At 35.5% G+C, this 50398-nt stretch carries 47 protein-coding genes; 5 read left to right on the top strand and 42 right to left on the bottom strand.

Going from position 1 to position 50398, the window contains the following annotated elements; genetic code table 11:
* The first annotated feature begins 285 nt into the window (after nucleotides 1-285).
* From F8153_RS13450 to lepB, 3 genes are all read left to right on the top strand, one after another.
* A complete protein-coding gene (locus F8153_RS13450) occupies nucleotides 286-993 on the top strand; it encodes a DUF5131 family protein (protein ID WP_151866874.1) in 708 nt (235 codons plus the stop codon).
* A gap of 54 nt (nucleotides 994-1047) precedes the next feature.
* On the top strand, nucleotides 1048-1491 hold the full coding sequence (locus F8153_RS13445) for a GNAT family N-acetyltransferase (RefSeq protein WP_151866873.1): 444 nt from the start codon (nucleotides 1048-1050) through the stop codon (nucleotides 1489-1491).
* Between the two features lie 142 nt (nucleotides 1492-1633).
* Nucleotides 1634-2323, top strand: coding sequence for a signal peptidase I (gene lepB, locus F8153_RS13440; protein ID WP_243136986.1), 690 nt, complete (start codon nucleotides 1634-1636; stop codon nucleotides 2321-2323).
* A 795-nt stretch (nucleotides 2324-3118) separates the two neighbouring features.
* Here the strand turns inward: lepB and F8153_RS13435 are convergent.
* Nucleotides 3119-3895, bottom strand: coding sequence for a DUF4652 domain-containing protein (locus F8153_RS13435; protein ID WP_151866871.1), 777 nt, complete (start codon nucleotides 3893-3895; stop codon nucleotides 3119-3121).
* Between the two features lie 492 nt (nucleotides 3896-4387).
* Here F8153_RS13435 and uvsE point away from each other — a divergent pair, with 492 nt between their 5' ends.
* Nucleotides 4388-5350 (top strand): UV DNA damage repair endonuclease UvsE, encoded by a 963-nt coding sequence (gene uvsE / locus F8153_RS13430; protein ID WP_151866870.1) that lies wholly within the window; start codon nucleotides 4388-4390, stop codon nucleotides 5348-5350.
* A gap of 68 nt (nucleotides 5351-5418) precedes the next feature.
* On the opposite strand, the gene F8153_RS13425 is transcribed toward uvsE, so the two are convergent.
* The 26 genes from F8153_RS13425 to spoVS all read right to left on the bottom strand — a co-directional run bounded on the left by F8153_RS13425 (nucleotide 5419) and on the right by spoVS (nucleotide 32651).
* Nucleotides 5419-6084, bottom strand: a complete 666-nt coding sequence (locus tag F8153_RS13425) for a hypothetical protein (RefSeq protein ID WP_151866869.1) — start codon at nucleotides 6082-6084, stop codon at nucleotides 5419-5421.
* A 205-nt stretch (nucleotides 6085-6289) separates the two neighbouring features.
* Nucleotides 6290-7537: a LysM peptidoglycan-binding domain-containing protein gene (locus F8153_RS13420; protein ID WP_151866868.1), complete on the bottom strand. Its 1248-nt coding sequence runs from the start codon at nucleotides 7535-7537 to the stop codon at nucleotides 6290-6292.
* Nucleotides 7538-7905: 368 nt separating this feature from the next.
* Nucleotides 7906-8580, bottom strand: a complete 675-nt coding sequence (locus F8153_RS13410; RefSeq protein WP_151866867.1) for a Dph6-related ATP pyrophosphatase — start codon at nucleotides 8578-8580, stop codon at nucleotides 7906-7908.
* A gap of 26 nt (nucleotides 8581-8606) precedes the next feature.
* Nucleotides 8607-9068 carry a VanZ family protein gene (locus F8153_RS13405; RefSeq protein ID WP_151866866.1) on the bottom strand — a complete coding sequence of 154 codons (462 nt, stop codon included), beginning with the start codon at nucleotides 9066-9068 and terminating at the stop codon, nucleotides 8607-8609.
* A 160-nt stretch (nucleotides 9069-9228) separates the two neighbouring features.
* Entirely contained in the window at nucleotides 9229-10626 is a 1398-nt protein-coding gene (locus F8153_RS13400) for an FAD-binding oxidoreductase (RefSeq protein ID WP_151866865.1), read from the bottom strand.
* Between the two features lie 10 nt (nucleotides 10627-10636).
* The gene (locus F8153_RS13395) at nucleotides 10637-11818 is read right to left on the bottom strand and encodes an electron transfer flavoprotein subunit alpha (protein WP_151866864.1); all 1182 of its coding nucleotides are present in this window, start codon (nucleotides 11816-11818) and stop codon (nucleotides 10637-10639) included.
* Nucleotides 11819-11847: 29 nt separating this feature from the next.
* Nucleotides 11848-12633: an electron transfer flavoprotein subunit beta/FixA family protein gene (locus F8153_RS13390; protein ID WP_151866863.1), complete on the bottom strand. Its 786-nt coding sequence runs from the start codon at nucleotides 12631-12633 to the stop codon at nucleotides 11848-11850.
* 404 nt (nucleotides 12634-13037) lie between these two features.
* Entirely contained in the window at nucleotides 13038-13748 is a 711-nt protein-coding gene (locus tag F8153_RS13385) for a FadR/GntR family transcriptional regulator (protein ID WP_151866862.1), read from the bottom strand.
* Between the two features lie 223 nt (nucleotides 13749-13971).
* Nucleotides 13972-15654 carry a glutamine--tRNA ligase/YqeY domain fusion protein gene (locus F8153_RS13380; protein WP_151866861.1) on the bottom strand — a complete coding sequence of 561 codons (1683 nt, stop codon included), beginning with the start codon at nucleotides 15652-15654 and terminating at the stop codon, nucleotides 13972-13974.
* A gap of 81 nt (nucleotides 15655-15735) precedes the next feature.
* Nucleotides 15736-16452: a GNAT family N-acetyltransferase gene (locus F8153_RS13375; RefSeq protein ID WP_151866860.1), complete on the bottom strand. Its 717-nt coding sequence runs from the start codon at nucleotides 16450-16452 to the stop codon at nucleotides 15736-15738.
* 60 nt (nucleotides 16453-16512) lie between these two features.
* Complete coding sequence (gene thiS, locus F8153_RS13370; protein ID WP_151866859.1) at nucleotides 16513-16710, bottom strand: sulfur carrier protein ThiS; 198 nt, start codon at nucleotides 16708-16710, stop codon at nucleotides 16513-16515.
* 67 nt (nucleotides 16711-16777) lie between these two features.
* Entirely contained in the window at nucleotides 16778-18937 is a 2160-nt protein-coding gene (locus F8153_RS13365; RefSeq protein ID WP_151866858.1) for an aldehyde ferredoxin oxidoreductase family protein, read from the bottom strand.
* 102 nt (nucleotides 18938-19039) lie between these two features.
* Complete coding sequence (locus tag F8153_RS13360; RefSeq protein WP_151866857.1) at nucleotides 19040-19444, bottom strand: 4Fe-4S binding protein; 405 nt, start codon at nucleotides 19442-19444, stop codon at nucleotides 19040-19042.
* A gap of 214 nt (nucleotides 19445-19658) precedes the next feature.
* Nucleotides 19659-20807, bottom strand: a complete 1149-nt coding sequence (locus F8153_RS13355; RefSeq protein ID WP_151866856.1) for an NAD(P)/FAD-dependent oxidoreductase — start codon at nucleotides 20805-20807, stop codon at nucleotides 19659-19661.
* Nucleotides 20800-21093 carry a (2Fe-2S)-binding protein gene (locus F8153_RS13350; RefSeq protein WP_151866855.1) on the bottom strand — a complete coding sequence of 98 codons (294 nt, stop codon included), beginning with the start codon at nucleotides 21091-21093 and terminating at the stop codon, nucleotides 20800-20802. The genes F8153_RS13355 and F8153_RS13350 overlap by 8 nt, the downstream gene beginning before the upstream one ends.
* 2 nt (nucleotides 21094-21095) lie before the next feature.
* The gene (locus F8153_RS13345) at nucleotides 21096-21584 is read right to left on the bottom strand and encodes a 4Fe-4S binding protein (protein ID WP_151866854.1); all 489 of its coding nucleotides are present in this window, start codon (nucleotides 21582-21584) and stop codon (nucleotides 21096-21098) included.
* A gap of 19 nt (nucleotides 21585-21603) precedes the next feature.
* Nucleotides 21604-22710 (bottom strand): NAD(P)/FAD-dependent oxidoreductase, encoded by a 1107-nt coding sequence (locus F8153_RS13340; protein WP_151866853.1) that lies wholly within the window; start codon nucleotides 22708-22710, stop codon nucleotides 21604-21606.
* Nucleotides 22707-23012, bottom strand: a complete 306-nt coding sequence (locus F8153_RS13335; RefSeq protein WP_151866852.1) for a (2Fe-2S)-binding protein — start codon at nucleotides 23010-23012, stop codon at nucleotides 22707-22709. Before F8153_RS13335 ends, F8153_RS13340 begins: the two co-directional genes overlap by 4 nt.
* A gap of 65 nt (nucleotides 23013-23077) precedes the next feature.
* Nucleotides 23078-23182, bottom strand: a complete 105-nt coding sequence (locus tag F8153_RS13330) for a MetS family NSS transporter small subunit (RefSeq protein WP_151866851.1) — start codon at nucleotides 23180-23182, stop codon at nucleotides 23078-23080.
* A 13-nt stretch (nucleotides 23183-23195) separates the two neighbouring features.
* Complete coding sequence (locus F8153_RS13325; protein ID WP_151866850.1) at nucleotides 23196-24689, bottom strand: sodium-dependent transporter; 1494 nt, start codon at nucleotides 24687-24689, stop codon at nucleotides 23196-23198.
* A gap of 628 nt (nucleotides 24690-25317) precedes the next feature.
* Nucleotides 25318-27087, bottom strand: a complete 1770-nt coding sequence (prdR, locus tag F8153_RS13320; RefSeq protein WP_151866849.1) for a sigma-54 dependent transcriptional regulator PrdR — start codon at nucleotides 27085-27087, stop codon at nucleotides 25318-25320.
* 109 nt (nucleotides 27088-27196) lie between these two features.
* A complete protein-coding gene (asnS, locus tag F8153_RS13315) occupies nucleotides 27197-28492 on the bottom strand; it encodes an asparagine--tRNA ligase (RefSeq protein WP_151866848.1) in 1296 nt (431 codons plus the stop codon).
* Nucleotides 28493-28519: 27 nt separating this feature from the next.
* Nucleotides 28520-29953, bottom strand: a complete 1434-nt coding sequence (gene purB, locus F8153_RS13310; protein WP_151866847.1) for an adenylosuccinate lyase — start codon at nucleotides 29951-29953, stop codon at nucleotides 28520-28522.
* A gap of 106 nt (nucleotides 29954-30059) precedes the next feature.
* Complete coding sequence (locus F8153_RS13305; protein WP_330577791.1) at nucleotides 30060-31253, bottom strand: pyridoxal phosphate-dependent aminotransferase; 1194 nt, start codon at nucleotides 31251-31253, stop codon at nucleotides 30060-30062.
* 171 nt (nucleotides 31254-31424) lie between these two features.
* The gene (locus F8153_RS13300) at nucleotides 31425-32243 is read right to left on the bottom strand and encodes a PHP domain-containing protein (protein ID WP_151866846.1); all 819 of its coding nucleotides are present in this window, start codon (nucleotides 32241-32243) and stop codon (nucleotides 31425-31427) included.
* Nucleotides 32244-32390: 147 nt separating this feature from the next.
* The gene (spoVS, locus tag F8153_RS13295; RefSeq protein WP_151862083.1) at nucleotides 32391-32651 is read right to left on the bottom strand and encodes a stage V sporulation protein SpoVS; all 261 of its coding nucleotides are present in this window, start codon (nucleotides 32649-32651) and stop codon (nucleotides 32391-32393) included.
* 227 nt (nucleotides 32652-32878) lie between these two features.
* On the opposite strand from spoVS, the gene F8153_RS13290 reads away from it, so the two are divergent.
* Complete coding sequence (locus F8153_RS13290; RefSeq protein WP_151866845.1) at nucleotides 32879-33139, top strand: YciI family protein; 261 nt, start codon at nucleotides 32879-32881, stop codon at nucleotides 33137-33139.
* A gap of 41 nt (nucleotides 33140-33180) precedes the next feature.
* Here the strand turns inward: F8153_RS13290 and F8153_RS13285 are convergent, their stop codons facing one another.
* The 15 genes from F8153_RS13285 to F8153_RS13215 all read right to left on the bottom strand — a co-directional run bounded on the left by F8153_RS13285 (nucleotide 33181) and on the right by F8153_RS13215 (nucleotide 50129).
* Complete coding sequence (locus F8153_RS13285) at nucleotides 33181-33477, bottom strand: hypothetical protein (protein ID WP_151866844.1); 297 nt, start codon at nucleotides 33475-33477, stop codon at nucleotides 33181-33183.
* 67 nt (nucleotides 33478-33544) lie between these two features.
* The gene (locus tag F8153_RS13280) at nucleotides 33545-34009 is read right to left on the bottom strand and encodes a metallophosphoesterase family protein (RefSeq protein WP_151866843.1); all 465 of its coding nucleotides are present in this window, start codon (nucleotides 34007-34009) and stop codon (nucleotides 33545-33547) included.
* Between the two features lie 80 nt (nucleotides 34010-34089).
* Nucleotides 34090-34866: a chorismate mutase gene (locus F8153_RS13275; protein WP_151866842.1), complete on the bottom strand. Its 777-nt coding sequence runs from the start codon at nucleotides 34864-34866 to the stop codon at nucleotides 34090-34092.
* A 111-nt stretch (nucleotides 34867-34977) separates the two neighbouring features.
* Complete coding sequence (gene aroE, locus F8153_RS13270) at nucleotides 34978-35838, bottom strand: shikimate dehydrogenase (protein WP_151866841.1); 861 nt, start codon at nucleotides 35836-35838, stop codon at nucleotides 34978-34980.
* On the bottom strand, nucleotides 35831-36898 hold the full coding sequence (aroB, locus tag F8153_RS13265) for a 3-dehydroquinate synthase (protein ID WP_151866840.1): 1068 nt from the start codon (nucleotides 36896-36898) through the stop codon (nucleotides 35831-35833). The genes aroE and aroB overlap by 8 nt, the downstream gene beginning before the upstream one ends.
* On the bottom strand, nucleotides 36886-38016 hold the full coding sequence (gene aroC, locus F8153_RS13260; RefSeq protein ID WP_151866839.1) for a chorismate synthase: 1131 nt from the start codon (nucleotides 38014-38016) through the stop codon (nucleotides 36886-36888). The genes aroB and aroC overlap by 13 nt, the downstream gene beginning before the upstream one ends.
* A 19-nt stretch (nucleotides 38017-38035) precedes the next feature.
* The gene (aroA, locus tag F8153_RS13255) at nucleotides 38036-39343 is read right to left on the bottom strand and encodes a 3-phosphoshikimate 1-carboxyvinyltransferase (protein ID WP_151866838.1); all 1308 of its coding nucleotides are present in this window, start codon (nucleotides 39341-39343) and stop codon (nucleotides 38036-38038) included.
* Nucleotides 39344-39435: 92 nt separating this feature from the next.
* Entirely contained in the window at nucleotides 39436-40974 is a 1539-nt protein-coding gene (rny, locus tag F8153_RS13250; protein WP_151866837.1) for a ribonuclease Y, read from the bottom strand.
* A 251-nt stretch (nucleotides 40975-41225) separates the two neighbouring features.
* Nucleotides 41226-42254, bottom strand: a complete 1029-nt coding sequence (gene recA, locus F8153_RS13245; protein WP_330577790.1) for a recombinase RecA — start codon at nucleotides 42252-42254, stop codon at nucleotides 41226-41228.
* Between the two features lie 96 nt (nucleotides 42255-42350).
* Complete coding sequence (locus F8153_RS13240; RefSeq protein ID WP_151866836.1) at nucleotides 42351-43598, bottom strand: competence/damage-inducible protein A; 1248 nt, start codon at nucleotides 43596-43598, stop codon at nucleotides 42351-42353.
* 134 nt (nucleotides 43599-43732) lie between these two features.
* A complete protein-coding gene (gene pgsA, locus F8153_RS13235) occupies nucleotides 43733-44269 on the bottom strand; it encodes a CDP-diacylglycerol--glycerol-3-phosphate 3-phosphatidyltransferase (RefSeq protein ID WP_151866835.1) in 537 nt (178 codons plus the stop codon).
* On the bottom strand, nucleotides 44253-45593 hold the full coding sequence (rimO, locus tag F8153_RS13230) for a 30S ribosomal protein S12 methylthiotransferase RimO (RefSeq protein WP_151866834.1): 1341 nt from the start codon (nucleotides 45591-45593) through the stop codon (nucleotides 44253-44255). Before rimO ends, pgsA begins: the two co-directional genes overlap by 17 nt.
* On the bottom strand, nucleotides 45590-46636 hold the full coding sequence (gene mnmH / locus F8153_RS13225) for a tRNA 2-selenouridine(34) synthase MnmH (protein WP_151866833.1): 1047 nt from the start codon (nucleotides 46634-46636) through the stop codon (nucleotides 45590-45592). Before mnmH ends, rimO begins: the two co-directional genes overlap by 4 nt.
* A 273-nt stretch (nucleotides 46637-46909) precedes the next feature.
* Entirely contained in the window at nucleotides 46910-49177 is a 2268-nt protein-coding gene (locus F8153_RS13220) for a DNA translocase FtsK (RefSeq protein ID WP_151866832.1), read from the bottom strand.
* Between the two features lie 136 nt (nucleotides 49178-49313).
* Nucleotides 49314-50129, bottom strand: a complete 816-nt coding sequence (locus F8153_RS13215; protein WP_192929819.1) for a ClpP family protease — start codon at nucleotides 50127-50129, stop codon at nucleotides 49314-49316.
* Nucleotides 50130-50398 lie beyond the last annotated feature (269 nt).

Below are 50398 nucleotides of genomic sequence, written 5' to 3'. Positions count from 1 at the left end.
AAAGGGTTAGGGGGATTAAGAGCTAGTAATATTTCAAATTTCAGTACATTATCTTATTTTATCTGAGGAAAGATGGTGTATAAAAGAATTTGGAGAAGAGTATAAAATCTATATGAGTAAGGTTAGACGCTATATATAAAGGACATGCTACTAGTCCAAAGGCGTCGTAAATACAGAAACGTTATAGGAAATTGAATATCATAGATTTTCTCAGAGGTCTATTGAAAAGACAAGGAGATACCCTATTATTTGTTAATGCTAAATACAGGTAAGGGAGGTGAAGCTATGGCGATGTGGAATCCATGGAGAGGTTGTTGCAAGTATAGTGAAGGATGTAAGTTCTGCTATATTCACAAAGGTGACAGCAAGCGAGGAGTTAAAACGAATAATGTGGTAAAAACCGAAAACTTTAATGCTCCGATTGAGACAAATAAAAAAGGCGAATACAAAATAAAATCGGGACAAACAGTTTATCTGTGTTTTTCTACAGATTTTCTTATAGAAGATGCAGACCAATGGAGAAATGACTGTTGGTCTATGATGCGAGAGCGTCCCGACTTGCATTTTATCTTTTTGACAAAGCGTATTGAAAGATTTATGCAGTGTATTCCTAATGATTGGAATGTCGGCTATGATAATGTGACAGTTGGTTGTACAATAGAAAATCAGGATAGAGCTGATTTTCGACTTTCAATATTTTCAAAGCTGCCCATAAAACATAAAAATATTATTTGTCAACCTCTTATTGAAGGTGTTAATATTAAAAAGTATCTTGATGAAGTAGAGTTAGTTGTAGTTGGAGGTGAGTCAGATTATAATGCTAGACCTCTTAATTATGACTGGGTTTTATCGATAAGAGAACAGTGTATTGCTAAGGGTGTACCCTTTGAGTTTAGGCAATGTGGTACACATTTTATAAAAGATAACAAAAGCTATACGTTAAATGTTAGAGAGCTGTGCAGTCAAGCGAAAAAAGCAAATATAAACTGCTAAATAATATATAGTAAAAGTTTTGAGACAAATAACAGGTAGTGGGGGAGGAAAAGCATGGAAAATTTAGTTTTCTTAAAAATTAAAAAGCAAATGATTGATGATTGTGTGGATTTGTATATTAATACATTCACTAAAGAACCATGGAATGATGTTTATGAATCGAGAGAACAAGTAGTGAATTTTTTTTATAATCACTTTAACAATAACTACTTTGTAGGTTATGCAGCTTTGTTAGATGATAAGATAGTAGCCTTGAGTATCGGTATGAAAAAACCTTGGATAAAAGGTTTTGAGTATTATATTGATGAATTTTGCATTAGTTACGAAATGCAGGGTAGAGGTATTGGAAGCTGGTTTATAAAGACAATAGAGGAAGATATTAAAGCGCAAGGAATGAAGGCAATCATATTAAATACTGAAAAAGATTACCCAGCGCAGAAATTCTATGAAAAAAACGGATTTAAAACACTTGGTGATTTGATAGTTCTGGTTAAATAGTGGGAATTGGACAATCATATATAAGTGAGTTGATGCACGGGACTGTGAGCCACCTGTCCATAAATTAACTATACAAGCACCGGGAATAGAGTTCGACAAAGTCGTTTTAGTTTAGGGCTTGGGCCTCAGGGATGTTATAATTATGAAAGGTTATCTATGTAACATGATTGCTTCAATTTATATAGAATATAATTATGTTTCAATTATAAGAGGAGTTGAAATCATTATGAAAAACGGAAGAAAAAAAACTATTTTGCATGAAGTATTAGAATGGGCTGTGTATATAATCATAGCCATATTAATTGTTCCATTCTTAAATAGCGAGGTATATGCACTAACTGAAGTAAAACATAGTTCTATGGAAAACACATTGTTTGAAGGAGAAAAATTATATATAGATAAGATTTCTTACCATTTTTCAAATCCTAAGACCGGAGATATTGTTGTATTTCTTCAAGGCGAAATAAATGAAGGATTTAATGATAGATTTATAAATGTACTTAAGGATATGAAAATGAAATTAGATGGTGAAATTCGCAGAAATAGATTTATTAAAAGGGTAATAGGGGTGCCAGGAGATAAAATTAATATTAAAGATGATAAAATTTACCTAAATGATAAACTTTTAGATGAGAAATATATTAAAGGTAATACAATCAAAAGCTCAGTTGAGTATCCTGTTTTTGTCCCTAAAGGAAAACTATTTGTAATGGGGGATAATAGAGAAAATAGCGACGATAGTAGAAGATTTGGCTTTGTAGATATTAAGAGTATTGAAGGAAAAGCAATATTTAGGCTTTGGCCAATTAATAAATCTGGAGATTTAAAATAGGTATGCAATCAGTGTCAGATATCCTGTAAAAGTTTGGTTACCTAACAATGTTTGCATAAACGGAACAACAGTTCAATAAAAAGATAAATTTTTAGTCTTTATCGAGGGAGATATTAGTTTATGACTCAAATAAGGTACAAAGTTGATTAGTAAGTCGAAATACATTTTAAAATAAAGTGTATTTAATATTTATATATGGTTAAGACAATAAATATGTGTTAAATTAATACCATATTGAGCCATTCGATAAATAATTAACTTAAACTAAATGATTAAGACTATATGAATCCAAATAGTTGGTTTTTAAAATTATTATTGCATAGATGAAACAACATGATAGTGGTACATAAAAACATCATATTAAGTAATAGATAAATAATTCAATCTAACTATTCCCTAAATATACATTTAAAGAATAGTTAGATTGATGTTTATATAGGGTAATTTTTAGTGGATTTTGTACCTACCCCTTTTATTCTATGATCTTAGGTCTCTTCTATTTGAGGCAATTAAGGTTTACATATTGTAATTATATGGTATAACATATTTAAAGGTAATCGGTTCCGCAAGGTGCGGTTACCAAGAATAGTTAATTTATTAAAATAATCACTATCCTTGGCGGTGCAGGGTGATTATTTTTTTGGTCTTTATTCCTATCTAGATAGCAGATTAGAGATATATGAGTAAGTTGGCAACCACATCCTGCCTTATCCGATTACTTATCATTATAATAAAAGAACTATGTTTTCTTACAAATATTGGTATTTATTATTATGTTTTTTTATATAGATTACTTTATTTTTTAATCATCTCTAGCAATTCATTAATAGTAAAGACTTCTTCTTCAACTTTATACTCCATGTATTGTTCATCATGTTTTGCATACATGATGGTTACTTCAGAAGGTTTGATAACCAAATCCATAATCTCTCTTCTATTTTCATCCTCTTTTTCTAACAATAGTTTATAATTATTTTCCTTTGTATCGTAGATATATAGGCTGCCACCACGACTTACTGTTCCATAAGCATAGCCTATTATTGTTAGAAGGTATCTATCATCCAACCATTTTACAAGCTTAACAGATGATTGATCGCCTATATCAATGGTTTTGATAATCGTTGATTTAGTTTTACTATCAATATCATATATATGAAGCTCCCCTAAGGTTTCAAACTCATAGGGTGATATAAAAGCTAATCTCTTTTGGTCTGGAGATAAAACTGGTATAGATGAAAAATCGTCGCTGATATACTCCTCACCATCCTTGGTCTTAATCTTTATTTTGGTATACTCACCAAAAAGGATTGTTATATCATTATCCAACATATAAATCTCTTCATACTCCATATAGTCATCTTTCACATCTTCATCATCCTGAGATACATCCTTTTGATCATCAGCTGCTTCATTTGCATCACCATTATGATCATCGGCCTCTTCTGCACTATTATCAGCTGTTAAATTACCCTCTGAATTATCTAACTCTATTGAATTTCCCTTTTCTCCACAGGCTGCAGTCAATGATGTGATGAGAAAAATAATCATGATAACTATTAAGGTTCTTTTCATTAATATCAGCTCCTTTTAATCAGTTAACTTTATTATATCAAAGGAACAGCAAACTAACAAACCTAAGGAATTAATCCATTATAGTAATAAATTGCTTTGCATCTCTTGTGTATAACTTTATCCTTTATCCACAGAGTTTGTTAAATTATTAACTTTATATTGGATAGAGCTTGTTATATATTACCAATATGAATTTATTATGATTCTTAATGTCGATGTCGATTTTTACTACGGAGATTCTATGTCGAAAACAACCTTCGACAACATTTCAAAATGTCGAAATGTCTTGCAACTCTTTATCGACATTGCTTTAATATTTAGTCAAGAATGAACTATATTGTACACCACTGAAGGACACTTCGTGTGTGCTCCACTGAAAAACACTATAGTTTTCAATTATTCTATTTAGACATTTTAGCTATTATTTTAGGGTAAAATATATAAAACTCATTAGATAACATCAAAATACAAATATGAAATGGGGTGAAAGCCTTGATTATTCACTTTGGATATGTTGCATTGCCATTAAATTTGAAGAATGCTTCACCAAATAAAACCGTAACCTATAAGCGTTTTTCACAGCTACCTGACGTAGATACCCAACTTTACAAACTTAAGCATTTAGTTGGTGAGAATCTAGATGCTACTAGAAGAATTTTGATCTATAATAGGGCCCATGATATTAAAGTCTACAGATTTACTTCTAAGCTAGTACCATTAGTAACCCATGATGAAGTTTTTGATTGGGATTATATAGAACCCTTTAGGGCTCAATACAAGATTATCGGTGACTATATTAAAGAACATAATCTTAGAGTTAGTGCTCATCCCGATCACTTTACAGTCATCAATACAACCGAAGAAGGTGTATTAACTTCTTCCATTAAGGATTTAGAGTACCATGACAATATTTTTAATGCAATGGGTATCAACCCTATTGATGGCAAATTAGTTTTGCATGTGGGTGGGACCTATGGAAACAAAGAAAAATCTATAGAGAGGTTTATACAGCAGTTTCATAGATTAAATGAAAATATAAGGAATCGTATCATATTAGAGAATGATGATAAATCTTATACTGCTAAGGAAGTTTTATGGATATGTAAAGAGTTGAATATACCAATGGTCTTAGATATACATCATCATTGGTGTAATAATGAAGGAGAAAATTTATTGGATTTATTGGAGGATATATTTAATACATGGACTGGCCAAGCTTACCCTCCTAAGATACATGCATCAAGCCCAAAATGTGAAAAGCAACCAAAGGCCCATGCTGATTATATAGATACCAGCTTTTTAATGGATTTTATTCAGATTGCTAAGGAAATCAATAGAAATTTTGACATCATGATAGAAGCCAAGGAGAAGGATCGAGCTCTATTTAAGGTAATGGAAGAGCTTAAATCCTTTGATGAGATCACCATACTTGACGGAGGGTCAATTAAGGTATAAAATAAAAATCTTGTAAAATATAAAACTGATATCCGACTAAAGATATCAGTTTTTTTCTAGATTAGTATTTACTGAAATTTTAAGGAATTAAGTATTTCTTTTACTTCCATTTCTTCTGCTTCATTAGAATAGGATACACTAAATACTAGGGCATATTTGTTGATAATTGCTGAATAATTCTTTTGAATGATTTTCGCCACACCGATATCAACATAGGATTCTAATACGTGGAATTCTCTACCACCAATATTTTCAGTATATACCTCCTTAAATACATAAGGCATTCCTGTCAACTTAATTACTTCCTCCATATTAGCTAAATAGTCAGCTCCATCCTTAATGGTTAACCCTGTAAGAAGATCTAGGTTCTCAGCCATAGTTAAGAAGCTAGGATTAAAGCCTTCTGTATAAGAAAGAGGATACTTAAAAGCAAAAATCATATTTAGGGTTTGTTCCATAGAAAGATCATATTCTTTTTCTTTTTCTTCATCTTCACCAACAATAAGATCTTTACCTGCATTGGTAATTGTTGCAATTTCTTCTTCTGAAGCTATTATCCACTCCTCTGGTATCTCTACAAAAAAACCAAAATAATCATTGGTAAAGGTGTTTCCTTCTAAGGCTCCCATACTAATAACCTCTTCAACATCCCGTTTGGATGAACAGCCTACAATAACTGACATTATAAGACTCACCATTAAAACCAGCAATAGAACTTTTTTAGCTTGTCTCATATAATCTCCTCCTCAATTTATGTCCCGTGTATATTTATGCAATAACCTAAAGAGTCTACCTCGAAATTCTATCATTATTTGTCACAACATGTCAATATTATATCCTCCTAAAAGATAACCATTTTTACATAAATTCAACAGTTTACAATGCAATACTTTAAAGTTTTAAGAACCTCCCTATAAAGGGAGGCCTCATATCATATACTTATTTATATGCTTCTATATCCAACAATTCATCTACTGTTTCGAAGCTATAGCCATGGAGCTTTAATGTTTCAATAAGCTCTGGAAGACTATCTACAGTTGCCTGCATGCTTACCCCTTCACCACTGGAATCATGGAATAATACGATATCATTTGTTCGAATGGTTTTAAAGCTATTTACAAGAATTTTATCTACCTCTTGATCTCTCCAATCAACCGAATCAACAGACCAGTTTATTGTTTTATAATTCATTGAAATTAAGGTTTCAAGCTTTTCTTGATTTATTGCCCCATAGGGTGGTCTTATTAAAGCAGTTTTCTTTCCTGTAAGATCTTCGATAACCTTCTCCGTACTTTCAAGTTCAGTCATAAATTTACTCATATCGACTTTTCTTAAATCTGGATGATTCCATGTATGGTTTCCAATAACATGACCCTCATTAACGATTCTTCTAACCAGTTCAGGACTGGCTTCAGCCTTTGAACCCATGATGAAGAAGGTGGCCTTAACATTGTACTTCTTTAAGATATCCAAAATCTGTGGTGTATAGATTTTGTTTGGACCATCATCAAAGGTTAAAGCAATTTTTCTATCATAGCCCTTACCCTTTAAAAAGAAGTGATCTGTATACATTTTTACTAATTGTGATACCGTTAATTGAAACTCTTTTTCTGGTTGTTTTTTTACTGGAGGGGGTATGATTAACTGTTGGCCAATATATAAAATATCTGTATCTTTGATATTATTTACCTTAGCTAATTCCCCTACTGTTGTACCCTTTGCCAAAGAAATTTTGTATAGAGTGTCTCCCCTTTTTACTGTATAACTATTATTAGCTGGAGGGGTTACTGGTGGTGTAGGGCTATTTACTGTTTTTTCTGGAATATGCAGTAATTGTCCCACCTGAATACTATTAACATCAGATATTTTATTGGCAGCAGCCAACTCTAATACTGATAGCTTATAGCTACTAGCTATTTTAAATAAGGTATCACCGGCTTTTACTCTATAGGTATTAACTTTGTCCCTAGGTATTAATAATACCTGCCTGTTGAAGACTCTATCTGGTGCTATTAAGAACTTGTTAAGAGTAGCGATTTCATCATAGGTGACTCCATATTTTTGAGAAATAGAAAATAAGCTTTCCCCAAATGAAACCCTATGAATTTGCGCACCAAAACCAGCAACAGGGGTAAGGGCAAACATCAATACTATAAGAAACACCATGTATCTTTGGTTTTTCTTCATTACATTATTACCTCCCTTTTACAGTTCTAGTTTAATAGTATAATATTATGTAAACTATATCTAGGAGTAATAAATGGAATAACAACACCACAGACTAATCCCTTTCGAGATACCATCAGTGGTGTTTAATTTAACATCCCTGAGGTATGCTATCGTTCTTTAAAGACCTCAGTAAACCATATTTTATTAAAGATACACCATTCACCCTCTATTTTCAGCAGATTACAATAATCGATAAATTTAATCCATGTTGTCTAGGCCAGCAAAAAACACTGTAGGGTTGCCTCTATTTTTCCTCTTTCCTCTGTCATTTAATTACCCCTTTATAATCGATCATTGGTATGTTTATATTATAGAAAAATACGCCATTATTTCAACATTACCTCTTGAAACCAGTAACCATTCTTCAATACTTTTTCTCCTAGCTTCAGATAAAGAGGATATGAGAATATGGGTCCATCATAAACAACTGTATGGAACTCCCCTTCTTCTCCGCAGGCATCCACTCCTAATTTTTCTATTTCTTCCACAAGACATAAATCCATCGTTTTACCTAAGAAGCTTTTGGGCATAACTTTATCCTTAGCTGCTATAATCATGGTTTTAAAGCCTAAGTTTATAAACTCCAATAAAAGCTTTCTTCGTTCTTCCTTCCAAAGAGGTAAATAGGGTCTAACATTTGCTGTTTTGCATACCTTCTCTTGCCATTGACGATGCTCATCTAAATCAATATCGCCAAATACACCCATTTGAATTCCTGATTCCTTAAAGTTATGAAGAACTTTAACAAATACCTCCTCATAACTTTGCCAGGTGGCACCTTTGCAAACAAAGGGAATATTTAACGATCTAGCCTGGGCTATTAGAACCTCTTTAGGTAATCCATGGGATCTTGAATGGGTATCTTCCTCAGTAAACATCGTAAATAGAGCCTTTGCTTCACCCCCATTTTTCAAAGCTCTATAATGGGCTAGGGTGGAATCTTTGCCACCACTCCAGGATGTAAAAAAGGGTAGGTTTTTAGTAATTATATTCTGATCCATAAAGTTAATCTCCTATCAATGATTGATTATTTTGATTGTTGTTCATTCTTATTAAATGATATATAAAAAATAAAGTAGCCTATTAAGCCTCCAATTGAATTTAGAATAATATCGTCTATATCAAAGCTTCCCACTTGAAGGACTCGTTGGGAGGTTTCTACTACGAAGGTTATTATAAGAACTGATATAGTTGTTTGAACACCACTTCTTAAAGTTTTGAATATAGAGGGTATGAAAAATCCCAAGGGTATAAATACAACTATATTGCCTAAAAGATTCGTAAGGACATTTTCTATAGTGTAATATTTAAGGTTCATAATATATTGGATTATGGTTTTAAAGGGTATTATATTGAATCCAACCCTTCCGGGAGTTCTATTATAATAAGAACTTATAAAAAGTACATATATCATAAAAAATAGATACAGTGAAAATGCCAAACATACAAATATCCAAGTAGTTTTTTTAGATCTTTTATGGAAATTCATTGGTTTCTTCTCCTTAGTGATAAGAGTTGCTATCTAAATTATACCAAGGCTGAATGGCATAAAAAAGCCTTTATAGTAATAAAATTTTCTTTTTTCAGTATATAAAAAAAGAGTGGGACTACTACTCAATGTAGTTGTACCCCACTCCAGTTTTAGAATTTTATAGGATTACCTTACCCGGATTTAACACTCCCGTTGGATCAAAGGCTGCCTTTATTCCCCTCATAATAGCCAATTGTGGCTCCGAAAAGGATTGTCTTAAGTATTCCATTTTTGCAATGCCTATACCATGCTCACCTGAAACTTGACCATTTAATTCCCTTGCTCTTTTATACATACAGTCAAATACTTCAGAAAGCTTCTTATCCCATGCTTCCTGTGATAAATCATCCCTTAATACGTATATATGAAGGTTTCCATCACCAGCATGGCCAAAGGACTTAATCCTTACATTAAATTCCTTCTGAAGGTCATTTGAATACTTAACAAATTCAGCTATTTTATTTCTTGGTACAACAACGTCGCATTCGTCCATTTCAGTAGTTGATGCCTTAATAGCCTCTAGGAAGGCACCTCTTGCTGACCAAATTGCCTCGTGACGCTCTTGAGTTTCAGATATATAAACATCTAAAGCACCAGACTCAATGCAGAGTTCTGCAACCTTTTCATAGTTCTTTTCAATCTCTTCCTTTGAATTTCCATCAAAGGATAATAGAAGATACGCATCTGAGGATTTGTCTGGAAAGGGCTTACCTAAAAATTCTTCAGCAGATAAAATGGTATCCCTAACCATGTATTCAACTGCAGTTGGAGCAGATTTCGATTTAATAACCTTTGGTACTGTCTCAATGGCCTCTTCTAGACTATTAAAAGGTACCAATAAACTAATGGTCTTCTTAGGTAAAGGTAATAATCTTAGAATAGCTTTTGTTACAATACCTAAGGTTCCCTCTGAACCTACGATGATGTCCTTAAGACTATAACCAGAGCTATTCTTAACAATTTTTCCGCCAACTTCGATAACCTCTCCGTTTGGTAGAACTACCTCTAAACCTCTAACATACTCCCTTGTAACCCCGTACTTTACAGCCCTCATGCCACCTGCATTGGTATTTATATTCCCTGCAATGGTAGCACTCTTTTCTCCTGGATCTGGTGGATAGAAAAGATCAAAGGTTTCTACATATTTATTAATCTCCATAAGTAATACACCTGGCTCAACAGTAAGGGTTAAATTCTCTTCGTCAATTTCTAAAATTTTGTTCATTTTACTCATATTAAGCATGATCCCACCATGGAGGGCTACAGAGCCTCCCACTAGGCCAGTACCCTGACCTCTAGGGGTAACAGGGATGTTATTATCGTATGCATACTTCATAATTTGCGATACTTCTTCAGTTGTTTTAGCTTCAACTAATACCTCTGGCATCCTCTTTACACTGGCCAGTTCATCATGACTAAAGTCCTCATTTATGTCTTCACCTACATAAATTTTATCTTCACCAACAATAGCTTTAAGAGCTTGGATATCCTTCTCATCTATTTTTTTAAAGTTCATCATTTCACCCCTATACTGATTTAATTTCTTCTAATAAAGTTGGAATAACTTGATAAATATCTCCAACGATTCCATAATGGGCTACATCAAATATTGCTGCCTTAGGATCTTCATCGATGGCTATAATTACTTCAGAATTACTCATACCCGCCTTGAACTGAACAGATCCAGAAACTCCACAGGTAATTATTAGCTTAGGTCGTACTGTTCTTCCACTTAATCCTATCTGCTTTCGAGGGTCTCCCCAGCCAGCCTCTATAAGAGGCCTAGTACAAGCCACCTGTCCGCCAAGGGCATCAGCTAGCTTATAGACCAAATCTAGATCCTTTTCTTTTTTAATACCCCTACCAGCCACAACAATTACTTCAGCATCAGAGATGCTTTCTTCAGCTTCCTTTTGATTAATTTGAAGAATATTAATTTTAGATTCTAGCTTTTCATTAGGAAGACTACAGGATGTGATCTTTCCTTTTACAACCTCACTCTTTTCTGGAGCATTAAATATCTTATACCTAACGGTTGCGAATTGTGGCCGATGGTTTGGTGTAATAATTTGGGCCATAATATTTCCACCAAAGGCAGGTCTAATTTGGACTAAATCAGTATTTTCTTTCATATCTAGAATTGTACAATCAGCCGTTAAGCCGGTTTTAAATCTTGCTGCAACTCTAGGAGCCAAAGATCTACCTAGGGTAGTAGCTCCCACCAAAACCGTTGAAGGACTTACTCTGTTAATAAAATCCTCAAAGGCAACAGTGTAGGGTTCGATTTTAAATTCCTTTAATCCTGGCTCATCATATACAAAAATTTCATCCACTCCATAATGTAAAAGCTCTTCTGCCTTTTCTTGAATATTGCTACCAATGAACACAGCATATACAGGATGATTAATTTTTCCAGCCAGCTCTCTAGCCTTACCTATTAACTCATGGGTAACAGGATTGATGTCACCATCTAAATGATCTACATAAACGGCAATGCCCTTCCACAGATCCTTATTAATTTCCTTTTTTGCCTCTTCTATATATGTAAATGCACCATCCGGTCCCTTTTTAACACAAATCATACACATTTTACAGGCAGCGTTTGTTTGAACCTGGTGATCTTTATACTCAATAGCATTAAATGGACATAAACCAATTGCACCATCAATGTCAGTAATCTTTTGTTGATTAACAACTATACCCGCCATAAAATCCCTCCTATTTCATTTGATGTTTGTTACATGAATTTCAATTCGACTAACTTCTTAAATAGCCTTTTTCCCAGATCATCTCCAGCACCAGTCCAAACTTCTTTATCATTGTTTACATCTGGCGGAAATATTCTTTCCACCTGGGTTGGTGAACCACTGGCTCCATAATTTACTTCATCCGTATCGGTTAAATCCTTTAAACTATAGGTAAATATTTGCTTTTTAATAGTTTCCTTTTTCTTTTTATAGGAAGGTAGCCTAGGCTGAAAGATACCCTTTTCTACTGTTATAAGACATGGATATTGAATTTCTACTGTTTCTAATGTTGTTGCCATGTCTAGATCCACTATTATAGAATTTTCTTTTACTTCATGGATCTTCTTGACATTGGCCACATGGGGAATTCCAAGATATTCAGCCATTTCAGGACCAACCTGAGCTGTATCACCGTCTGTTGTTTGTTTTCCACAAATAATTAATTGTGGGTTACCAGTTTTCTTAACACCCTGTGATAGTGTGTAGGAAGTTGCCAATACATCAGCACCAGCGAATTTTCTATCCGTCAATAGATAACCATCATCCACCCCCATCATGAAGGCTTCTCTAATAACTGCCTCCGATTGAGGAGGACCCATTGTAATCACACTAACCTTCCAACCCTTGTCCTCTTTAATCTTTAGGGCACTTTCAACAGCATACAAATCATATGGATTCATTTTAGAGTCTATTCCATCTCTGATAAGATTCCCTCTATCATCCACCTTTACCTCTGTAGTTCCAGGTACTTGTTTAATACATACGACAATTTCCATAAATTCCCTCCTTGTAATATGGTACTATGGTATTACCAATATAGCTATAATGAAAAGGTTTATTCAATAACTTGAAAACCTTTTCCTCTAGAAGAATTTATTATGGTAATATGGTCTTACCACTCTACTATTAAATTATCATAATCTTTTAAATATTACAATATTAATTTTTATTTTCACAAACATTATTCTACATTTTTTTATATTACCATCTATTATCTAGATTTTTGCTATATACTATTATAGGACTATCCAGAATGATCAATCTTCCGCTGGCTCCATTGAAGGATATTTATATGAATTAGTTAATAGATTAACATAACTCAATTAGAATAAAAGATGAATCTACTATTTTAGTAGGACTCATCCTTCATAAATTAATGGGGTTATAAAATTTTGATTCATTATTTAAGCTTATATAAGTATTCTTGAATAATCAGTTCAATATGTACCCTCATGGCCTCAGAAGCTGCCTTTGGATCTCTGTTGGCTATTGCCTTGTAGATATTTTCATGCTGATCTACTAGTAGAATTTTATTCTTTTGATTGGTGAGGATCATCCCACGGGCATTTTCTATAAAATTATCCATTAAGGATGATATAACATTCAAGATATTTAGTAAAAGAAAATTCTTAGAAGCCTGGGCTATCATGTAATGAAACTCTTTATCTACCTTAACACTATTTTTCTCATCCTGTAGATCATTATAGGCTTTTAGCTTTTCTATTAATAAGCCCATCTCTCTTATCTCTTCATCGGTTCCTCTTCTTGCTGCCAAGGAAGCAGTCTCCATCTCAATAATTCTTCTTAAGTCCACAATCTCCTCAGGCCTACTTTCATGAAGCATAAACATCACTGAAAGGGGCTGAAATAAACAGTGGTCAAAGCTCTCCATTATAAAGTTGCCATCTCCCTGTCTTACTTCAATTAAACCGATTATTTGAAGAGCCCTTAAAGCTTCCCTAACGGATGTTCTGCTGACCATAAGCTGTTCTGCCAATTGTCTTTCCGATGGCAGTTTGTCTCCCTTTTTTAAATCTCCATTTGCGATCATGTTTTGAATTTGTTCTATAACCAATTCATATACTTTAGTGCTTTTTATTGGACTAAACATGCCTTCACTCCTACCCTATGATTAGAAAACCATAAATTTTAGTATCGTTAATTACAGTATTTTTACGAATATTACCCTTCAATGAAGTAATAGGTTTTAAATCAAAAGCTACATTAATTATATCAAATTAACTCCATTTTAGCATCGTTTTTTCTTGATAAAATTTAGTAATTCTACAAAAAAAACAGAAAAAGGGAGAGATAAAATCTCTACCTTTCTACACTTATTTAAAGGACTCCTTTAATGAAACAATTCTGTTGAAAACTAACTTTTCTGCAGTGGAGTATTTAGAATCCACACAGAAATAACCATGTCTTAAAAATTGAAATTTATCTTCCTTTATACAATCAGCAAAAGATGGTTCCAGATAAGATTTTAATAAAATCTCTAAAGAGTTTGGATTGAGAATTTCCCTCCAATCCTTACCAGCAGTACCTTCACTATCTAATAATAGCCTGTCAAACAATCTAACCTCTGCTTCTACTGCATGGGGTACTGACACCCAGTGAAGGGTACCCTTAACCTTTCTACCTGTAAATCCTGTACCACTTTTGGTTTCTGGGTCATAGGTGCATCTAAGCTCCATCACTTCTCCGGTTTCTTCATCCTTAATAACCTCTTCACACTTTATAAAGTATGCATGTCTTAATCTTACCTCGTTACCAGGGAAAAGACGGAAATACTTCTTTGGAGGGTTCTCCATAAAGTCTTCCCTTTCGATATAAATCTCTCGTGAAAAAGGAATTTGTCTAGAACCCATATCTGGATTTTCTGGGTTATTTTCAGCATCCAACCATTCAACCTGACCCTCTGGATAATTGGTTATGACAACCTTTAAAGGATTTAAGACGGCCATTCTTCTTTCTACCTTTAGCTTTAAGTCCTCCCTTATAAAATGCTCCAACATCGCTAAGTCAACGGTACTATTGTCCTTTGATACTCCTATTTCTCCTAAGAAGGTCCTGATGGCCTCAGGGGTATAGCCCCTTCTTCTTAAGCCCTTAAGGGTAGATAGTCTTGGGTCATCCCAGCCATCTACATAATTTCCTTCAACCATCTCTCTAAGATATCTTTTACTTGTAACAACCCCCATTAGATTCATTCGTCCAAACTCCCTTTGCTTTGGAGGGGTTTTAAAATCTAATTCTTGTAAAAACCAATCATAGAGGGGTCTATGGTTTTTAAACTCCATCGAGCATAGGGAATGGGTAATGTTTTCTAAAGCATCTGAGATCGGATGGGCGTAATCGTACATTGGATAGATACACCACTGATCTCCTGCTCTAAAATGATGGGCATAGGTGATTCTATATAGTACAGGATCCCTCATATTGGTATTGGGAGAAGACATATCAATCTTTGCCCTAAGGGTTTTTGAGCCTTCAGGAAATTCTCCATTTTTCATTCTCTCAAAGAGATCTAAATTCTCTTCAATGGAACGATCTCTATAGGGGCTGTTTTTGCCGGCCTCCGTTAGGGTTCCTCTATACTCCCTTAGCTCTTCGAAGGAGAGATCACAAACAAAGGCCTTTCCCTTCTTAATTACCTTAATTGCGCATTGGTAGAGATCTTCAAAGTAATCTGAGGCGTAAAATAGCCGATCCTCCCAATCACAGCCCAGCCACTTAACATCTTCTATAATTGAGTCAACGTATTCAGTGTCTTCCTTTTTAGGATTGGTATCATCAAACCTTAGATTAAACTTCCCATTATATTTTTCTGCAATGCTGTAGTTAATGTTGATGGCATAGGCACTACCAATATGTAGATAGCCATTTGGTTCTGGTGGAAATCTGGTATGCACTCTATTGCCATAAACCCCTTCCTCCAAATCCTTATCAATTATTCGATGAATAAAGTTGGAGGTACCAGTTACTTCCTTCTTATTATCAAATTCAACTGCCATAAATATTCCTCCTTACCAGTGGTATTATCATTTGATATTAGCACAAAATACTATCCTTGTCAAAATGTTGGTATGAGATAATTATAACACCTCAAACCAATTTATATCCCTATCAAATTTGAAGCCTAAGGTCTGGGCTAATGGCATAGATTTACTATTGGATTCCTCAATATGTACAAAGGGTAACAAGCCCCTATCTCGAAGTTTATGAATGATATCTATCGTAACGATTTTGGCGTAGCCCTTACCACGATGCTGGGGCATTACATGAAGGAATCCAATTGCTCCATCATCTTGGGTAATTCCCCAAGCAACGGGATTACCATTTATTTTTATGCAGGAGCCAATACCATGCTTGATACGATCTTTAATATATTCTATGCTTAGAAACTCTTTATAATCTGAATTATAATAAATTACCTCTGCATCACTTTCTATTAGTGGTTCTGTCCTATAATCTCTGTCAGGGATTTTAATTTCCTCAGGTAGATAAAGCTTCCCACAGCTTAATCGCCATTTTGTTTCCTTTCCTTCTGTCAGAATGGGGATCATCCAATTTTCTATGATAGCAAAATTCTTATCCTCATCCTTGATGAACTCTTTTAATTGATGTAGCTCCTTCTCATCTCCACAGCTTATATAAACCCAAGGTCTGTCACTGATCCCCTTAACTATTACAGAGTTTCCCATTCTTTCATAAAAGCTTATAGGATAGTTTTCTGCGAAATAGATGATGTTACAGTTTCTTATAGGATCTTCCTTTAAATAATCCAATATTCTTATTAGAACCTCATTCATTAATCTACCCTCCTTTGATATATACTTAAAGGTAGAGCATCGGTTGCTCTACCTTAATAATCATCCACCAGCCAAAAGATGGATTACTTTAACATCATCCCCATCATTGATAATGGTTGAGTCATAATCTTCCTTATTGATAATATTACCATTTATTTTTACAATTATTTTAGTAAAGGTATACTTTTTTTTATCTAAAAGCCTTTGAACAGTTAAGCCTTCTTCCCATTCAAAATCCTTTGTATTCACCTTAATCATAACAAACCTCCCCAAACAATAGTAGGTAAGGCAGCGGTTAAATCCGCCACCCACCTAGAACTCTGGTTTACATATGCTTATCTACCACTTCAAATAACTCTGGTAAATCCATTCCGATGGATTTTAAATGTTCTTTGGTTGGCACTCCATTGGGTGTCCAGCCCCTTCTCTTATAAACTGCGTCGGTAAGCTTCTCATATTGGTCTAGTCGATATTCCTTCATTACTTTGATTTTTTCTTTTGTAGTTTTACCTTCAGGGTTATAACCTAAAAGCTCCACCAACTGCTGATCGTATCTTTCTTGTCTTGATTCATACTCTTCAATGGTAACAGGTCCCATTGCTCTATAAGGCATTGCATCTTGTTTCCTTAGACCCTTACCTCTACGAATATTGAATACTCTTTGGAAATTATATACCCTTTCAGACTGAAGGATTAACTCATTTTTATCGATACTGCTGCCGGTTACACCATTGTAGAGATTTACATAATGTTGAACGTGTTCAGGCATTTTTGCTGGTTCATCTGTTAAGTGATTATCTGGTGGGGAAGTATCATTCCAAGGAAGCTTACATAATCCCATTAAACCAAACCAGGTTCTAAACATAGGGAAATAATGTAGGGCTTCCGCTTTATCCTCAAAGGTTGGAATTTGGTTATTTACCATATCCATAAAGATTAACCATGCTTCGTCATGCTGTGGACCTTTATTGGTTAAACCGTAACCTCCCTGTTGAGCTAAAGATTCCTTCGGAAGGTACTCAGATACCTCAAGGCCCTTTTGTTCCATTCCGATTTCATTTAAGAAGTCGGCATCGGCACCATGCTCCTTAACAAAAATCTCCTTAAGCTTTTTAACACCTAGGCCGATTTTAGCTCCAAAGCCTTCACCTCTGGACATTTGGTGCAATAACTCTAATTGAGCTAATCCATTTCCAAATCTAAGGTCTAAGCCTCCAGTAGCCTCTTTATCTATAATCCCTCTTTCATAGCATTCCATTGCAAAGGCACAAATTGTACCAAAGGATATGGTATCTACTCCGTAGGTATCACAGTAGAAGTTGGCCTCAAGAATTAATCGTGGGTCAAAGATTCCACAGTTGGCCCCTAAGCCTGCGGCGTTTTCATACTCTGGACCATCAACCGTTACAAGATGTCCTTTGTATGGACCCGTTTGAATTTCAAATTTATCAGCAGCCTTAGCACAGGATAAAGAGCATCCAAACCAACATCCATCAGGCATTCCTTGGGTTATGAATTTTTCAACAAATACATTTGAAGCTATTTTATAAGTATCAGGATGATTTCCATATTGATAGTTATGGACAGGTAATAAATCATATTGGTCCATTACTTCAATAATATTGGCTGTACCAATTTGTCTCATTCTACATTGTACATCATCGTAATCATGAATTTGCTTATGAAGCTTTATCCCTGCTTTGTTGATAAGACTCTGATCAGCAGGATTATTTAGGTTACCCTTTGTTCCTTTAAATTTAATGACTACAGCTTTGATTTTCTTATCTCTAAATACTCTACCAATTCCACCTCTACCTGCTTGCTTTAGTCTTGTGACACCCCTTCTCAAGTCATAAAAGGAGAAATTCAATAGTCCAATATTTGCATGGTTTGCAGCAGTTCCAGCAGAAATAACAGATATATTCTTTTTATCTTCCTCATTGTCTGCATACATTTCTGTAAGCTGTTCAGAAATAACATGTCCATCGATAGCTTCCAGTGGGGCTTCTTCAATGGTTATTTTCCCATCATTTCCGTTAATATAGATGATGATATCCTTTTCGGCCTTTCCTTGAATCTCCATGGCATCGAAGCCAGAAAATTTCAAGAAGGGTCCAAAATACCCACCAACATTACTGTCTATTACTAAATCAGTCATTGGCGATATGGTAACTACTAGGGATTTACCAGCACCAGGATATTGAGTAATACCACATAATGGGCCACCAGCTATGACAATTTCATTTTCTGGGTCATTCCATTTAGTATCGGGTTTTGTTGCGTCCCATAGGTAACGGAGACCATAGCCCTTACCTCCAATAAACTTTTCCTTCATTTCTTTAGAAACATTCTTTTCTTTAATTTGGTTTTCACCAATATTTACGTATAAGGTCTTATCGGTGTATCCTCTATTAAGCTTTGCTGGCTCATATGTATATTCAGCCAAAAGCTTATGTTCTGCCTTTATAGACTTTACATCAAACATTTTACAGCCCCTTTCTAAAATCAAGTAATAGGTTATAGGTAATAGATAATAGGTTTTAAGGTTTAGGCTTAAACTTATTACTTATTACTTATTACTTAAAATCTATAGTTTCTCCATCGGTTCTTTATCTACATCTTCAATCCATATTGCATTCGTTGGACAATCCTTTCCACAGAGGCCACAGGCAATACACTTAAAGGGTTCGATATAGTCGTCATGCTGTCTCATTGATAGTTGTGGGCAAAAGCCAACACACATGAAGCAGCCTACACATTCCTTTTTGTTAATTCTCACAACGCCATTCTTATCTCTTGTTATTGCCAATACAGGGCAAATATCAATGCAAACACCACATTGATTACAGACATTAATTTCATTTGTCTCTCCCTTTGCAACTTGAATGGCTGACTTAGACGAATGATTCTCCTTAAAGTATGCCTTAGAACAGACCTCTTCACAAAGGCCGCACCCAATACAGACCTCATCATTTTTCATTAACACCTTCATCTTCATAACCACCTTTACTTTAAAATACCTATATACTATGATATATCTTTTTACAAACCATGTAAATAAGAAGACCATAAGTTAAATACATTCATTAAAGTATAAAAACTATAGAAAAATCGTTAATATTTTCACTTTCTTCCACTTACTTACCATAAACTTCCAATAAAATATTCAATGTATCATAGTATATGCTAAGAACTCCATATATTCATTATACTACGGAAGGTTCAAAAATAAGATTTCCTTCTTTAAACCTGTTAATGTGAAGCATATCGATTGGAAGGGTAGTTTTCTCTCCTATAATAGATTCAGCAATGACGATACCAGTTGCTGGAGCCAACATAAAGCCATGTCCACTAAAGCCAATGGCTAAATAAAAGCCCTCTACCTCATCAACCGGTCCGTATATAGGTTGCCTATCTGGAGTTATGTTATATAGCCCAGCCCACTGCCTTAAAAATCGAACATTCTTTAATGGCGGAAGAACCCTCGTTATGGTTTTTGTCATTTCTTCAACAAAATGCCAGCCAGAGGTTATTCTTAAATCCCTTGGTTCTCCTTCATCACCTCTACCCATGATAAAGCCACCGTGGGGTACCTGCTGACAATAAAGGTTTAATGAGAAGGACATCACCATTGGATCTAGAATTGGCTCAACAGCCTCTGTTACCAGTATTTGATGTCTCTCTGAGAATACAGGTAGCTCTAAGCCTACCATATTGCCGATTAATTGTGAATATCCCCCAGCAGCATTTACTACCACGTTGGTGGCGATATCTCCCCTATTGGTTTTAACTCCCTTAATCTTACCATTCTCAACAATGATATCAGTTACCTCCGTGAAGGTATGAATTTGGGCACCTAATCTTTTGGCTGCTTCTGCATAGGCTTGAGTAGTATGGAAGGGATTTAAATGACCATCCTTTTGATGGAAGGTAGCACTAATTAAGCCATCGGTATTAAGGAAAGGGACTACTTCCTTTGCCTCATCGAGGGTCAATAGCTTTGATTGTATCCCTAAGCTATTCTGTAGAGCAATATTCTTTTTAAACTGCTCATGCTCCTTTTCTGTACTTGAGATTATTAAATAGCCACCTTGTTTAAACTCAATATCTCCATCATAGTCCAAATCTTCCTTTAAAGTTTCAAAGGCTTCACAGGAGTATTTAGACATTCTACAGTTCATCTCAGTACCCCACTGCTGCCTAATACCTGCACCACATCTACCAGTAGCACCACTTGCCAAATAATTTTTTTCTATAACTACAACATCCTTAATCCCTTTTTTAGCAAGATTATAGGCTATGGCCACACCTGAGATTCCACCACCTATAATAACTACATCAGCTGTTTTAACCATGGGCTTCTTCACCACCTTCTTCTATGGCTTCAAGTATTTCACCTAATTTTATTGACTTTACTGGAGGTCTAAAGGTTCCAGGAGCCAGCTCTGAAATTGGCTTGCCTGTTGCTATTGAAAGCTCTCTTAAAACCAATTGCATACAGGTTCTACCTTGACATGGACCCATTCCAATTCTACTGATTCGCTTTAACTCGTCAAAGGTTCTATAGCCTTTGGCAATAAGCTCCCTAATATCTCCCTGGGTCAAATCGGAGCATCGGCAAATGATTGTATTATCCTTCATACCTATTCCCCCATTCTTATATTTCGTACAGCTTTAGCGTATTGCTTTTCTACCGCTATTGAAACAATTGGCGTTTTGTCTAAGGCCTTACTATTAATAACCTTCACAACCCTAGCATCACATACTGGTTGGCCTCCTCGATCTAAGCCTTTAACCACCTGGTTAACAGTTGGGAGGGGTAGAAACTCATAGGGTAGTTTAATTAAGGCCTCTTCCTCTGAAAAGGTGATATCTATAACCATTATGGCAAGACCAGGACAGTTGCTTACACATAGACTACATCCGTTACATAGACTATGGTCAACATTGGGCAGATCATTGATATCAACAAATTCCTTAATAGCGCCAGTGTTACATGCTGTATAGCAAGGATTACATGGTATATTTTGATAGCACTCTACAATTACAACAGGACCTTTAGCCATTCGTTCCTCAGATGGAAAAACCCCATCAATGTCCTGTTGGGTTGGAATACCTGTGGATTCTAACATTTAATAGCCCCCTTTCATCTTACGCCTCAGTGGATGCAGCAGCTTCACTTTGAATTAATATACTGGCAATGCCCTTATTAATTCTTTCACCCACAGGGCCATGTCTTAAGGAATTTAGTTGCTGTAATAAATCTTCTCTAAGCTCCTTCGTATTATAAAGACTATATCCTAAATAAGCAGCTGCAGACATACCTGCTAGATATCCCTCCACCATAGCACTACTGGCCTCTTCAACACCAGAAACATCTCCGGCTACAAAAATTCCCTTTACAGAGGTCTGAAGATTTTCGTCCCTTGCTGGAACATATCCACTTAACTCAGGAAGATATTTCATTTCACATCCAGCCTGCCATAACAGCTCTGACAATGGTGAAAGACCAACAGAAATACAAATAATATCGACCTCTAGCTCCTTTTCTGTTCCTGATATACCCTGCCATTTATCATCTAGCTGCCAAATCACAGCCTTTTCTACTGCTTCAGTTCCTATAGCTTCCTTTATAGAATACTTCGTGTAAATTGGTACTCCCATTCTTCTAATTTTTGAGGCATGAACTAAGTAGCCACCAATAGTGGGTGAGGCTTCTACGATTGCTTCAACCTGTACCCCTGCCTGCATTAGCTGATAGCTAACTATTAGACCAATATTTCCTGCCCCTATCATAAGTACTTTGTTACCTGGTTTTATTCCATACTCATTCATTAGGGTTTGAACTGCCCCTGCACCATATATACCAGGCAAATCATTATTAGGAAAGGCCAAGGTTTTTTCGCTGGCACCAGTTCCTACAACAATTGCCTTTGGCTTAACCTTTATATACTTGCCATCCTTTTCTAGAGTGGCAACCCCATCTTCAAAAAGTCCTAATACCGTTGTATTGGTCATAACCTCAATATTTTCCATTTGATCTATTTTATCCAGTAGTATCTGGGCAATGTCAAAGCCTCTTGTGGAAGCATATTGCTTCTCTGAACCAAAAAACATATGGGTTTGCTTTATAAGCTGCCCCCCAAGGGCTCTATTCCTATCTACAACCAGTACTTTGCTTCCCATTTCTGCAGCCTGAATAGCTGCACATAGACCTGCTGGTCCTCCCCCTACAACTAAAATTTCAACGGGCTTCATAGAATATCACCCTTTCCTTTTTGAGTTTTCACCTTCATACCATCCTTTAATTCTTCTACACAAATCCTCACATTTGGTTCTTCATTTACTTCCATAAGACAGGATGAACAGTTTCCGATTGCACAAAATAATCCCCTAGGTCTATGGTTTTCTATACTATGACTGAGGGATTTAACTCCTGCTGCATGTAAGGCAGCTGCTATGGTTTCTCCTTCGAAGCCTTCTACTTCTTGATCATTAAAAAAGAAGCGAATTTTTTTACCTCTTTTAAAGTTTAAAATAGGATGCTCCTCAATTCTCATTTACACACCTCCAATGTTATAGTTGGATTCTCCCCTAATTAGGAGAGAATCCATTTAACCATTAATTATTGAGTATTTTTATTGTTGAAGGCTTTATTCACTAGTACAAAGAAGCCTCCAAAATAGAAACCAAGTACAATTACCATCATTACAATTGATGAACCTGACATATTAAAGCCCCCTTTATTTATTATCTATTGGATACAGCTCAGTTGCGCCTACTCCTATTTTAGATGCAAGCCAGTTATTGGTTAATAATGCTCCTATTAAAAGAATTGCAAATTGGAAAATGATTGTTCCCGGACTGAAGGTTTCAAATGGATGCCACCAGTTGCCAGGATACCATTCAAGGGCTTGTAAGAACCACCATCCAGTTACTGCCACGAAGAAAAGTGGGAATAACATAATACAGACGTTCCACCATTTGCCTGTTTTAAAATCCGCCCATTCTGTATTGATCCATTTGGTTCTTGCATTCTCTAATCCGAACTTAATCAAGGCAAAGGCCACAAATAAACCACTTACAAGAAGGCCTACACCCCAAACCCAATCCTGATTATCTAAAAAATTCAAGCTATAGGCTGAAGGTATACCCAGTATAAAACCGGTAACCACAACAAACTTTGTTGCTTTTTCCCTAGACATTCCTGCATCCATAAAGTTTCTAACCCCTACCTCAATCATTGGTAGTAGAGAAGATAAGGCTGCAATAGCCATAGCTAAGAAGAAAACTGCTGCTAAAACATTCCCTAGAGGCATTTTTCCAAAGAGCTGTGCCAAATAAATAAAAGTGATTCCTGTGTTACCTGAAGCTAAGGCTTCACTTGCAAATTCCGGTGTTGGAGATAAAGCAAAGATTGCTGGTAGAACTGTCATACCTGCTATTAAAGCTCCTATATGATCTCCAAAGCCCATAATCATACAGTTTCCAGCAATGTCCTCCTTATAGCTGGCATATACAGCGTAGGTGATGATGAAACCCCATCCAGCTCCGGTGGACCATGCCGACTGTGTAAAGGCATGAAGCCAGATTGTAGGATCTTTAAGCATTTCAAGCTTTGGACTAAATAAATATTCAAGACCTTGTAGAGCTCCTGGTAGGGTTAAAGCACGGATAACTGCTACTACTAATAAGGTAAATAGGGCTGGTATCATGATCTTACAAGCCTTTTCTATACCTGCTGTTACTCCCTTATAAATAATAAAGCCTGCTATTGCCATAGATATTAAATGGAATAGTATGGTTTGCCAAGGAGTTGTAGTAAAGGTGTTCCAAATTGCCGTTGTAGCTTCGGTGTTGGTTTCGGCGTTAAAGGTACCTGTTAAAGCCAAGGTAAAGTATTTAACACACCAACCCATAACTACGGAGTAATAAAACATAATTCCTAGACAGACGGCAGCAATCCAGGTTCCCATCCATGTATACTTCTTACCCACGAAGTCACGGAAGGCCCCAATTGTACCAAGCCTTGTCTTTTTACCCATTACCATCTCACCCATGAGTAATGGAATAGCCCAAACAAACATTGCGATTGTCCAGGCAATAATAAAGGGACCACCGCCATTTGCAGCGGCCACACGAGGGAATCTCCAGATGTTTCCTGTTCCGATGGCCATACCGATTGCAGCCAGTATAAAGCCCCATCTACTCCCCCATTGTTCATTGTTTTTACTCATATTGATTCCTCCTTTTGATTATAATAATGAAATAATCTTAGATTATTTCATCTAATACTTCTCTACTAAAGCATTAGTAGCAAAAGGGTTAACCTACTTAAGGGCTACAGCCCTTTAATATAGCCACTCACCAATAAGAAGAATATACTTTGTTGCTTTACTTCATAGAAATTAATTGCAATTTTATATATGTAATCTTGCAGATTAATCTCGAAATATGCCGTATAGCGAAATATATTTGGTAATATTGCAATAATCAACTCCCAATGCTTCAATAAAATTGTATTAAGTAATATTTTATTACATCTTGAATAAATATGCAACTTATTTTTCATTAGTTATTAATTAACATTATCTTCCTATTTTTTTAGGTAGGTTATTCAAATGAGTCAGGTACTTCTATTGCAATATTAATGCCAATTTGGAATTTGATAAGAAGGAATCACTAATTAAGGTTAGGATATCAACAGCTTTTGCCTTTAAACTATTTCAAGGATTTTCAATAAAATGAAAAAAGGTGTCTATTTTTAGACACCTGCTCAGTTTTCTAGTAATAATCCTACTGAATTTTTTTTATATTACAACAGTTTCCCAATAAATATAGCATTGTCTAATTTTAGACAAGTGTCTAAATTTCGACATCTAATTCCTCTTTATATTGATGAAGCTTATAGTATAATGTAGTTCTAGGGATATTTAAAACCTTAGCCGCCTTTGCCTTATTACCCCCAGACTCTTTTAAAGCCTTCTTGATCATATTGATTTCCAAAACCCTTAAGTTGTCCCCTAAATTAGCTTCTAAGGTTGTATCCTTAGATTCGTTAGTACTTTCAAGAATATAATGGGGAATATGATCCTTAGTTAATCGTTGATTGTGGCTAGTTACAACCATATATTCTACTGTATTTTTTAACTCACGGATATTGCCCTTCCAATGATAATTAATCAAGATGTTGAATACATCCTTTTCTACATAGGATATAAAGGTGTTGTTTTTCCTACAAATATCCTCTAGGAAGTGATTGAAGAATAGGATAATATCTTCCTTACGTTTCCTTAGGGGGGGTAGTTGAATTTCCACTACATTTAATCTGTAAAATAAATCTTCTCTAAATTTACCTTCTTTTACCATTTCTTTAAGGTCTTTATTTGTGGCAGATATAATTCTTACATCCACCTCTATCTGTTTATCTGCTCCAATTCTGTGGACCTTTCCCTCCTGTAAAACCCTTAAAAGCTTTGCCTGCATATTCAGGGGTAAATCACCTATTTCATCTAAAAATAAGGTGCCATTATTGGCAACTTCAAAATAACCCATCTTACCGTTTTTCAATGCCCCTGTAAAGGCTCCACCGATATAACCAAAGAATTCGCTTTCAAAAAGGGTTTCGGGTATAGCACTACAATTCACTGGTATAAACAATCCCTTCCTTTGACTATTCTGATGAATAGCCCTGGCGAAGACCTCCTTACCAGTACCACTTTCTCCAACAATTAATACACTGGTATTGGTTTTGGAAACATGCTTGGCTAGTTGCACCTTGTTTTTTATTACTGGGCTTTTACCTAATATTTTTCCTAAAGAGAAGCTCTCCTTTGTAAACTTTTCTACCTCTTCCTTTAGTAAATCTATTTCGAAGTTGGCATTTTCAAGCTTCAAAGATAGATTTCTGTTCTCAGTTATATCCTTTTCAGTAGCAACCACACCTACAAATTCACCGTCGATGAACACAGGCAAAGCACTTATGATTACATAGTAATTTGGTTTAGGAGCATGGTAAATATTCTCTATGGGAATTCTACTTTCAAGGACGGATAAGGTTAAAGCATTGGGAAAGAAGTCCTCAAGCTTTTTATAAATAATATCCTCTTCTCTTATGTTATAGATTAATTCAGCTTTTTTATTCCATAAAAGAACATGACCTGCAGGGTCAGTTACTGTAACAGCCTCATGCATATGATTAATTACATCCTTGTATTGGCGGTTAATACTTTCAAGCTTAAGGTAATAATGATCCAAAAGGTTATCTATTCGAATAATTCCCTGAAGCTTACCCCCTTCATAAACGGGTAATCTTCCTATTTTGTTATCAATAAGTATTCGCCGCGCATCGGTTATCAACATATCAGAAGCTACAGTTATAATATTCCTGGACATAAAATCCTCTATTGGTAAATCAGTGGGTTGCCCCATTTTTTTTATATTTGAAATGTCTGTTAGGGTGATAATACCTATTATGATATCAGGCCGATCATCATCCATAATCAAAACTTCAGGTAAATTTTTCAGTAGCATTTTGTCAATAGCTATGTTGAGGCTTGTAGTTTTACTTAGCTTTATAAAATGAGTTGATAGGATTTCATTAACACTATAATGCTTAAGTTGATTTTCTAACATAACCTCGCCCCTTTTTTACTTAATATAGCCATTAACTATAATTAAAAAATAAAGTAAGGATAATCCTTACTTTATTTTACCTAATATTTTCATTATATCAGAATTTAACTTATGGATAAACCCTATTCAAGGTTCTGGCAAAGGGGATTGTTTGTCTAATATGATCAACACCACATATCCATGAAACGGTTCTTTCTAATCCAAGGCCAAAGCCTGAATGGGGAACTGAACCATATCTTCTAAGGTCTATATACCATTCATAGATTTCCCTTGGTAGGTTTTCCTCCTCTATCTTCTTTAGGAGTAGTTCTAAATCATGAATACGCTCAGAGCCACCAATTATTTCACCATAGCCTTCTGGAGCAATTAAATCTGCCCCTAGAATTACCTCTGGATTATTTGGATCCGGCTGCATATAGAAGGCCTTCATTTTTGTTGGGAAGTGGGTGATAAACACTGGTTTATCATACTTTTCAGCAATATAAGTTTCGTGGGGAGCTCCAAAGTCCTCACCCCATTGGAACTCAAAACCACCATCTTGAAGTAGCTTCACAGCATCAGTATAGGTGATTCTTGGGAAGGGAGCTTTAATTTTTTCTAGGACCGTTGTATCTCGTTGTAGAATTTTTAATTCAATCTTTCTATTTTCAAGAACTCTACCAATGATATACTCAACCATTTCCTCTTGAACCTTTAGGTTACCTTCGAAATCAACATAGGCCATTTCCGGCTCGATCATCCAGAATTCATTAAGATGTTTTCTGGTCTTAGATTTTTCTGCTCTAAAGGTAGGGCCGAAGCTATAAACATTCCCAAAGGCCATGGCTGCTGCCTCTGCATATAATTGACCCGTTTGTGATAGATAGGCATTTTCTCCAAAATAGTCAATTTCAAATAGCTCAGTGGTTCCTTCACAGGCTGAAGGAGTAATAATTGGTGGTTCAATTAATACAAAGCCTCTATCATGAAAAAATTGTCTAATTGCTAGGTTTATTTCATCCCTAATCCTTAATATTGCATTTTGCTTCGGCGTTCTCATCCATAGATGTCTGTTTTCCATCAAGAAATCTGTACCGTGCTCCTTTAGTGAGATGGGATAACCTTCTTCAGCAATATGTACAGGGGTTACTTCCTTAACAAGAATCTCATAGCCACTAGGGGCTCTATCATCCTTTTGAACCAAACCCTTAACTGTGAGGGAGGATTCTTGGGTAAGCTTTTTACAATTTTCAAAAACATCTTCAGAAACCTCTGCCTTAACCACAACACCTTGTATAAAGCCTGAGCCATCCCTTAGCTGTAGAAAATGAATTTTTCCACTTGATCGTTTATTATATAACCAACCCTTTAAAATTACTTCTTGTCCTTCATATTTACTAATATTTTCTATAGTAGTGCTATTCATCTTTACACCTCCATTATACTGATCATTCTATACCTTTAACTCAACTTTCATACCTAACAGCTCTTTATTGTCATTCACTATGGGATAGATAACCTTATTTAAAAAGGATGTTACCTGTTGAGGGGCCCTCCCTATAAAATTTTTAGGATCTAATAATGAGTCTAAATCCTCTTTTGAAAGGGAAAATTCCTTATCGGCCAGTATCCGGTCTATTAAGTCATTGGGTTTACCATGAACTTTAACTTCCTTGGCGGCCTCCATCGAATGAACTCTAATTCTTTCGTGGAGCTCCTGGCGATCACCGCCTCTTTTTACGGCCTCCATCAGAATGGTTTCTGTTGCCATAAAAGGGAGCTCTGCATCTATATGACTCCTAATGATCTTTTCATATACTACCAATCCATCACAAACATTAATGGCTATACTCAAAATAGCATCGGTAGCTAAGAAGGCCTCAGGAATTACAATCCTTTTATTAGCTGAATCATCTAAGGTTCTTTCGAACCATTGGGTGGAAGCAGTCATTGCTGTATTTTGACAGCCTGCCATCACATATCTTGCAAGGGAAGCAATCCTTTCACTTCTCATGGGATTTCTCTTATAGGCCATGGCAGAGGAACCAATTTGATTTTTCTCAAAGGGTTCTTCAATTTCCTTCATGCTCTGTAGAAGCCTTATATCATTTGTAAATTTATGTAGGCTTTGGGCTATCCCACTGAGGAGGGATAATACCTCATAATCAAGCTTTCGTGAGTAGGTTTGTCCCGTAACTGGAAAGGTGGCTTCAAAGCCCATCTTTCTTGCTACTAGTTCTTCTAGGGCCTCCACCTTTTCATCATCATTATTCAATAAGCTATAAAAGCTGGCTTGAGTTCCAGTGGTTCCCTTTACCCCTCTAAGTTTCATTCTATCAATTTGATACTGAAGATTTTCATAATCCATCAACAGCTCCTGCATCCAAAGGGTTGCCCTTTTTCCTACAGTTGTCAGTTGGGCCGGTTGAAAATGTGTAAAGCCTAGTGTAGGAAGGCTCTTATATTTTTCACTGAAATTCGCCATTACATTTAATAAATTTACCAACTTTTCTTTAATCAGCTTTAAAGCATCCCTCATAATAATTACATCGGTATTATCCCCTACAAAGGCACTGGTGGCTCCAAGATGAATAATGCCTTTTGCCTTAGGGCACTGCTGTCCATAGGCATAAACGTGGGACATAACATCATGTCGGGTCTCTCTTTCACGTTCTATGGCAACTTCATAATTAATTGGCTGAATATTGGATTTAAGCTCTTCAATTTGATCTTCTGTAATAGGTAAACCTAGTTCCATTTCAGCCTCGGCTAAGGCAATCCACAGCCTTCTCCAAGTAGTAAATTTATTGTCAGAGGAAAATAGATAATTCATTTCACCACTGGCATACCTTTCAATTAGAGGGTTTTGATAACTGCTGGTACTCATGAAATGATCCTCCTTTTATATAGCTTTATCAGTATTTAAGAAAAGAAATCAGAGGACTTCAACCTCAGAAGAGATATGAGGATTCTCATATCTCTTCAAATATCTCTTAACCCTTTACTAGCTCTTCAATACGATCTAATCCCATCTTAATGTTTTCCATGGAATTGGCATAGGATAATCTTACAAAGCCTTCAGCACCAAAGGCGATACCTGGTACTACGGCCACTAGGCCCTTATCTAAACAAACCTCAGCAAAGTCCATTGAGGTGTTAATTCTTTTACCTTTAATTTCACTACCAAAAATCTTGGATATATTCATCATGATATAGAAGGCACCCTTTGGAGTAAGACAGGACAAACCTTCTATACGATTTATTCTCTCTACCATATACCGTCTTCTTTCATCGAAGGCTTTTCTCATTTTTATCACTGAAGATTGATCACCCAATATCCCCTCTATACTTGCATATTGTGCTATTGTATTGGGATGAGAGGTTGCATGACTTTGGATATTCCCCATAACCTTGGCAATTTCTTTATTGGAGGCTGTATAACCAATTCTCCAACCTGTCATGGCATAGGCCTTTGACATACCATTCACTACGATTGTAAGATCTTTGATATCATCATTGATGCTGGCAATACTAATATGCTCTGCTCCATCGTATACCAGCTTTTCGTATATTTCATCAGATATAATCACTAGATTGTTTTCAACAGCAATCTTAGCAATCTCCTCAAGCTCTGATCTGTTATATAAAGCACCTGTTGGATTTGAAGGGCTATTCATCATAATACCTTTTGTTTTAGGTGTAATTGCTGCCATTAGATCTTCCTTAGTTACTTTAAATTCATTTTCTTCTGAACAATCAACAAATACAGGAGTAGCATCAGCCATCTTCACTAATTCTCCATAGCTAACCCAATAGGGAACTGGAATAATAATCTCGTCACCGGGATTACATATGGCCTGTAAAGCGTTGTATAAAGCATGCTTGGCACCGTTGGTCACGATTATATTTTCAGGACTATACTCTAAACCATTATCTTTAAGTAACTTATGACAGATTGCTTCCCTAAGCTTTGGAAGACCAGAGGCAGCTGTATATCTAGTTATACCTTTATCTAATCCTTCCTTTGCTGCATTATTAATATTCTCTGGAGTATTAAAATCAGGCTCTCCAACTCCAAAGCTTATTACATTAATTCCCTCTGCTTGCATTTTTTTTGCCTTAGCATCAATGGCTAAGGTTACGGAAGCCTCAATTTTCAGATTTTTTTCTGACAGCTTAATCTTCATCTCTTTCCCTCCAAATTTAAATTGTCTTTAAACTTAAAAAAATATGTAATACCTTCATATATCAATAACACTATACTATTTTAACAAATTTTATCTTATTTTGCTACTGCTTTTAAGATTTTGTAAGTACTTTCTTTCATCTAAGATTTTCGTCCATCATGGTGCCTAGCTTTATAAATTAAAGGAGTCTTTGATATCTTCATAAATACTATAGTGGCTTCCTAAATCTCCTTTTCCTTCGGGATTTTTATAGGGATAGTGGAAATCTGATCCTCCCGTTACTATAAGGTTAAATTCCTGAGTGAGACCATATAAATAATTTTCATCGGCTGTGGTATGAAGGCTGTGATACACTTCTATACCTTCAATTCCAGCTTTAATCAGTTTCAAGATAATGCTCTTATCCTTTATGATTCCAGGATGGGCTATTACCGAAATCCCACCTATTTTCTTTATTAAATGTATGGCTTCAAAGGGTGTAATCTTAAATCTCGGAACATATGCAGCCTCCCCTTTATTTAGGTATTTATGAAAGGCTGAAGGGATATCCTCAACATATCCCTTCTCAGCAAGGACCTTAGCTATGTGGGGTCTTCCTATAACACCCTCCTTAGATGGATCCATTACTTCTTCTGGTGAGATATCTATATGTAGATTCCTTAATTTTTGGATGATTTTAATAGCTCGATTTTTTCTTTCAAACTTAAGGGTATACAAGAGATTGATAAGCTCCTCTGCGTGAAAATCTATATTATAACCTAAAATATGAATTTCGTCTTCTTGATCCTCTGTACTTAGTTCAATGCCGGGTATAACAAGAACCCCTTCCTTTTTACCATACTCTTTTGCTTCCTCGATACCCTCTATTGTATCATGATCAGTAATTCCAATACCATATAAACCCTTTGCTTTGGCGTAATGAATAATCTCTTTAGGATTAAGACTTCCATCTGAAGCTGTTGTGTGTACATGCATATCAATTTTTTTCATAATATGACCTCATTTTAGTAATATATATTATTCTTAAGATTGATTCCTTTTACTATTATAACCTATGACTTTTCTTTTATAGAGATATTTGCTTGTATAATTTCAATAAAAAAGTCTGCTATTTAAGCAGACAAAATTACCATAAATTTATCTAGGTTCAACAATTAATTTAATTGCGGTTCTTTCTTCACCGTCTATCTGTATATCTGTAAAAGCGGGTATACAAATTAAGTCAAGTCCACTAGGAGCTACAAATCCTCGTGCAATGGCAACTGCTTTAACTGCTTGATTTAGAGCTCCGGCGCCTATGGCTTGAATTTCAGCCGATCCACGTTCTCTTAAAACGCCAGCCAATGCTCCTGCAACAGAATTTGGATTTGATTTTGCTGATACTTTTAATACTTCCATTGTTAATTGCCCCCTTTGTAATAGGTTTATTACGATAATAGATACCCTATTAATATTCTACCTATTTAAGTAAATACCTTCAAAATTTTGAAATTTCTTTTTAAAATCTGTTGTTGGTTGAAATTAACATGTTTTTTTGTCAGAAATTTGGCATTTTATTATAAAGGAATTATCCTATAGATGTAGAACTCTTAACTTCTATAATTCTATTTAAAGGAGAAGATATTATGAAATATTACGTTGCTATTTTAGAAACCTTAGATGCTGAAAAGGATAAAGCTATTAGAGAAGAACACCTTCAATATTTAAAAGATTTAATAGCTGAAGAGAAAATATATGGTAAGGGACCCTTTACCGATGGTAGTGGTGGTATGATTATTTTCAAAGTAGATTCCTTTGAAGAAGCTGAGGCACTGATGAAGAAGGATCCGGTAATTGTTGAAAATACAAGAAGTTTTCGTATGAAGGAATGGAATAGAACCTATTAATATCGAAAAAATCTCCGATAAAACGGAGATTTTATTATTATTTAAATAGAGTTGTCTTTCTTTTTATTATTAATGAAATCTATCATAACTAAAGATAAAATCATTAGAAGAGAGGCAATAAGACCATATGGAGAATAAATATAATAAATAATATCAGAATAATTACCTGTTGGTGCTAGATTCGGTTTAGGTCTTTTGAAAATTAAATCGTTTACTATAAAATTCACTGATTTTGATGTAATTGTTATAAAAATAATAACTAGAGATAGTCGTAGTAGAAAATCCTTTAATTTGTTTTGTTTGTTGCGTTTATAAAATCCTGCTATATTATTATACATGTTATGCATCCTCCCCTTTTAAGCAAGTTTTTGCGTACTGATTTGTTAATAATTGTTTGGTATTAGATCATATTAAAGTAAAAAATTCCGTATTAATTCCAATATTTGATATTTTTAATTTAACCATGCTTATCGGTAGCTTAAAACGCTTTGGACCGATACTGCCTGGATTCAGATATAACACTCCATTGATGAATTCTTCCTTAGGAGAATGGGTATGTCCACTAATTACCACATCAAAGCTCCCGGCTTTAGGGTCAATGTCAAGCTGGTTTAAGTCATGTAGTAAGTATATGTAGGTATCCTTCACCTCTATCACCTCTGTATAGTGTAATTCCTTGGCCCAATCATCCTTATCAATGTTTCCTCTTACTGCAATAACAGGAGCTATCTCCATTAACTCTTGAATAATTTCTCCTTTACCAACATCCCCTGCATGTAAAATCAAACTACAACCCTGTAGCTTTTCTAAGACTTCTGGTCTTAATAGTCCGTGGGTATCAGAAATCACACCAATAAATATATCCTCCATAATATGCTCTCCTAATTTTTATATATATAAAAATTTATTTATTTCAAACCTTTTGTTAGATGAATTAATTACCTTAGCAATCATGATGTAACCAGAAGCTTAATGATATTATCACAAATCTCCTCTACAGAATAGGTATCAGTTTCTATTGTGTAATCAGCTACACTCTTATATTTGGCCCATCTTTCTGATAACAATGCTGTTATATGGGATAAGTTCATTTTATCCCTTAACAGAGGTCGACTATCATCATCCTTTATTCGCTGGAAAATTGTCTCAGGTTGGGCCTTAAGCCAGAACACCTTGCCATTTTCTTTAAGATTATTTACATTGCTATTAATTAAAACAGCTCCACCACCACAGGAAATAACAGCATTTTTCTGCTTGCTTATTTCGGCTATCGTTTCCCTTTCAATATTTCTAAAATAGTCTTCACCATGGTTTTCAAATATTTTTGCAATAGAAGAGTTTAATCGAATTTTAATTAAATCATCTATATCAAATATATCCATTCCTAGGCTCTGAGATAGACATCTGCCAACTATTGATTTCCCAGCTCCCATGAATCCAATCAATACCACATTATATGGAAAGAGGTTCTTGGATTGATAGGTCTTGGAGGTATCTAATATTTGTCTATATATAGATTTTACTACTTCCTGATACCTAGGATCTTTAACTTCCTTAATTACCTTTTTAATTACCTCTTCTTCTCTACCAGGATGATATACTGGTAATCCCATTTGTTTTTTTGTCTCCATAATTTTAGAAACAATATCAAAGCGTTTTTCAATAAGACTAACTATTTCCTTATCACACTGATCTATATCGATTCTGAGTTTATCTAACCCTTCCATTTTTTAACCTCCTTATTTATTGGTATTTTTCCCATAAATTTCACATTTAGTCAACTACTTATTCAAAGATTAAGCCAATATACATTATCTTACTCTTATATAATTATTCATTTATTGATTCTTATGATAATCAACAAATTCTTTATACAGAGATTGGATAATCTCTTCGTCAATCTTTTGATCCAACCATATTTCTTGAGCCTTAATCCCCTGATAAAATAGCATTTGCAAGCCATTTATCCCTTTAGAGCCAATGGTTTTTGCACATTTAAGGAGCTTAGTTTGGTAGGGATTGTAGATTAAATCAAAGACCACCTCTGCACCTTGTAGATTCTCTTCCTTGATGGGGATAGAGTCTATCAAATTCCCCATTCCCAGGGGGGTAGTATTTATAATACAATCGTAAGCATCTTGAATTTTGATTATATCAATAGCTTTAACTTTATAACCTTTATTTGCTTCCTCTATATCCAGTTTTAACTCCTCAGCCCTTTTTAGATTCCTATTAGCAATGGTTACCTTAGCTGCCATTTTTATAAGCTCAAAGGCCACCACTCGGGCTCCTCCACCTGCTCCTAATATCAAAACCTTTTTATTTCTTAAATCAACTCCCTCCAGTTGTAAGGTTTTTGAAAATCCATAGCCGTCGGTATTAAACCCAATTAGCCTACCATCAGTTATTTTAACAGTATTTACAGCTCCGTAGGCCTTAGCTTCATCATCTATCTCATCAAGATACTGTAATATTTCTTCTTTGTGGGGAATAGTTACATTAAAACCCCCAAAATTTTCTCTTAAGAAGGGTATCCCATTGCCCAATTCCTGTTCCTTTATTTTTAGAGTTATATACAATCTATCTAAAGATAGTTTGTTATAGAAAAGGCTGTGAATTACTGGGGATAGGCTATGGGATATTGGATCCCCTATTACTGCAAAAGTTTTGGTATTGCTAGTAATAATTCTATTATTCAATAGTAAGAACCTCCTTTAAGACTCCTTTTAATATTTCAGTAGAAAAGAACAACTCATTCACAAGGCCTTTATTCGTTGGTAAAATAAAGGATATTTTACCATCCTTGTTCTTTTTATCACTATGGGTAGCCATAAGGATTTCTTCATAGTTTAGATTTATATTAGTATCTATATCTGTTTTCCTGATAAGGCAATAGATTTCTTTAGAGTAACCCTTAGATACTAAACCTAAAAATTCAGCAATTTTTGTTTCATAAAACATACCAACTAAAACTGCCTCACCATGGCTGTATTGCTGATAATGTGTTAATGTCTCTAGGGCATGACCAATAGTATGTCCAAAATTAAGATTCTTCCTAAGACCTGTTTCTCTTTCATCCTTGGACACAATCATAGCTTTAATTTCACAGGAGGTCTTTATAATTTCCTCAAGAACCTTTCCATTACAGTTTTTAATACCATTTAAGTTTTCTTCGATATATCTTAAAAAAGGATAATTATCAATGATACCATATTTTATCACCTCACCAAGACCACTCCTAATTTGTGATGGAGATAAGGTTTTAAGAAAGTCAGGGTCAATAATTACAGCCTTTGGTTGATGAAAGCTTCCAATAAGATTTTTCCCTTGAGGAAGGTTTATTCCAGTTTTTCCTCCTACACTACTATCCACCTGAGCAAGTAAAGTTGTTGGGATTTGATAGTAATCTATTCCCCTCATATAAATGGAGCTACAAAAGCCTGCTATATCCCCTACAACTCCACCACCAAAGGAGATAATTCCTCCATTTCTCGGGATTTTATGATCACTTAAGAATTGAAGAATCTCTTCAACTACAGCAATATTTTTGCTGCCTTCTCCTGATGGAATAACATATTTAGGGATCAATACATCTCCTAAAGCTTCCACTAATTTATCTCCATAAAGATTCTCTACAATATCATCGGTAATTATGGCAACCTCATAGTTTTTTATGTAATTTCTAAGATTTTTTAAAATACCTGCCTCTATGTAAATATTGTAGCTCCTACTGCCTAAATCAATCTTTAAGCTTGCCATCTTTTCATAATCTCCTCTTTTGAGTCTCCTCCATATTTTCTAAAGAACTCCTCAGCAATTACTGTAATAGCCACCATCTCACCAACTACCGAGGCTGCAGGAACTGCACAGGTATCACTTCGTTCTATTGATGCCGATACAGCTTCTTTGGTAATGATATCTACCGATTGCAGAGACTTATATAGTGTAGGGATTGGCTTCATTGCACATCTTATTACAATGTTTTGGCCATTGGACATCCCCCCTTCAATCCCACCAGCGTAATTGGTTTTTCTGTAATAACCCTCACTGCTATTGTAGTAAATTTCATCATGGGTTTGGGAACCTAACCTATTGGCATTTTCAAAGGCTTCACCCATCTCTACACCCTTTATTCCTTGGATACTCATTAAGGAATAAGCCAGTTTTGCATCCAATTTTCGATCCCAGTGGACATAGCTACCCAATCCTACTGGAACTCCTACAATATGTACCTCAAATATGCCACCTAAAGATTCACCCACCAGCTTTGCATCTTGGATTTTTTGAAGGATTGTCTCTTCAGTGGATTTTTCAATACACCTGACAGGAGAGGAGTCTGCGGCTTTGATTAGGTTTATATCTTGTGTTCCATCACTTACGGAAGCTCCACCAATTGCGATAACATGACTTAAAACATTGATATTGAAATCTTTTAAAATTCCCTTAAGGATACTCCCAGCTGCAACTCGTACAGCAGTTTCTCGAGCACTACTTCTTTCTAATACATTTCTGATATCGTCAAAGGAGTACTTTTGAATTCCGCTTAAATCTGCATGTCCAGGCCTTGGTCTAGTTACCCTTCGATCTTCTTTATTGTTACCATCAATACTCATGTATTCCTGCCAATTCTCATAGTCTTTATTCTGAATTAAAAAGGATATGGGGCTTCCTAGGGTCTTTCCTCCCCTTATTCCTGATAGTATCTCAATTTTATCCTTTTCAATATCCATTCTTGGACCTCTGCCATAGCCCAACTGTCTTCTGGCTAAATCCTTGTTAATGGAGTCCAAATCTATGGTGAAATTGGCTGGAACTCCCTCAATAATCCCAACAAGGGATTTTCCATGGGATTCTCCGGCTGTTAAAATTCTTATCAAATCATTTACCTCCCCACAATTATTTAACGATTTCCTTTAATTTATCATAAAAATCTGGAAAGGAAACTGCGATACACTGATCATTGTTAATGTTGATACTCCCTTCAGAGAAAAGACCGCATATAGCTAAGGACATTGCAACCCTATGATCATTGTAGCTTTCTACTGTCGCACCTTTTATCCTATTGGGTCCTTCAATTTCCATTCCATCTGGTAAATCTTTTATCTTAATACCCAGTTTTGTCATTTCATTAACCATGGCAGCAATTCTATTGGATTCCTTGTATTTCAATTCCTCTGCTCCTCTTATGATGGTTTTACCCTCTGCTAGGGCTGCAGCAACGGCAATAATAGGAATTTCGTCAATTAATCGTGGAATGATTTCCTTAGAAATAACTGTACCCTTGAGTTTACATCCCTCAATAATAAGATCTCCGATTTCTTCTCCACCGCTGATACGAAGATTATCTAGCTGAATTATAGCTCCCATGCTTCTCAGGACATCGATTATACCAGTTCTAGTAGGATTTAATCCAATATTTTTTAACCTAAGATGGGACCCTGGCAAAAGGGCAGCTGCTACCATAAAGAAGGCACCAGAGGATATATCTCCGGGGATCTCCAGCTTTTGAGGATATAATTCTGAAGGACTAAGGATTACAGCGTCATTATGATACTGAATATTTCCTCCAAAGGCCTTTAGCATTCTTTCAGTATGATCCCTACTTTGAGGAGCTTCATAAACTAGTGTTTCACCCGTTGCATAGAGGCCAGCCATTAATATAGCTGATTTAACCTGAGCACTTGAGATAGGCGATTTGTATTGGATTCCCATCAAATTTCCACCCCTTATAGATAGAGGGGCAAGCCTTCCGTTATCTCTACCTTCAATTTTTGCTCCCATTTCCTGTAATGGTGCTACAATTCTTGCCATAGGGCGTTTTCTTAGAGATGCGTCTCCAGTAATGATGGTCAGAAAGCTTTGTCCAGCTAAAATACCTGATAGCAAACGTAGAGTTGTACCTGAATTGCCAGCATTTATGATATCTTCAGGTTCCTTTAAACCCCAAAGGCCCCTTCCCTTCACTTCTACCCTCGAAGCATCCATGTTGATTTCAACCCCTAAAGCCTTCATGGCATTTATGGTACTTAGAGTATCTTGAGATATTAAAAAATTTTTAATGATACTTTTTCCTTGGGTGATACCAGCCAGCATGATTCCTCTATGGGAAATTGATTTATCGCCTGGAATAGATAATTCTCCCGTTATATAATGGGCTTTCTTAAAAGCCATATTAATCCCACCAATCTTTATTAGTAAATCCATAGTACTATTATTTTCTTCTTGAGAAGGAAAATTAATTCCATAAATATGTAATCTATTATAGCATAAAAAAACTGCCATGATGGCAGTTTTTATTATTTTGCATATTCTATAGCTCTTGTTTCCCTTATTACGTTTACCTTTATCTGACCTGGATATTCCAGATCACTTTCTATACGTTTCGTTATGTCTCGGGCCAATAGAATAATATCTTCGTCGTTGTATGATTCAGGTTTAACTAATATTCTTATCTCCCTACCCGCTTGTATAGCAAAGGATTTTTCTACACCTTCGAAATCGTTGGCGATTTCTTCAAGCTTTTCTAGACGCTTGATATAAGATTCTAATGTTTCTCTTCTTGCACCTGGTCTTGCGGCAGAAATTGCATCTGCTGCAGTCACAAGAATTGCTTCGATGGATTGTGGCTCGTAATCACCATGATGGGTGGACATTGAGTGGATAACGTCTTTAGATTCCTTATACTTTCTAAGTAGCTCCATTCCAATTTCCACATGGGTACCTTCCACCTCGTGGTCTACTGCTTTTCCAATGTCATGGAGTAGGCCTGATCTCTTAGCTAGCTTTACGTCGGTTCCTAATTCTGCTGCCATAATACCTGCTAGATGAGATACCTCTATAGAATGCTTTAGCACATTTTGGCCATAGCTTGTTCTATATTTTAGACGACCTAAAAGCTTAACTAATTCAGGATGAAGTCCGTGTATTCCTACCTCAAAGGTAGCTTGCTCTCCTTCTTCCTTAATAATTGTATCCACTTCTCTTTTGGCCTTTTCAACCATTTCTTCAATCCTTGCAGGGTGGATTCTACCATCAACAATAAGCTTTTCTAAAGCGATTCTTGCTACTTCCCTTCTAATTGGATCAAATCCTGATAAAATAACTGCTTCTGGAGTATCATCAATAATTAGGTCAATGCCAGTCATTGTTTCCAATGTTCTAATATTTCGACCTTCCCTACCGATGATTCTACCCTTCATTTCATCATTTGGAAGGGATACTACTGTTACTGTTGTTTCAGCAACATGATCTGCTGCACATTTCTGAATTGAATAGGTTATAATTTCTCTAGCTCTTTTTTCTGCTTCTTCTTTGGCCTTACTCTCAATATCCTTAATCATCATAGCAGACTCGTATCTTATGTCCTTTTCGATGTCATTTAAAAGAAGCAATCTTGCTTCCTCTGAGGTTAGACCAGACAATTCTTCTAACTTTTTGATTTCCAATTCATAAAGTTGATTAATCTCTTGTTGTTTATCGTCCAAATCCTTGAGTTTTTTAGATAATCGTTCTTCCTTTTGCTCTAAGCCTTCTGATTTCTTATCTAAAGCTTCCTCTTTTTGGATTAATCTCCTCTCAATTCGTTGCAGCTCGTTTCGCCTTTCTCTACTTTCTCGTTCAAATTCATTACGTAGCTTATGAACTTCTTCCTTAGCTTCAAGTAATACTTCTTTCTTAGAGGTTTCAGCATCCCTCTGTGCATCTTCTAAAAGCTTTTTTGATAATTCTTCTGCACTACCAATTTTTCGCTCCGCAATGTTTTTTCGAATCAAATAGCCGATAAGGCATCCTACCACAGTTGCAACTAAGCTAAAAATTATGGTTTGACTATTAATATGTGGACACCTCCTTATATTAAGTTTTAAGCAGAGCTACAGTTTAATATGTAACCCCTAAAATCGCTACGAAAAAAAGTCAAAAATCATCACGATTTGTATTAATTGTATATCTTTTTTTTTGCCGTGTCAAGTTGATTACCATTTAGACCTTTCCTATGAGGAAAAGGTTTTCAAAGGACTATACTTTAAAGTAAAAAGCTGGAGAAATAATCTCCAGCTCAGACAATCAAAAATTTATCTTGTTCTTGCTACTCTTCTTCTACAGTGGCTACAACCTCGCTTTTTCCACCATATTGAGTTAGACCGTAATGCTGACGAATTTTATTTTCAACCTCTAATGAGATATCGGGATTTTCCTTTAGGAATTGCTTTGCATTTTCTCTCCCTTGACCTAATCGATGGTCGCCATAGCTATACCATGCCCCAGCTTTTTTAATGATATCTAGATTGGAGGCAACATCTAATATATCTCCCGTTTTAGATATACCTTCTCCATACATGATATCAAATTCAGCTTGTTTGAAGGGTGGAGCTACTTTGTTTTTTACAACCTTCACCCTTGTTCTATTACCAATAACGTCATTTCCCTGCTTTATTACATCAATCTTTCTTACATCCAATCTTACTGAGGCATAGAATTTCAGCGCTTTACCACCAGTTGTAGTTTCAGGATTTCCAAACATTACCCCGATTTTTTCCCTCAGCTGATTGATAAAAATTGCTGTAGCATTAGATTTATTCACGGCACCAGCAAGCTTTCTTAATGCCTGTGACATTAATCGAGCTTGAAGTCCAACGTGGGAATCTCCCATTTCGCCTTCTATTTCGGCCTTTGGTACTAGAGCTGCTACTGAGTCGACTACTATAACATCTATAGCTCCACTTCTAACCAATGCTTCTGCTATTTCTAATGCCTGTTCACCAGTATCTGGCTGAGAAACGATTAACTCCTCGATATTTACTCCTAATTTTTTTGCATAGGCTGGATCTAAAGCATGCTCTGCATCTATAAAGGCAGCGGAACCACCATTTTTTTGAGCCTCTGCAATAATATGTAGAGTAACGGTTGTTTTACCAGATGATTCAGGACCATATATTTCAACGATTCTACCTCTAGGTACTCCACCAATCCCTAAGGCTATATCTAAATCTATTGAACCAGAGGAAATACACTCTAAATTAAGCTTAGCCTCTGCGCCAAGCTTCATAATTGAGCCCTTTCCAAACTGCTTCTCTATTTGATTGATTGCTAATTCCAGTGCTTTTTTCTTCTCCATCATCCCATATGTCAGACTTTTGTCTGACCTCACCTACCTTTCACCTTTTCGAACATTTGTTCTTTTTTATCATTATAACCCATTTAGATTATAAGGTCAAATAGAATTTTGTAAATTATTTAATGAAAGTCTTAATTGATTTAAGCCATTGTAGACAGCTAATTGCTGAATTCTGCTTCTTGGTCCATAAAATTGGTATTTTAATACCTCCATTCCGGTTGGGGTATATACTCCAATATAAACTAAACCCACAGGCTTTTCAGGTGTCCCCCCCGTTGGACCAGCGATTCCTGTTATGGATATGCCACAGCTTGTCTGGGTTTTATCCTTTAAACCAATTAGCATCTCCATGGCAGTTTCTTTACTTACTGCACCATGTTCTTCTATTGTTTCTTTCGCCACAGAAAGCTCCTTAATTTTAAACTCATTGCTATAGGTTACATAGCCACCGTCAAAAACCCTAGAAATACCCGAAACTCCCGTTAATACTGAGGCCAATAATCCCCCAGTGCAGGATTCTGCTGTAGATAGGGTGTAATTTTTTTCTTGAAGGAGGTAAAAAATTCTTTCTTCTAGACTTTCTCCTTTAAGACTATAGATATATTTTTGATATCTTTTCTTAATCTCTTCTATTATGGGCTCTAAGATATTGTCTATATCCTCATTGTTCCTTCCTGATGCCGTTAAGGTTAAGGTCAACTTTCCATTTAAGGCATAGATTCCATAAATCACATTTTGATGATCTTTAATTATGTCATCAATGGATTCCTCAAATGAAGATTCACCTAACCCAATAATTTCAATGCTGACGGTCTTTGTGGGAACTTTAATGATCTCCCTTAGGTAGGAAAGTACTTCATTATCAAACATTAGCTTCATCTCTAAAGGAGGACCAGGAATTGCATAAATTTTCTTATCTAGTGCTTCGACTAAAAATCCTGGAGCTGTACCAATTGGATTGGGTAAAATTTTAGAACCCTTTGGAAAATAAGCTTGTCTTATATTGTTGGCAGCACAGCTTTTATATCTGCTTTCAATTTGGTGCTGTATATGTTTATGAATATCTTCATTGAGCTCTAATGGGTTTCCCGTTGCGGCTGCAATCGCATCTCGTGTAATATCGTCAAGGGTAGGACCTAAACCCCCTATGGTAATAATGACATCAGAAGTGGAAAAGCAGAAGTTTAAGCCATTAACTAATCCCTTCATTTCGTCACCTACTATTAATTTGTTTTCTATAGTAAAGCCCTGATTAACTAACTCCTTAGCAATATAATAGGAATTGGTATCTATGGTCTTCCCCTTTAATAGCTCAGTTCCGATACAAATTATGGATGCCTTCATAGAGATTGAGTTCCTCCCTTTAGTTTAAAAGATGCCATAGGGCATCTTTTAAAGTTGAAAATTGATAGTTGAAAATTGAAAATTAGAGTCAATGTTAATAATTAATAATAAAAACCAAAGAATTATCCTTCCCCCTAGTGTTTCAACACATGCTTATTAAGCTTAATATAATCGACGCCGGATATAACGGTTAAAATTACTGCTGCCCAAAGCATTATTGTATCGAAGGGGATATTAATATAGCTAAAGGGAAAATTATTAATCATAATAAATATAATTGCAAGAATCTGTGTAATAGTCTTTAGTTTCCCCCACCAACTGGCGGCCATTACGATTCCTTCGGCAGCTGCAACAGCTCTTAAAACACTAATGGTAAATTCTCTAGCAATGATAATAACAACAACCCAAGCAGATAACCTTCCCATTTGAACAAGGGAGATCAGTGCTGCTGAAACCAGCAATTTATCTGCTAGAGGGTCTATAAACTTACCAAAGGTGGTAATTTGATTATTCTTTCTTGCAATATAACCATCGAGGGTGTCGGTTATGGCTGCCAATATAAAAATGGCGGTGGCAATTGCGACCCCATACGGTATTCGATTTAATAAGAAAATCATAAATATTGGGACCAACAATATTCTTAAAATTGTTAACTTATTTGCTAAATTCATTTACTTCCTCTCCCATCAAATCATATTCTAATGCTCCATTTACCTTAACCTTAACAATTTCACCAATTTCTATTTTTCTTTTAGCTTGAAGATAAACAAGGCCATCTATTTCTGGAGCATCCCCTCTAGTCCTACCCATGTATTCCTTTCCATCTACAAGACTTTCCTCTACTAAAACCTCTAGGGTTTTACTTACTTGTAACTGATTTTTCTCTAAGGATATTTGCTGCTGAAGCCTCATGATTTCATCTCTTCTAGCTTCCTTTACTTTATCCTTTACCTGCTTCTTAAGCTTTGCTGCAGGTGTATCCTCCTCCTTAGAGTAGGCGAATACCCCTAAACGGTCAAATCTAAATTCTTTAACAAAATCCTTTAGTTCTTGATATTCTTTTTCTTCTTCCCCAGGAAAACCTACAATTAAGGAGGTTCTCAAAACGATATTGGGCATCTTATCTCTTAATTTATATATAAGACTAACAATATCCTCCTTGCTGGTTCTTCTATTCATCCTTTTAAGAATGGTATTACTGCAATGTTGAATTGGCATGTCTAAATACTGGCAAATTTTTTTACTATTTGCCATGGTTGCTATCAGCTGATCTGTAATCTTTTCCGGATAAGCATATAGAAGTCTAATCCATTGTAATCCCTCAATGAGTTCTAGTTCTTCTAACAGTTGAGGTAGCATCAGTTCTCCATATAGATCCTTACCGTATCCAGTAGTATCTTGAGCAATTAAAATGATTTCCTTCACTCCCTTAGATACCAGTTCTTTTGCCTCATTTACAATACTTTCTATTTTCCTGCTTCTATATTTACCCCTAAGCTTAGGTATAATACAGTAGGTACAGAAATTATCGCAGCCATCAGAAATTTTCAAATAAGCCATATGGGTTGGAGTGGTTTGGTAACGAGGTAGAGCTTCATCGAAAATATCGTCAATATTACCCACTTTAACAATCCTATTCCCTTCAAGGCTATTATGAATGGTTTCTACCACTGTGTGGTAATTACCAGTGCCTATAACTGCATCTACCTCTGGAAGTTCCTCTATTAGTTGTTGAGAGTATCTTTCTCCTAAACAACCTGAAACTATTAGAAGCTTTAAGCCCTTATCCTTAAGCATACCTAATTCAATAATTTTATTTATAGACTCTTCCTTGGCAGCTTCGATAAAGCCACAGGTGTTAACAATTATAACATCTGCCTTGTCCTTATTAGTAGTCAGATTATATCCATACTTATTTAGGATTCCCAGCATGATTTCTGCATCTATAAGGTTTTTTGCACAGCCAAGGGATTCAACGTAAATAGATAATGTCATTCCTTAGTCTCCCCTTCTACTTTCCTATGATAGTTCATTAATTCTTCTATAGCTTCTTCAATTTTATCATAATTTATGGTTAAGTCATAATGATATTTTTCAATTGAATGCTGATATAAAGGATCATAATAATGAACAAGTAAATCCTTTGCAACTAAGGAATATTGATCTTTATTAATCCATTGAATATATTGATCAATCTTTTCATTTCCAAGGCGTTTTCGAAGCTTATTTGCTGCTTTTGCAAGCTGTTGGTTATTGGATTTTTCTTGGTTTACATAGCTTTCCAGTAATATATTAATTCTATTGTCCTCATTGGTTTCAATTAGGACATGTTTACCCTTCACCATTTTATCCATTAGCCTATTTGAAAGGGATACATTTCCGATTCGTTGGCTTTCACTTTCCACAAAAATAACTCGATCCTTATATTTTAACAGATGTTCTACAACAGTATTTTCAAAGTTCTTTTGAGTTACCCTGTTGCCCTCACCAATATGTCCAAATACTGAGCCCTTATTATGGGCTAACCCCTCAAGGTCTAAAATAGGATATCTCCTTTTCTCTAATTCAAGAAGAATTTTTGTTTTACCGACTCCTGTGGGACCATGAAGAACAATAAAGTTGTAATCCTTTAATTCTTCAAGGATTTTTAAAATATAGTTCCTATATTTTTTTACTCCTCCCTCTAGCTGGTAGATGTTCTTAATTCCCATTAAATCTAAGAGTTTTAGAAAGGAGGTACTTCTTAAGCCACCCCTTGCACAGAAAACGATTATATTTTCATACTCCTTAGATAAACTTAGGAGGGTTGAATAATATTCTGAAAGCTTTGGTGCTACCATCTCTAGCCCTCTCTTTTTAGCAGCAATGGTTCCTTCCTCTTTGTAAATAATTCCTATTTCAACTCGCTCTTCATTATCTAAAAGGGGAATATTGATGGCATTAGGGATGGTTCCAGCCTCATATTCTAGAGGAGATCGTACATCGATGAATATTTTATTGTTTAAATTATTTGCTTCTTCAAAATCTAACTGCTTCATCCTTTGCTTCACCTTCGTTTATAATAGTTAAAAGTGAAAAATGTAAAGTGAAAAGTTATAAAAGACTAACCCTTAATTTTTCGTCTTAACTAAAGTTTATGTTTTTATTTTAATGTATATTATTTTTAAATGCTACCTTCAATGTTGATGTAAAATATAGTACTATATACTGCTTACTTATTAATTATCAATTTATTACTTATCTCATTATTTATATTTCTCACTTTTGATTTGTAGTTTTTCACTTTTAATTTTTCACTTTTAATTTTTAACCTATTCTTCTATCCCAAGATTCTCTATACTGCTAATTAAAACCTGTCGGGGCTTACTTCCCTCATGGGGGCCAACGATGCCTCGTTCCTCCATGTCATCAATCAATCTAGCGGCACGATTGTAGCCTATTCTTAGGCGTCGTTGCAGCATTGAAATAGAAGCCTGCTGACTTTCAACCACCATAACCACGGCTCTGTCGAAGAAATCATCTGTACTTGACATATCTAAACTTTCACCTTGATCTAGCTTATCGATAATTTCTGTTTCATAATGGGGCTTTTCAATTTGGTTTTTTATAAAGGTTACAACCCTTTCAACCTCTTTTTCAGAAACAAAGGCCCCTTGTAATCTTATTGGCTTATTGGCTCCAATAGGATAAAATAGCATATCACCCTTACCTAATAGCTTCTCTGCTCCGCCCATGTCCAGGATGGTTCGTGAATCCGTTTGGGAAGCAACAGAAAATGCTATTCTAGATGGGATATTGGCTTTTATAATTCCAGTTATAACATCCACCGAAGGACGTTGGGTGGCTAATATCAAATGAATTCCTGCAGCTCTAGCCATTTGGGCAAGACGACATATTGCATCTTCAACCTCATTGGCTGCAACCATCATTAAATCTGCCAGCTCATCAATAATAATAACAACAAAAGGCAGTTTAAGCTCTGGAGCTTTATCATTATAGGTTTTAATATCCTTCACATGATTTTCAGCAAAAAGTTTATATCTTCTAGTCATTTCTTGTACAGCCCAATTTAAAGCACTGGTTACCTTTTTAGGATCAGTAACAACAGGAATCATTAAATGTGGAATTCCATTATAATGGTTTAACTCCACCACCTTAGGATCAATTAAAATTAATCGAACATCTTCAGGTCTTGAACTGTATAAAAGACTTAATATCAATGTATTAATACATACACTCTTACCTGAGCCTGTTGCCCCTGCGATTAATAAATGAGGCATTTTACTAATGTCCGTTACAACAGGTGTACCAGATATATCCTTTCCTAAGGCAAAGGGTAAATTTCCTGCTGTAGCTTTAAAATTATTACTATCAACTACTTCCCTTAAGGTAACCATTGAGATATCCTCATTGGGTATTTCAATACCAATGGCTGCTTTCCCAGGTATTGGTGCCTCAATACGGATGGCCGGGGCCGCCATATTAAGGGCAATATCGTCATTTAAATTAACAATTTTACTTACCTTAACTCCAACACTTGGCTGAAGCTCATATCTTGTTATTACAGGGCCTTTGCTAACCTGTAAAACCTTTGCCTCTACCCCAAAATTTTTAAGGGTCTCCTCCAGTAGCTTAGCATTTTTAACAAGTTTTCTTTTATCATCCTTTGTAGAAAGCTGATCTACTTGATTTAGTAAAGAGATGTTTGGTAAATTATATTCAATTTTATTTGTCTCATAATAATCTCCCACCTGTAATTGGATGCCTTCCTCTTCCTTTTCAGGAGTGAATTTCTCCTTCTTAACCGTCTCCTTAGATTCTTCCTGCTTATCATTTAAGGCAAAATCTAAAATTTTAATTTTCTCATCTATATCTCTTTTATCTAAGGCTACCGCCATTTCTTCCATAGAAATATCACCCTTTATAACGGGTTCTTCTTTAAGAGTGAAGTCTGGATCTTCATCTATAGTGGCCAAGCCTGATAGCGATCTTTTAAAGATATGAAAGCTCTTAAAAATAAAATCCTTTACTCCCCTTAAAAAGGATAACAGAGATGTTTTAGTATATAGTAGGGTGGATATAATTAGTAAACTAGTGATTATAATAATACCTGCAATATCACCAAAAAGCTTCACTATGATACTAGTAAAACCATAGCCTATTAAGCCTCCACCATTCCCTTCTACACCTTGAGAATAAGTGAACCTTACTCCGTCTGTAAAATTCAAACCTTTTAATTCTTTAGTGATTACTAGATTATCTCCGATGGAAAAATAAAAGAGTATACAAATAAATCCTATGCTAAAGTATAAAATATTACTTTTATCCTTCCAAAATAAAGTGTTGGTAAATATTAAAATACCACAGGTTATGATTATGTAGGGTAATATATAGGCTGCATTTGCAAATAATCCCTTTAATAGATTTTTAATGGCTTCTCCGACGGCTCCAGCTCCATTGGTATGCATTGCAACCAGTAGCACTAGGCCAATGGCTATTAGAAACAAACCCTTAATTTCATGGTTAACTTTAGATAAATCGAAGGTTGCTGTTTTTTGTTTTCTAGTTCGTTTATTCATCATATCACCCCGGTATTATTTCTCTGTCAAAAGTTCAGAGTCATTAAGTAAAGCGCAGTAAACTGCGCTTTACTATTAATACCATTTTACATCATAATTTAGAAATCTACAAATAATTTACCTCCCAATTCCTTTATTAATTTTTGAAGGGCTGATCCTCTTGATTGGATTTATTTAGGTTAATAAGTTCCTTTAATTTATTTAAGGCCTTATCTAAGCCTCCTACCTCATTTATCAATCCTTTTTCAACGGCTTCTTTTCCTATAAGGATGGTTCCTATATCATTAGCAAACTCATCAGTTGAATTCATTAGATCAAAGAACTCATCTCTGTTCACCTTAGAGGTCCTTACTACAAAATCGATAATTCTATCTTGCATTTTACTAAAGTACTTGAAGGTTTGCGGAACTCCTATCACCAAACCATTCATTCTTATTGGATGGATAGTCATTGTACCTGAGGGGGCAATAAAGGAATAATCCCCGGATGTGGCAAGGGGAACACCTATACTATGGCTTCCTCCTAATACTAAAGTGACCTTTGGCTTAGAAATGCTGTTAACCAACTCAGAGATTGCCAAACCTGCTTCAACATCACCACCTACTGTATTTAAAATAATTAACAATCCTTCTATTTTGGGATTTTCTTCTACAGCTGTTAATTGTGGAATGATATGCTCGTATTTGGTTGATTTATTCTGAGGTGGTGCCACCATATGGCCTTCTATGTGCCCAATAATCGTTATTATGTGTATATTTTCCTCCCTGCTGGGTATGTTATCTGTACCTAATGCTGCAATATTGGCTAAATTGGCTTCTTGTTGGTCAGGCTTGTTCGATTCATTTGGATTAATCGGCATTTCTCCCTTTGATTTTTTAGAGCTAGAATTCCCATAATTTTTATACAAATAATCATTTGTAAATTCATCTGTATTAAAAAAGTCTCTTGTCATCCTCTCACCTCAATTAATATAATATAGCTATATTTTTACCTAATCTCCTGTATATATTCTGTTGAGGATTATAATAAAAAGAAAAAGCTCGTTATAAAATAGCTATGATTCCAAAGAACAAAAGCATTTCATGCGTTAATTTTCTATGGTTAAAATGCTTTTGTTTTCCAGAGAACCCATGCGTTCTCTAGGACACTTCCTTGTACTCTCCTTATTTTTATAAGGGGAGGGGCCCCTTAAAATCCCCCATTTAATAGGAAAAAAGAACT

This window comes from Alkaliphilus serpentinus, from assembly GCF_009017255.1.
Lineage (GTDB): Bacteria > Bacillota > Clostridia > Peptostreptococcales > Natronincolaceae > Alkaliphilus_D > Alkaliphilus_D serpentinus.
This window is presented reverse-complemented; position numbering and strand designations above follow the sequence as displayed.

Bases quoted from the DNA above. Each gene is read 5' to 3' on its own strand.
- F8153_RS13450 (WP_151866874.1), top strand. From the start codon at position 286: ATGGCGATGTGGAATCCATGGAGAGGTTGTTGCAAGTATAGTGAAGGA.
- F8153_RS13445 (WP_151866873.1), top strand. From the start codon at position 1,048: ATGGAAAATTTAGTTTTCTTAAAAATTAAAAAGCAAATGATTGATGAT.
- lepB (WP_243136986.1), top strand. From the start codon at position 1,634: ATGAAAGGTTATCTATGTAACATGATTGCTTCAATTTATATAGAATAT.
- F8153_RS13435 (WP_151866871.1), bottom strand. From the start codon at position 3,895: ATGAAAAGAACCTTAATAGTTATCATGATTATTTTTCTCATCACATCA.
- F8153_RS13425 (WP_151866869.1), bottom strand. From the start codon at position 6,084: ATGAGACAAGCTAAAAAAGTTCTATTGCTGGTTTTAATGGTGAGTCTT.
- F8153_RS13420 (WP_151866868.1), bottom strand. From the start codon at position 7,537: ATGAAGAAAAACCAAAGATACATGGTGTTTCTTATAGTATTGATGTTT.
- F8153_RS13410 (WP_151866867.1), bottom strand. From the start codon at position 8,580: ATGGATCAGAATATAATTACTAAAAACCTACCCTTTTTTACATCCTGG.
- F8153_RS13405 (WP_151866866.1), bottom strand. From the start codon at position 9,068: ATGAATTTCCATAAAAGATCTAAAAAAACTACTTGGATATTTGTATGT.
- F8153_RS13400 (WP_151866865.1), bottom strand. From the start codon at position 10,626: ATGAACTTTAAAAAAATAGATGAGAAGGATATCCAAGCTCTTAAAGCT.
- F8153_RS13395 (WP_151866864.1), bottom strand. From the start codon at position 11,818: ATGGCGGGTATAGTTGTTAATCAACAAAAGATTACTGACATTGATGGT.
- F8153_RS13390 (WP_151866863.1), bottom strand. From the start codon at position 12,633: ATGGAAATTGTCGTATGTATTAAACAAGTACCTGGAACTACAGAGGTA.
- F8153_RS13385 (WP_151866862.1), bottom strand. From the start codon at position 13,748: ATGTTTAGTCCAATAAAAAGCACTAAAGTATATGAATTGGTTATAGAA.
- F8153_RS13380 (WP_151866861.1), bottom strand. From the start codon at position 15,654: ATGGCAGTTGAATTTGATAATAAGAAGGAAGTAACTGGTACCTCCAAC.
- F8153_RS13375 (WP_151866860.1), bottom strand. From the start codon at position 16,452: ATGAATGAGGTTCTAATAAGAATATTGGATTATTTAAAGGAAGATCCT.
- thiS (WP_151866859.1), bottom strand. From the start codon at position 16,710: ATGATTAAGGTGAATACAAAGGATTTTGAATGGGAAGAAGGCTTAACT.
- F8153_RS13365 (WP_151866858.1), bottom strand. From the start codon at position 18,937: ATGTTTGATGTAAAGTCTATAAAGGCAGAACATAAGCTTTTGGCTGAA.
- F8153_RS13360 (WP_151866857.1), bottom strand. From the start codon at position 19,444: ATGAAGGTGTTAATGAAAAATGATGAGGTCTGTATTGGGTGCGGCCTT.
- F8153_RS13355 (WP_151866856.1), bottom strand. From the start codon at position 20,807: ATGGTTAAAACAGCTGATGTAGTTATTATAGGTGGTGGAATCTCAGGT.
- F8153_RS13350 (WP_151866855.1), bottom strand. From the start codon at position 21,093: ATGAAGGATAATACAATCATTTGCCGATGCTCCGATTTGACCCAGGGA.
- F8153_RS13345 (WP_151866854.1), bottom strand. From the start codon at position 21,584: ATGTTAGAATCCACAGGTATTCCAACCCAACAGGACATTGATGGGGTT.
- F8153_RS13340 (WP_151866853.1), bottom strand. From the start codon at position 22,710: ATGAAGCCCGTTGAAATTTTAGTTGTAGGGGGAGGACCAGCAGGTCTA.
- F8153_RS13335 (WP_151866852.1), bottom strand. From the start codon at position 23,012: ATGAGAATTGAGGAGCATCCTATTTTAAACTTTAAAAGAGGTAAAAAA.
- F8153_RS13330 (WP_151866851.1), bottom strand. From the start codon at position 23,182: ATGTCAGGTTCATCAATTGTAATGATGGTAATTGTACTTGGTTTCTAT.
- F8153_RS13325 (WP_151866850.1), bottom strand. From the start codon at position 24,689: ATGAGTAAAAACAATGAACAATGGGGGAGTAGATGGGGCTTTATACTG.
- prdR (WP_151866849.1), bottom strand. From the start codon at position 27,087: ATGTTAGAAAATCAACTTAAGCATTATAGTGTTAATGAAATCCTATCA.
- asnS (WP_151866848.1), bottom strand. From the start codon at position 28,492: ATGAATAGCACTACTATAGAAAATATTAGTAAATATGAAGGACAAGAA.
- purB (WP_151866847.1), bottom strand. From the start codon at position 29,953: ATGAGTACCAGCAGTTATCAAAACCCTCTAATTGAAAGGTATGCCAGT.
- F8153_RS13305 (WP_330577791.1), bottom strand. From the start codon at position 31,253: ATGAAGATTAAGCTGTCAGAAAAAAATCTGAAAATTGAGGCTTCCGTA.
- F8153_RS13300 (WP_151866846.1), bottom strand. From the start codon at position 32,243: ATGAAAAAAATTGATATGCATGTACACACAACAGCTTCAGATGGAAGT.
- spoVS (WP_151862083.1), bottom strand. From the start codon at position 32,651: ATGGAAGTATTAAAAGTATCAGCAAAATCAAATCCAAATTCTGTTGCA.
- F8153_RS13290 (WP_151866845.1), top strand. From the start codon at position 32,879: ATGAAATATTACGTTGCTATTTTAGAAACCTTAGATGCTGAAAAGGAT.
- F8153_RS13285 (WP_151866844.1), bottom strand. From the start codon at position 33,477: ATGTATAATAATATAGCAGGATTTTATAAACGCAACAAACAAAACAAA.
- F8153_RS13280 (WP_151866843.1), bottom strand. From the start codon at position 34,009: ATGGAGGATATATTTATTGGTGTGATTTCTGATACCCACGGACTATTA.
- F8153_RS13275 (WP_151866842.1), bottom strand. From the start codon at position 34,866: ATGGAAGGGTTAGATAAACTCAGAATCGATATAGATCAGTGTGATAAG.
- aroB (WP_151866840.1), bottom strand. From the start codon at position 36,898: ATGGCAAGCTTAAAGATTGATTTAGGCAGTAGGAGCTACAATATTTAC.
- aroA (WP_151866838.1), bottom strand. From the start codon at position 39,343: ATGGATTTACTAATAAAGATTGGTGGGATTAATATGGCTTTTAAGAAA.
- recA (WP_330577790.1), bottom strand. From the start codon at position 42,254: ATGGAGAAGAAAAAAGCACTGGAATTAGCAATCAATCAAATAGAGAAG.
- F8153_RS13240 (WP_151866836.1), bottom strand. From the start codon at position 43,598: ATGAAGGCATCCATAATTTGTATCGGAACTGAGCTATTAAAGGGGAAG.
- pgsA (WP_151866835.1), bottom strand. From the start codon at position 44,269: ATGAATTTAGCAAATAAGTTAACAATTTTAAGAATATTGTTGGTCCCA.
- rimO (WP_151866834.1), bottom strand. From the start codon at position 45,593: ATGACATTATCTATTTACGTTGAATCCCTTGGCTGTGCAAAAAACCTT.
- mnmH (WP_151866833.1), bottom strand. From the start codon at position 46,636: ATGAAGCAGTTAGATTTTGAAGAAGCAAATAATTTAAACAATAAAATA.
- F8153_RS13220 (WP_151866832.1), bottom strand. From the start codon at position 49,177: ATGAATAAACGAACTAGAAAACAAAAAACAGCAACCTTCGATTTATCT.
- F8153_RS13215 (WP_192929819.1), bottom strand. From the start codon at position 50,129: ATGACAAGAGACTTTTTTAATACAGATGAATTTACAAATGATTATTTG.